The organism is Aliiglaciecola sp. 3_MG-2023 (assembly GCF_030548205.1).
Taxonomy (GTDB): Bacteria; Pseudomonadota; Gammaproteobacteria; order Enterobacterales; family Alteromonadaceae; genus Aliiglaciecola.
Map to the genome: position 1 here is coordinate 57,672 of NZ_JAUORV010000010.1, position 57,671 is coordinate 115,342.

The window sequence follows — 57,671 nt, forward strand, 5'->3', positions numbered from 1 at the left end:
TGGTGGACGGGATTGAATTCGCTATTCAACACTTGTTTGGAGAAAGTGGTTTTGGCGCTGGCTTCAACATGACCTTGGTTGACGGTGATGTGAATTACGACACTGAAAACTTCTCGGTACAGTCTCCGTTAAACGGACTCAGTGATTCTGCAAACGTACAAATTTTCTATGAAAAAGACGGTTTGTCAGCAAAACTCACTTATGCTTGGCGCGATTCGTACTTAATTGGCATAGGTCAAGACCAAGGCACTGCTGAAGCGCCTCCTCAATTTTTTAAAGAATATGAGCAGTATGATTTAAGCATTAACTACGATGTAAACGACAATCTCACGGTATTCTTTGAAGGGTTAAACCTAACCAATGAAACTGAAGAGGGTTACGGACGTTACGAAGAGCAATTCTTATTTGCCCGTCAATACGGTACACGTTATAACTTTGGCGCGCGCTATTCATTTTAAGCGCCAACCAGAACAAAAGCCGCTTTATTAGCGGCTTTTTGTTATTATTTTGTAAATTAAGTTCTAGAATATAAATCAATGGGAAAATGGCAGGAGGTAAGGTGTCAGATAATCCAATTCGTAATATTGTCATTGTAGGAGGTGGAACCGCTGGGTGGCTCACCGCTGGCGTCATTGCGGCTGAACACATGGCCCATTCGAAACACGGCATATCTGTTACCCTAATTGAATCTCCAGATGTGAAACCTATTGGCGTTGGCGAGGGTACATGGCCGACTATGCGTGGCACTTTGCGTAAAATGGGGGTCACCGAGACCGATTTTATTCGTTGTTGCGATGCAACCTTCAAGCAAGGCGCTAAATTTGCTAAATGGGTGACAGGGGCAAAAGACGATGCCTATTACCATCCCTTAGTTTTACCCCAAGGTTACGAGCAAATCAACTTAGCACCATTTTGGCAGCAACAAGCCGATCATATCCCCTTTGCCGATGCAGTCTCATTCCAAGGTCAAATATGTGAACGTGACTTAGCACCGAAACAAAACACCACGCCAGAATTCGCCCATGTAGCCAACTACGCATACCATTTAGATGCAGGTAAATTCGCCGCTTTCTTGCAACAACATTGTACTGAAAAGCTGGGCGTGAAACACATACTAGATACCGTTATTGCCATTAATAGCCATGATAGTGGCGATATATGCAGCCTTTCAACGAAACAACACGATGAAATAAATGGCGATTTATTCATCGACTGCAGTGGATTTCATGCATTATTAATTGGTAAACATTACCAAATTCCCTTTATCAACAAAAAACACATTTTATTTAACGATGCCGCCTTAGCGGTGCAGGTTCCCTATTCTGATCCCCAAAGCCCCATTGCCTCTCACACTATTTCTACCGGACAAAGTGCTGGCTGGATTTGGGATATAGGTTTACCTACACGGCGCGGCGTAGGCCATGTTTATTCCTCGGCCCATATTAGTGACGACCAAGCTGAAATGGAACTACGTCAATATATTCGCGATAGCATAGGCGATAAGGTGGACGACCTTAAGGTACGTAAAATTCCCATAGTGCCTGGACATCGAGAAACGTTTTGGCATAAAAACTGTGTAGCCGTTGGTTTATCTGCTGGATTCTTAGAGCCTCTAGAAGCCTCTGCATTGGTATTAGTAGAATTGTCGGCGGCCATGATCAGCGAACAGCTTCCGGCAACACGCAAAATCATGGATATAGTCGCAAAACGATTCAATGATAAATTCCGTTACCGCTGGGATAGAATCATCGATTTTCTCAAATTACACTATGTGCTAACCCAGCGCACGGATTCCGACTATTGGCTTGATAACTGCCAAACAGAGACGATTCCAGACGGCCTCACTGAGCTATTGGAGTTATGGCAACACCACTCTCCCTGGCACAGCGATTTCACTCAAACCGATGAAGTCTTTCCATCGGCGAGTTATCAATATGTGTTATATGGAATGGGCTTTAAAACCCAGCAGCCAAAGACCAGTAGACGCTCAAACAATCAAAATATAGCCTTGGAAAACTTCAGAAAAAACCAGCAAATGACCGAAAAGTTGCTCAGGGGATTACCCACTAACCGAGAGCTGATTAATAAAATTCAGCAGTTCGGGTTACAACGAATTTAAGGGTGATTTCATTGCTGAAAACTCAACAACTTTATACATTTATAATTAGCAACTTATTAGGAACTCCCCATGCCCAACCATCAATTACTGGATAACATTACTCACAAAGATTTACAGGTGATCACTGATTTCCTGCCCAATCTTGGGGATGATATAAGTTTTACCAATGTATTTGTATCTGAGTTTCGTGAAGCTCAGGGCTTGTATCCGTTATTTTTTCACAAACACACGGAAACTGGAAAGTTTGAAGCTATCGCACTGTTCGGCTTTGCGCCATTTGAAAATCTCTATTTAAATGACTCAGGCTGGCAAGGGAATTATATTCCGTTAACCATTCGCAGACGCCCTTTCCTTATTGGTTTTCAAAATGTTCAGGTTGATGGTGTTTTAACACAAGATCCAGTGGTGTTCGTAGACATGGACAGCCCACGAGTAAGTCAAACCACTGGCGAGAAAGTCTTTCTTGAACAAGGGGGCCAGAGTGATTACCTGCAGAATATCAACTCAATCTTGCAGACCATACACCAGGGGCATAGGCAAACTGACGAATTTATCGATACCATTCTTCAACACAATTTGGTTGAACAAGTCAGTATTAAAGTTCAGTTGAAAGACGGCTCAAATCATGAATTAAACAGCCTTTATACCGTCAATGAAGAAAAAGTAGCAGCATTGCACGGAGATGTTCTGCAAAGCTTGCATCAACAAGGATACTTACAGATGATGCATATGATGGAGGCATCCATGTCGAACTTGTCGCTGCTTATTGAAAAGAAAAATGCCACCCTATAAGCCTTTATGAATTTACCATTTACCTCAAACAACAACATAAAAGAAATACGTAACAGTACAGTCGCAGACTTAAACCAAGGGCAATTATCTAGTTCTCATCCCTGTGTTTTTAGAGGCTTAGTGTCTCATTGGCCAATTGTTCACGCTGCAGAACAGTCAACTAAGGTGGCGGTTGACTATTTACAGCAATGGGCTAATGATAACCCAGTACAAGCATTTGAGGCTTCTGCAGAAGTGGCAGGCCGTTTTTTCTATAATGATAACCTCCAAGGGTTTAACTTCCACCCCAAAACAACGACCTTTAATGGGGTGATGAAACAGTTAATTGAACTTAAGCATCACCAAAAGCCACCATCTGTTTACCTAGGTTCAACCTCAATTAACCACATTCTCCCTGGGTTTAGACAGCATAATGATTTAGAGGCTTTGCAGGACGCACCATTAGTGAGTATTTGGGCCGGTAACCGTTCCCGAATAGCTGCCCATTATGACATTCCAGACAACCTTGCATGTAATGTGGCAGGCAGGCGTAGATTCACCTTATTCCCTCCGGATCAACTTGCTAACCTTTACATAGGTCCGTTAGATTATACGCCCGCAGGACAATCAGCTAGTTTAGTGGATTTCCAGCAACCGGATTTCACTAAATTCCCGCAATTTGCTGAGGCAATTAAACACTGTTTCATTGTAGAACTTGAGCCTGGAGATGCTATTTTTATTCCTAGCATGTGGTGGCATCATGTTGAAGGACTTACAGATTTTAACGTTCTGGTGAATTATTGGTGGCGTCAAGTACCTGATTTTATGGGCACACCTCTGGATGCTCTCAATCACGCCATATTAGCCATCCGAGATTTACCTGAGTCTCAACGCAAAGTCTGGCAGGATGTGTTTCAACATTATGTTTTTGCCCCTGCAGACAACGCCCATATTCCAGCTTCTAAAAAAGGAATTTTAAATCCCTTAGATGAGCGTTTAGCACGACAGCTTCGCAGTCAGTTACTAAATAAACTAAACCGATAGGCCAAAGACGCAGCTAAACTTTACCTCTACGGGTTTCTAACTGGTCTCTAACTTCGCGGGCCGTCCCTTCAGTAATCGGGTAGATAACAATTAACCCTATTGCAATAAATGAACATATAATGGGGATACCCACATCAGCTAAGCGCATCAGGGTGATAGTGGACTCTGATTGTTCTCCACCAAGGGCGACGTCAAATCCAGTCCCATTAAGGATAAAGCCACCAGCAGCGAGCGCCACAGCCATGCCTAACTTAACGACCCACCAATAAATAGAACCAAACATGCCTTCCCGGCGCGCAAAGGTCTTTAATTCGTCAAAATCACATACATCAGCGATCATCGACCCCATCAGGGTAAATAACCCACCTAAACCAAAGGAAATAAATGGCACAGGGAGCAAAATTAACCAAGGATTTTCGGGGGAATAACAAAACCATTTTAATCCGTAACCCACAATGGATAACCCAATGGCGATAAAAAATGCATGGCGTTTACCATATAAAGTAGAAAGTTTTGCGGTGATAAATATGACACAAAAAGTTGAAAATGCAGAGAGGGTTCCTGCCCAGCCCGCATACTCTGAACCAAGGTCGGTATCCCCCGCAAAAACGTAATAAATAATCACGTAAAATTGGAAAGACGACACCATCATAAAGCCGTTAAACACCAAAAAAGTCGCGCCACATAATGATAAAAAAGGTTTATTTTTTAAAGCCTCAGCAAACCCTTGAAAGAAACCTTTTAAGCCTGGGCTAAGGGTTTCAGTGTCAGTTATCGCCGGTTTATCCAAAATCGCTAAATTTGGCTCTTTGAGAAATATCGCCGGTAAAATGCCCACAAAAATAGTGAAGGCACCAATGATGATAGCTAACCAGCCTGCACCTTGAATCATGTCATCGAAGAAGTTATCGTTTTGCATGAACCATAAAAACCAGGGTGCTAATAAGTAAGCCATTTGCCCCATGAAATTTTGCACCGCCATCAGGCGAGTTCGTTCATGGTAGTCTGGAGTTAATTCATAGCCTAGGGCAATGTAAGGCGTGGCAAATACGGTATAAGCCAAATAAAAAAACAATGAACCAATAAGAAAAAACCAAAAGTAGAACATTTCACTTTGTTCTCTTGGTAGTTGCCAAATCAAAGCATAAATAATTCCAGCAGCAATAGCCCCCCAAAAAATATAAGGTCGCCGACGTCCCCATTTGGTTTTTGTATTATCGCTGATATACCCCATAAGCGGGTCAGTTAGGGCATCCGTTAACCGCGGCAATGCGCTAATTAACCCAACCAAGGCAGGATTCATTGCCAATCCCAGGTTTAACACTATGACCATGCCGCCAATTGCCGCACCTAACAAGTTATTAACCAAAGCGCCTAAACCATAAATGAATTTCCGCGATAACGGAATTTTGTCGTGTTCAGCAGTGACCTGCGTCGGATTTTGCTCACAAGTTACGACATTACTCTTGGTCATTTATAGGATTCCGCTGTTTACCAGGTAAAAATAAGCGCTGTATTTAACGCGCAACATGAAACTAATTAACAACAAAGTTACATTTTATTGGCAAGCAGACAAACCAAAAACGATAAGTTGTGACATTACACACGGTAAAGCGGTCAGTAGGTAAATCATCTGGGGTTAAATCAGTGTAAATACGAAAATTTCTGTCTGCCCTATTTAACTCTTACCAAGTCCACTTTAGCTTGTTTAATTTGAATTGTGATATCTGGACGTTAAGGTTAATAGCGAAGGTTTAATGAATATTCCTCAAGGGATAATAGTATCTCAACTACGAATATTGCTTTACAGGATCACGCTAATTTATGTTTACCTCAGAACACGCTCACTCACTTAATTCCGTGCCACCTCGTTATTCAGACAGAATTAATCACCTGTTATCTAAAATGCATCTAGTCGAAAAGGTGGGTCAGCTTAGTCAGGTCATGGGCAATAATAGTGAGGAATTAGAACAGGATGTTAGGCAAGGTCTTGTTGGTTCAGTGATTAATGAGGTAGATGTAAACACACTGGCTAAACTGCAGCACATAGCCACACACCAAAGTCGATTAGGAATCCCGCTGTTGGTGGGGCGGGATGTTATCCACGGTTTCAAAACCATTTTTCCTATTCCCTTAGGTCAGGCAGCAAGTTGGGATCCTGAATTAGTTAAAAAAGCAGCAAAAATTGCCGGTAAAGAAGCGTCGTTTGTTGGAATAAATTGGACTTTTGCGCCTATGATCGACATTAGTCGTGATCCTCGCTGGGGACGTATTGCCGAAAGTTTTGGTGAAGATCCTGTGCTGTCTTCAATTATGGGGGTTGCAATGGTTGAAGGTTTTCAGGGCGACAACTTTCAAAACCCTAGTGGTATAGCAGCCTGCGCTAAACACTTTGTTGGCTATGGTGCGTCTGAAAGTGGCAGAGATTATTGCACCACGAATATCCCTGAAAACGAATTGCGTAATATTTATTTCCCCCCCTTTAAGGCGGCTGCTGATGCTGGGGTAGCAACCTTTATGTCATCTTTTAGTGATCTTGATGGTTTACCAGCCAGTGGCAACAAATGGCTAATGGATTCTATCCTTCGAAAAGAATGGAATTATCAGGGGTTTGTGGTGAGTGATTGGGAATCCATTGCTCAACTACAAATACATGGTCTTACCGAAAGCCCAGAACACTCAGCGTTGACTGCTTTCGATGCAGGTATTGATATGGAAATGGTTAGCACCACCTATCGGCAAAACCTTGCAACATTGCTTGAAAACAAGCAACTAAGTGAACATGAGATTGATCAAAGTGTATTGCGAATACTTCATTTAAAAGAAAAGTTAGGGTTATTCGATATTGATTACCCAATAGAAGATGGGCAATCGTCGGATGCTCGTAAACAGGCATTTTACGCCAATGAAGATCTAGACGTGGCTAAACAACTAGCGTTAAAAAGTTGTGTGTTACTGCAAAATAAAAACCGGACTCTCCCCCTCAATTCTGAAGCTTTAAACGCTATAGGATTAATCGGGCCATTGGCGGATGATGGCTATGAACAATTAGGTACATGGATCTTTGATGGTGAAGAAGAAGCGAGCATCCCCCTGAAACAGGCCCTTGAAAATGAATTAAGTAGATCAGTCACACTAAATTATGCCAAAGGGTTACAGAATACTCGAACCGACAACATCGATTTAGTAGATGACGCCATTAAGGTAGCTCAAAGCTCTGATGTGGTTATCTTATGTTTAGGCGAAGAGTCTTTTTTATCAGGGGAAGCGCACTGCCGTGCAGAGCTGGACTTACCCGGTAAACAGCATTGGTTAATCGAACAAATCGCAGCCACAGGCAAACCTATTGTGTTGGTCATTATGGCTGGCAGGCCACTCACTTTAGAACCTATTCTAAATATGGTCGATAGTGTACTCTATGCTTGGCACCCAGGTACTATGGGCGGACCCGCTATAGCTGATTTGATTTTAGGTGAATCATCTCCTTCAGGTAAATTGCCAGTCACCTTTCCGCGTAAAGTGGGACAAATTCCAATTTATTACAATCAAAAGCATACTGGTAAACCGGCAACAGAAGAACAATGTATCCATATGGATGACGTACCTGAGCGTTCCCCACAGACATCTTTGGGTATGGCTGCCACCCATTTAGATACCCACTTCTCTCCCCTTTATGAATTTGGATTCGGTTTATCCTACGGAGAATTTGAATACACCCATTTAGTTCTCGATAAACATAGCTACGCACCAGGTGAGTCCATCAACGTCAAAGTGACCATTAAAAATGTTGGACGTTACGACGCAGAGGAAGTTATACAGCTTTATATTCGCGACTTAGTAGGTAGTGTTACTCGCCCGGTAAAAGAATTAAAACAGTTCAAACGAGTTTTGATATGCGCAGGTAAAGAAGCGGTGATCTATTTTAAGTTAGAGCAATCTGAGCTGGCATTTTACAATCGTAATATGCAATTAGAGGTAGAAGCAGGGACCTTTCATGTATGGGTTTCAGGCAGTTCAAAATCGAACTTAACAACCGAATTCATCGTTACTAAACCCTAAATCACCCAGTAAATTTAGTCAGTCGCTAGTTCGCCGTTTAATGGGCGACAATTTGAGTTACAAAAAATATCGAGGAAATACCTCGATACTCAAAAAATGAAAAACAGCGCCAAATTTAGGTTGATGGGTAAATAAAACTATTGGGTATTGCTGGATAAACCAGCGACTGAATTAGATACATTTTCAGCTCCCAGCTTAATTTCTTGGATGGATATTTCAACTTCCTGCAGCAAGTCTGAACCTTTTTTAGCGGTATCGGACACCGAGGATATATGCTTAGTCACGTCATCCGTTAATTCTTGGTTAAGACGCACTACGTCACCAATTTCATTGGTGGAATTACTAGTCCGAGCGGCGAGTTGACGAACCTCATCGGCAACCACTGCGAACCCTCTGCCAGTATCACCCGCTCTTGCTGCTTCTATTGCAGCATTGAGGGCCAATAGGTTAGTTTGGTCTGCTATGGAACTGATAGTCGAAACAATAGTACCGATCAAGTTAGATTGTTTACCCAGATCTTCGATTAATGCAACAGATTCAACTACCAACTTCTCAATTGCACTAGCGTTTTGCACCGCATCTTTGAGTCTATCTGTGCCTTGTACTGCTATTGATGCGGTCTGCAACGCAGTGGAGTAAGCAACTTCAGCAGCTTCAGAAACGGCCATATTTTGCTTTACTCTATCTGAGATATCAGCAGCAAACTTAATGACTTTAATGACTTCCCCTGTTTCAGATTTAATGGGATTATAAGACGCTTCTAGCCAAACCTCTTTACCAGTAAGCGATTTTCTCACAAACATACCTGAGGTAAGTTTCCCGCTTTCTAACTCAGCCCAGAAGTTAGGATGCTCTTGATAGAACCTGTCTGAGCAAAATATTTTATGATGTTTCCCTCTGATCTCATCGAGGGTGCACCCCATGGTGTGCAAAAAATTCTCATTTGCATATAAAATGTCGCCTTGAGGCGAAAACTCAATGACAGCCATGGATAAACTTAAGGCTTTGCTAATGGCAAGTTGAGTTTGCAATGACACATACTTTTGGGTGACATCTGTCGCTATTTTAACTATTTTGGTAACTTTTCCGTTGTGCATAATTGGAAAATAGGTAGCATCTAACCAAAGTAATTCACCCCTTTTATTTAAACGCGCGAAAGTTCCTGAAAAACTCTCCCCTGATTGTAGCTTCTGCCAAAACTCGTAATACTCCCTTGAATTAACATACTCCGGGGCACAAAAAATACGATGATGTTGGCCGCTAATTTCCTGACTAGTAAATTGAACGACGGAGAGAAACAACGAGTTGGCGGTTAAAATAATACCTTCAGGGGTAAATTCGATGTAAGCGACATTGTTTTTAATTGAATCCACTAAAGAAATTTGCTCTTGTAGTGACTCTTCTAATTCTAGTACTTTTTGTTTTAAATTTCGGTTAAACATTACAACTTCTCTTTTTTTAACTATCAATATGACAGTCGACAGCCCGCTTTTAAAACGGAGTTAGCTGTATAGCCAGATTAAGTAAGAGTTTTGATTCTGTCCATCTATGAAATTCAATCACCTCGATAAATCATTACATTCTATATAAAAAGTAAGACTTATTAATACCACTATACAATTTGTGTTACTCAAATAAAGTTAACATAAAAACCACGTGAAAAAACGCTAAAAACACCAAAAAGAGCAAAATATGACGCCAACTTTCTACATTGGTAAGGAAAAGCGCCTTAGCCAGATAGAGAAAACAATTCCCAAGTCCCGTTGTCTTCCAGCACTTAATCTTCTTGGAAGCGATTTTTTACTTCTAACATCTGATCAAGGTTTTGTTGAAATAACTCCACAATTTTAGGGTCAAAGTGTTTGCCCTTCTGTTCTTGCAAAAACCCCATTGTTTTATCAATTGACCATGCCTCTTTATAAGGACGCTTACTGGTTAGGGCATCAAAAACATCTGCTAGGGCAACAATACGACCGTGAATAGGAATATCTTCCCCGGCTAACCCTTTAGGATAACCACTACCATCCCACTTTTCGTGATGAGTTAACGAAACAACTTTTGCCAAATCGATAAGCTCAGAGTCCGATTCCCCTAAAATTTCAGCACCAATTTCAGGGTGCTTTTTCATAATTTCGAACTCTTCGGGGGTCAATCGCGCAGGTTTAAGCATAATATTATCTGGAATTCCGATTTTTCCAATATCATGCATAGGGGCAGCGTGAAATAAATCATCAGCTGCGCACTCTGAAAAGCCATAAGCCAAAGCGAGCAATCTAGAGTAATGGCTCATACGCACCACGTGCATGCCAGTTTCGTTGTCTTTGTATTCTGAAGCTCGCCCGAGACGTTGAATAACCTGCAACCGGGTGCGACGCAGTTCGTCTGCGTCAACCAATGATAAATGAGTGGCAACGCGGGCCTTCACCACAGCAGGAGAGATGGGTTTTGAAATATAGTCAACTGCACCTACCTCAAATCCCTTGGCTTCATCTGTGGCATCGGCAAGAGCTGTGACAAAAATAACCGGTATTTGCTTGCTCAGCTTATTTGATTTTAGGGTGCTACATACTTCATAGCCAGTCATGCCAGGCATCATTACATCCAATAATATCAAGTCTGGTTTGATTTTTTGCACCAACTCTAGCGCTTCGACTCCACTTTTCGCAAAAGTAAGAGAATAATGCTCCCTGAGAACTTGGTTTAGCACTCTTAAATTGGTTGGTTCATCATCTACCACGAGTAGCTTTTGCCGTTTAATTGTTTTATTCATGGCCTATAGCCTTCCCTAACTGTCTCGCAATTCAGTTTGCAACTTCTCAATTAAACCCAGGGTTTTCTCAAACTCGAAATCGTTTAAGGCTTCGACTATTTCAATCATTTTTGAAAACAGTGGATGCTTGGTCTGTGTTGACAATTTATCTATCAATGATTCATCAAATTCATTTTTTCTAACATATTCGGCTAATTCATCTAATAGTAACAATACAGAATCATTACTTAATAATGGGTCTTCTGAAATTAAACTTTGGTTTAGTGATTGATTTCGCATACCTATAATTTTAGCGATCTTATGTAGCTCTTCTTTCAACAGCTGAATCATAGTTAACACACTTGTCGCAGGGTGTTGTTCAAGGTTTTTTTCTAATTCAGCCGCAATGCTAGCGAATCGAGCTAGGGATAAATTGCTGGCCACACCTTTTAATGCATGCACACTGTTTTCTAGTTCTGACCACTCTTCAATTTCAACAAAAAAAGTTAACTGTTCTAATTTAGCTTCACAGTCTCGAATAAATTCACCAACTTGTTTAAATAAAGTCGTTTTTGACCCCCACATATTAGTGCCGTTTTCTATGTCTATTGATAACAAATGCTCAACTTTTTCTGCCACGGACTTGTTCGCATCTTCAACTCGGTGCAATTTAAGCACTTTAGCAATTTCAAATGAGAGCAGGTCAATATCGACTGGCTTGTTGGCAAAGCCCTCCATTCCTGCTTCCAATGCCGATAAACGGTCTTTTTCCAACACGCTAGCGGTTAATGCAACGATGGGAATATGTGGCAGCTTTTCTGTTTGCTCTTGTTCTCTGCGTTTTTGCGCAGCACTGAGTCCATCCATAACGGGCATCTGAATATCCATTAACACCACATCTGGTTGATCATTGCGCATTCGAATGAGTGCCTGCTCGCCGTCTCGAGCAGCAAAGACAGTATGTTCTGCTCTGGTTAGAAGAATAGTCAACAAATCTATATTTTGTTGTAAATCATCCACCACTAAAATACGCAACTTGGGAAGTTTGGTTGGAGCGCGTTTTTCCGACTTTTGGCTGTTGCTCTCTACTTTTTTGAGAGGAAGAATAAAACAAAAAGTTGATCCTATATTAAGTTGGCTGGTTGCATAAATGCTGCCCCCCATTAACTCAACTAACTGTTTACTGATTGTAGTACCTAGGCCAGTGCCACCAAATCGGCGACTCATTGACTCATCCGCTTGCTCAAAGGCTTCAAAAACATTTTCCAGCTGGACATTAGACATCCCGATACCGGTATCTCTAATTTCAAATCGAACCATATCGTCGGCATGTTTAGACAACTTAATGGTTATATTTCCTTTTTCTGTGAACTTAACTGCGTTGCCCACGAGATTAGTTAAAATTTGTCGAATCCTATCCGGTACACCATGATAATTCCCTTTTATTTCATTGGCGATTTCAAGGTCGATTGACAGTCCTTTTCGCTGAGCTTGTAACCATAATGTGGATACAACAGCATCAATTTCTTCCACTATTGAGAAGTCACGATATTCTAGTTGAAATTTGCCTTTATCCAATTTGGCACTGTCCAAAATATCATTCAAGATATGCATCAAAGACTTAGCCGATTGATTGATAGTGCTGACATGTTTTTTCTGAGTGGATGACAATTCACTGTCAAGGAGGATGTCACTAAACCCAACTACGGCATTCATTGGTGTGCGAATTTCATGGCTCATATTGGCCAGAAAAGCCGCGCGTGCAGACGCGGCTTGCTCTGCCTTGTTTTTCGCCTGTAGTAACTCTTGTTCAATGGTTTTTCGCTCAGTGATATCCATAATAAAACCATCTAGATAACATTGACGGCCATCTTCGCTTTCAACTGCGCGGCCGTATCCAAGCATCCACTTAGTTTCGCCAAATCTATCAATAATACGGTAATCGATAGTGTATCCATCGGGATCATTGAAATCGGTCTGTATAACATGGTCTAAATCTTCAGGATGAATAAAGTCAGCAAATGCGACCTTATTATTAGGTGCAATAAAGTCTTGAGGAGGATGACCAACAATATTTTCCACTTCATCACTGATAAACAACATTGGCCAGCCTTCCCCGTTTATGCAGCGATAAGCAATACCAGGTAAGTTTCCTAACAATGAGCGAAAGCGCGCTTCGCTTTCACGTATCTCCGATTCCATTTGCAGTTGACTACGCAGATCCGTTATGAAGGCCACAAAAAGATGCTGCTTTTCCATTTCAACATGTCCAATGCGCAACCTTACAGGAATAGTTTGGCCTAGTTTAGTGAGCGCCTCAACATCTCTACTGGCACCGATAATTTTAGCTTCTTTGGTACGCAAATAATTGCTGATGTAGCTATCATGGGCATCATGGTGGGGGGCTGGAACGACTTTATTAACATTATTTCCAACCAAATCTTCAGCTGACCACCCTAGTAACTTTTCAACTGAGCGATTCACGCTAATAACCTTACCCCATTCATTAATGGTGATAATAGCGTCCAGCGCTGTATCCATTGTTGCCACTAGTCGCTTTTCATTCTCTAAGGAACGTGCTGAAATATCTTTATACTTGAAGACAAAATTGAGGGCGATGACGAGCCCTATAATGACGAATGTAACCACCGCAATCGCTAGGGCTAAAAACATCGAAACGTGCTCAGACTGTTGTGATAACTCCATCCCCTCAGGCAAAACGAAACGCGCTGCCGCCATTCCAGTATAGTGCATACCAGAAATAGCAATCCCCATGACCACACTTGCCATCCATATTTTAGCAATGCGACTAAATTTTATTAGGTTAAACTTATCTAAACCAAAGCGAACATAAAGGGCTAGTATGGCCAAAATAACGGCAACTAAGATGGAAAGCATAAACATGGATAGGTCATAACGTAACAGTGGAGCCATCTCCATGGATGCCATACCGATATAATGCATAGAGCCTATGCCTGCCCCGATCAAGACACCACCTAGAATTAGTTGATTGGCCGTTAAATTTTGTTTGATAAGAAGGTTTAGAGCGACCCACGAGGCGGCTATAGCGGGGATCAATGAAACCACTGTAAGGGTCATACCGAAATACACGTCAGTGCATAGGTCAAATGCTAGCATGCCAATAAAGTGCATTGACCAAATACCGCCTCCCAACGCAATACTACTCACCATCAAGGCTAGCTGTCGCCGTTTTTTAGATAAGGTTTTAGAGGCTTGGTGACTTACCTGGAACGCCATATAAGAGGCAAAGATGGCAATAGCGACCGAGAGTAAGACCAGCCCCAAATTGTATTCGCCAATGACCAACAAATTGTTTGGTACTTCTTCAAAAACAGTTTTTATTTTGTTCGTCATTCCAATAGACCCTTTGGTTTAAAGCATTTAGCCTTTGCTAGAAGGTTTACTTAATAAGCGTTTTTTTGCCTAACATGCATGAAATACAGCGTTCGAAAGTCCTTCACTTATCCGAGACTAGCGCTTTTGTATAGAGGGGTAAGGTGTATACATTCTAGTTTGTGTTTTCATCATTATATTGTTTAAGAAGACGATTTGAGGAAACGTACCCCCCCACCCTTGTCAGTTATTTGCTAAAAAAGGTAAATTACCCCCTCCAACATGTCAACTTTACCGCGTAAACGGTGTGTATCGGCGTGAATCATTAAAAGTTAACGGGAAATTTTAAACCCAGCACAAAAAGATGGGGTGGGACGCTAAAACTGTGACAAAGCTTAGCAAAATCACATGATTATTTTCGTTTTAGGGCCAGTAATATCAATTTTGAAGGGAGGAAGTGCAGCCTTAGCTTCTTGGTCCATTCTCGATTTTGATAAGCACACCGTCATGGAACTCCAGAATTTTGTGGAATTGACCTTTAGGTTGAACATATAAAAACCGCTCCACTTTTACTCCCCGGTGCTTTCTTTGTTGGGTAGTTAGGTCTTCTTTATAGGTAGGTTCGCCGCAGATTAAAATGACATCGATGCTAGTGTCACCGGTCTTAATTAATTTAGAACCGCAGCGTAAGGTATCGGCATAGACTGAATGGCTCAATATACTGATGGTTAATAACAACCCAAAGCCTATTGTATTGCGAAATTTAAGCATTTCTACTTCCCCATATATTGACATCATAAAATGCAACATCAGTCACTGTAGCAATTCACTGGGGAATAGCAACGCGAGCATAGGTATTTCACCTAAAATACGCGTTAAGTGTAAGCTTTGATTCGCTTAATCTCGTTATCTAATAGGCTATTCATTGCTTCCATAGTATTACTTGCCAACATAAAATAATTATCGCTATCAATATTTATTTCTTCTGGTGCTATAAGTTCTTTTTTAATGGTTTCGTTAAATAGTTTACAGGCGTTTCTTGCATCGATGATTAATCGTTTGCTCTCTTCATTAGAAAGGCCTGCCAGTAAACTAAAAGAAGTCATAGAATATTCTTGAATTTTTTGTTCTAAATATTTCAATTTATTCCTATCTTTATTATTTATCTCTCTCGATGTGGCTGCTGCCATACCAATTGAGCGTGCTTGCCCAATAAATTCCACGGCCATAGGTAACTCTTTCCAAATGCATTGCAGATCGAGTATCTCTCGAGGTAACTTATGTGTCTTTTTCCAATCATCTGCAGCTACTTCCATTAGCCTTAATAGGTTCTCTATTAAATTTGTATGTTGGGTGAAGCTATCTTTAGAGGTTAACTCAAAACACTTTTTTTCAAGCCTTGGCCAGTGATCAATAAAACTCAGCCAACGAGATTGTTTTCTGAACACTTCATCTTTGTTTAAACCTAAGATCCCAATATTGATTTTTTGGCGCAACTCAACAATTAATGGCTCAACACGAAGATTGCCATTTAAATAGCCTGCAGATAAGCCTCTGTGCCTTTGCAAATTACCAATTAAAACCTTTAATTGGCTAATAACATCGAGGGCACGAATTAACCTAATACGGTCAGTTAGTCTCGTATAAGCTCTCACGAAAACCAAAGAAAATATCAAAACGGTTAATATGATGGTAAATGTTTCTATCATGTATCTCCTAATTGAAGCGTAAGGTGGGTAGTCGCATTCAAACGTTACGTTGATCATTAGATTTTCTAATTGATTATGCAAAGCCAATAGCGCTAATCACAATGATAAGAATGACAAAACTTGTTTTAATGTTTGAAAAGCAAATATTGAGCCACTAAAGAAGATTAAGAGGGGAGGTGTGTATTAAAATGTTTCAAACACACTTTACACAATGATTTTTAGATCTATTGCCTAATTGTTGTCGATATTGGCTATATTAATCCTACTCTTTGTTGTGATAGACGTTACTTCTTGCACACTATTAATACATACGCCCCTTATCGGTGCGCCCACCTCATTTTTTACTCACTTTGATTATTCCAGCTCAACTATCTAACACAAGCCGAAAAAGCTTTAGACTATACATTTTTCGGTCATAATTAAGAAGAGAATACCTCAGTAAAAGTCGCCAAGACTAATTTATGACGCAGTAACTTTAACGTTCTTTCCACAACTAACATTAGTTAGTTTATCGTCGGATGAAGTTATGCCAACTTTGCCATTATTTTTTGCGTCAAGTATAGACTTTTCTAATTTCTCTTTTAAACCTAAGTGCCGTTTATTCACGTAGTGAAACAGGGGTAATTTATGAGAACGGCGAGGGAGAAATTGAAACGAATCTAACTTAGATGCACAAATTATTCGCTCGGCTTCAACGTCTGTAGCAAAAATCAGATCCACTAAACCAGTGTCTAATTTTTTCGCGATTGAATTCACATTCTTAATAAAATGGCATTTAATATTAGATTCAGCGCATAAATCAACTGCGCCGCGAAAACTAGACAGAACCCCGATAACAGACGAGTCATCAGCAACACAATCATTCTTAGCTAAACAGATATAACCAATCTGTAAGTGCCCAATTGCTTCGTCAATTTTAACTAATTGACTGAAATGATTGCCCACTACATTGAGTCGAAATGCCTCTGCATCTAATTCACCTTTATCGACCATATTTAAGCCACGCTTAGATGGATAAAATGTGAAAGACGGCGTTATACCAACAGCCTGATAAATATCTGTATAATATTGAATGAGATGTGTAGTATCTTTTTCATCTTTTAATACATCGACAATATTGACGGTGTAATTATCAGATCTCGCTGAAAATGCGATAAACAGAAGCATGAAAATCAATAGTAATTTCATAATCTACCAATTCATTTTAATTAATTTAAGTTTAGCAGAAATACACTTAATGTAATCACTATTTGCCAACCTCTCGATATACTCAATGTTTTAAGCTCATAACTTCAACTTGGTGTAATTTTTGCTTTTAGCCATTCCAAATAACTGTGCTGAATCATCATACTGAGTAACGATACTCAGTAGGTAATTAATGCTGATAACATTGTACTTTTGCCGCTAATAATTTTCTTGTTCAACCCCCTTGCTGCAACTGTCCTCTGCTTTGATTCTAACGACCCCCAATCAAATAGTGATTTAGTACTTTTCAGACGAGAGCACTCTTACAGGAATAAAAATGACAAAAATTATAACTATATTTACGCTAATATTCAGTGTTAGTAGCCTTGCTTCTTCACAGAGTGCGGATAAGTATGGACCTAAAGATTTCCCTAGTGAAGAAAAATGGACTGCCATTGTCGCGGCCTATTCGCCCGAAATTAAAGCCATCGACATGGCTTTCTCGCAAATCAATGATGCCCAAATTGAACAGACACTGACGATTAAAGGAGTGAAGTATCAATTAGGACATTTTAAAGGTGAGCCTATAGTGATCTTTACCACTGGGATCAGTGTGCCTAACGCGGCAATGACAATGCAGATGGCATTAGACTACTTTCCAATTGATAGAGTGGTAATGATGGGCATTGCCGGTGGTGTCAATCCAGACTTTCAACCAGGCGACATTGCGATTCCAGAGCGCTGGTATTTTCACGATGAATCTGTATACGCCAACCCTAAAGCGGGTAGTAAAAACGCTTATATACTTCCTGATTATTACGAGCAGGCGTTAGCCCATTATCAGAAGCGTCAGGAGAATGATCCAAACGCGCCAAAATACGAAAACTTTGGTTTTATCCACCCTGAAGAAATGTCCGTTATTAAACAAGGTTGGTCAGAGCCTCAACAAATGCCTTACTTCACCGTCACACCGGAACTGTTAGACTTGACCGAAAAAGCACTCGCTTCAATGGCAACAATTAAAATGCCTTCAGGACAACCCATTGACATAAAAATTGGCGGAAATGGTGTGACTGGCTCAGTGTTTTTAGATAATGCAGATTATCGCAATTGGCTTCAACGGGTTTACGATGCTCAGGTGGCTGAAATGGAGTCAGCTGCGGTTGGACAAGTATGTTTTGTCAATGAAGTTGATTGGATTGTGATCCGTTCAATCAGCGATTTAGCTGGCGGACAACAAGGTAAAAATGTTGAAAATGTATTTGATGCCATCGCCTCAGGAACCGGTGCTCAACTCTTAGTCGGGTTATTGGATCAAATCGTCAAGTTCCAAGCAAAGCAATGAAAAACCATAATATTTTCATCAACGAGTAGATTCTAATGACCTTCACTCGAAGGTCATTTTATTCCCCTTTTATAAGCAACTAACTAAATTCGACTTCACAACCTCTCAAGCTCTTGCTAGCCCCTTCTTGAGAATGGTTCTTATTAATATTTACATTCCAATTATTTTTATGTAGTATTTCTGCGGTCAATTTTAGCCTTTACTGAGTTATCGCAAAAAGCTGAAACAGGACAATATAACCCCGAAAGGTTTAGATAGCGTGAGTCATAAGTGTAAGAACATTAACGTAGCGGTAAATTAAAAGGTAAGAAATGGGGTTTTCATTGGGTACAGTTAGACAATGGCACTGGATAAGCGCCTCTGTTTGCATGGCAGGTATGTTACTTTTTGCGGTGACAGGAATTACCCTTAACCATGCTGCCGACATATCAGCCGAACCCATTTTTATCAGTGTTGAAGAACAATTACCCGCGCCTCTCTTACAAGAGTGGCTGAAAACAAATTCGGCCCCTAAAAACCTTTCCAGCCAAATAGTTGATTGGCTCAGTTCTGAGCATCAAATAGCCCTTCCCAGGAATTACAATAGTGAATGGGATGGCAGCGAGTTTTACCTCCCCTTAGCAAGACCAGGAGGAGACGCTTGGTTGGCTATCGATACAGAAACTGGAGACTTTATTTACGAGGATACAGATAGAGGTTGGCTAGCGTATTTCAATGATTTACATAAGGGGCGCGATAGCGGCACCGTATGGCGTTGGTTTATCGACATATTCGCCGGTGGTTGCATTATTTTCAGCGTCACAGGTTTAATTCTATTATGCCGCCAATCTTCCCATAGACAAGCGACAGCACCATTAGCGGCCTTAGGCGTGTTAATTCCGCTAGTGCTTATGCTGTTATTTATTCACTAAAAGAGTAACCATATGAATACACCCAAAGTTTTATTAATTTTCAGCACTATTTTTAGTGTTTTTTCAACTTGTGCAAATAGCGAAACCCTGACCCTTGATGTTCAGATCCCCCAACTAAAGGTAGCTGAATACCACAGCCCTTACGTCGCGGTTTGGTTGGAAAGTAAATCACGAAAATCTACCCAAATAGCCGTTTGGTATGACGTAAAAATGGCTGACAATGAAGGGCAGGAATGGCTAAAAGATATTCGTCAATGGTGGCGTCGAGGTGGACGCAGTTTAGATCTGCCTTATGACGGCATAACCTCTGCGACTAGAGGTCCAGGTAGTCATCAAATTACCATTGATTTAAATAGAGCTGAATTAAAAGAGCTCAAACCGGGTGATTACAAATTACGCATTGAAGCAGCGCGAGAAGTGGGCGGCAGAGAATTAATCGAAATACCGCTAACTTTGCCTTTAGACAAAACTGCTCTGCCTATTTCTAAAAATGGCACCTCAGAGCTAGGTAAAATTAGCTTGAGTTTACAAACCAACAATTAATTTTTTACTGGAGTAATCGATATGAACACCTCAAATTTATTAAAAGTTATCACTGCAGGCATTCTAACTGCTTCAGTCGCCATGCAAGCCCAAGCTCATAGAGCATGGATGCTACCGAGTTCGACAGTATTATCAGGTGATGCGCCATATGTCACCTTTGATGCTGCAATTTCAAATACCTTGTTTTATCCAGATCACGTAGCAATGAACCTTACTGGAGTAAAAGCCTATGGCCCTGAAGGTAACTCTGTAGAACTTTTGAATACCGCCAAAGGCAAATATCGCAGTACCTTTGATATTCAATTGAATGACGAGGGCACATACAAAATTGCCACCAGCGGAGGCGGTTTGCGCGCTAGGTGGGAGGATGAGAATGGCAAACGTAAAATGTGGCCAAGACGCGGACAAACCGCTCAAGACTCAGAATTTGACTCAGCGGTTCCCCAAAATGCGAAAAAACTCCGAGTCAGTCGTAGTTACCGTAGAGTTGAAACATTCGTCACCTTAGGCGCGCCGAGTGATAAAGTCTTTGCGCCAACGAATCAAGGCATCGAGATGATCCCTCAAACTCACCCTAATGATTTATATGCCGGTGAAACCGCCACTTTCACCCTGTTAATTGAGGGTGAGCCAGCCAAAGGAGCAACCATCGAAGTCATTCCTGACGGCATGCGCTATCGCAATCAGCAAAATGAAATTAAGCTAACTGCCAACGAAAAAGGTGAGTTTGAAATTACTTGGCCTGCAGCTGGACGATACTTTTTAGAAGCAGAGTATGAAGACAACAAGGTTGCTTTACCAGCGACTAAACGCACTGGCAGTTACGCTGCAACATTTGAAGTGTTACCTATGTAACATAAATAGGAAGATACTCTTTTGAATGAAACAGTGCGAATTAGTGTAGCTTGCGTTTTAACATTAGGGTGGTTAATTTGGTGTATTGGTTTGTACGTTCGACACAAGCGCGCGCAACCTAAAATCAATTTAGCAGCATCTACGTTAATTGCCTATGCCAGCCAAAGTGGCTCAGCCGCTGCACTAGCAGTTAAAAAAGCACAACAACTCGGCTCTCAAGAGGCAGTTAATTTACTGCCTCTTGACCGCGTTGACTCTCAAACTTTGTTAGCCACTAAACGAGCCCATTTCGTTGTGAGTACCTACGGAAATGGCGAACCACCAGATAATGGTCAGCGCTTTTACCATGACATTTTGTCCAAAAGTTCAGCTATTGATTTGTCACATTTGCATTACTCTGTAACGGCTCTAGGCGATAGCACTTATGAACACTTCTGTGCATTTGGCCACAATTTACATAGTGGTTTAGCCAATTTAGGCGCAAAATCCAAATCTGCCGTCATTGAACTTGATAGTCAAAACATGCAGAAAACGGAAACTGAGGAGTCCACATCTCACCTTTGCGACTGGCAATTAATCGACCGCCAATGTCTCAATCCTGGCAGTGATAATCCTCCTTTATATTTGCTCACTTTTGGTATGCAATCAGAACTACCTCGCTGGCAAGCAGGCGATGTGATTTCTATACAGCCATGTAATGATGAAAAACGTGTGGATGTTTGGTTACAAAAACATCAGTTGGACGGCAATATGATTGTCGATAAAGATGGCAACCAACAATCCCTAAAATACCATTTGGCTCGGTGTCAGCTACCTGAACATTTTGACCCACATAATAGCAACCCAGCGCGTTGGTTAAACTCAATCAAATCATTACCCTACCGAGAATATTCAGTCGCCTCGGCCCACCATGAAGGTGTTCTGAAGTTAATTGTAAGGTTACAGACTTGCACCAATGGTAAGCCCGGATTGGGTTCCGGTTGGCTTACTCAGTTCAGTAAAATTGGGGATATTACCCGTGGCATGATTCGCAGTAATATTCGTTGTCACATTGAAAATGCCGTGCGACCACTCATACTCATCGGTGCTGGCAGTGGAATTGCCGGTTTACGGGCCCAGTTGGCACAAAGAGCGGCTTACTCGAAAAGTGCGCCTGTATGGCTTGTTTATGGTGAACGTGATCCAAAACACGACACCATGCTCAATGATGAATTGGCCGCTTGGCAGCAAAGTGGCGTAATTTCAGAACTGCATTTTGCATACTCAAGAGACCCTCAAAAAAAGGCTTATGTGCAAGAAATTTTACATATGAAATCAGAAAAACTGAAAGCCATGGTGCACAAAGGCGCAGACATCTATGTTTGCGGAAATAAAGCCGGAATGGGTGATGGCGTACACCAAGTATTAACGGAATATTTAGGCCAAGAAAACATTTCAGCCTTATTAACAAATGGACGTTATCGAAGAGATTTATATTAAGATTAAGTCTACAGATAAAAGGTGAATGAAGGTAAAACTTAATTCCCTTCTAACTTCTTACTTCCGCTCACTTCCCTATCATTCACTCGGTTCCACTACTTCATTATTTTGTAGGTTTATTTACGATGTGCAAGAAGAGCATTGGCGGAATGTGAAGCGACATTTAAAAAACTAAGCTGATAATAAAATGCACTTTTCATCTGAAAAGTGCATTAAATAAATTCCTCAGCGTGATGATGAGATTAGTCAGCAAATTGCCTTATGATCGAACCTAAGGTTTCTTTCGCATCACCAAACACCATGCGGCAATTAGGTTTAAAGAATAGAGGATTATCTACTCCAGCAAAACCCGATGCCATGCCTCGTTTAAGTACAAAAACATTTTTCGCCAAATCTGCGTTAATAACTGGCATCCCATATATAGGACTGCCCTTCATTTCACGTGCTGCGGGGTTTACCACGTCGTTCGCGCCGATTACCATTGCCACATCAAAGTTTTCAATGCGTTTATTGATTTCATCCATTTCAAACAATTGCTCATAGGAAACATCGGCTTCTGCTAAAAGAACATTCATGTGTCCAGGCATTCTCCCTGCCACAGGGTGAATGGCATAAGCCACTTCTGCACCATTTTCTTCAAGCAACACTTGTAGTTCCTTCATCGCATGTTGCGCTTGCGCAACAGCCATACCGTAACCAGGTATCACCACGACTGATTGAGCCGCTTCTAACACGTAATAAGCATCATCAGCAGACAAAGGTTTTACTTCACCTTCAATTACCATATTGGATTCAACAACAGGCATAAACCCGCTAAATAACACATTCGACAATGAGCGGTTCATTGCTTTACACATTATACTGGTCAAAATAATGCCACTGGCCCCCACTAGTGAGCCTGCCACAATAAGAATGTTATTCTGTAAGGCAAAGCCTGCTGCACAAGCTGCCAGCCCTGAATAACTGTTTAGCAACGAAATAACCACTGGCATATCTGCTCCGCCAATGGGCAGAACCAGCATAATTCCAAACAGTAACGCTAATCCCATCAAGCTATACAGAACAATACTGAAACCAGGGGAAAATTCAGGTTGGGCAACAAATAAATAACCGCCAAATATAATAGTGGCAACCAATAGCAGGTTAAAAATCACCTGACCTTTGAAGGTAACCGCTCTACCGGTGATCCTTTCACTTAATTTTGCCCATGCAACCAAGCTGCCTGAAAATGTCACTGCGCCAATAAGTAGCGCCAGGAAGGTAACAAACATGATGAAAGCAGAAAATTGACTGTTTGATTCAACCGTTGACCAAGCCACAAATACACTGGCGAGGCCCCCCACTCCATTTAACAACGAAACGAGTTCGGGCATTGAGGTCATCGCGACTAATCTGGCCGCAAAAAAGCCAACAATACTGCCGGCAAGAATAGCAATGGCTATCCATTCAAAACTCACAATATTCTTATCGAACATTGTTACAACAATAGCTAAAAGCATCCCCACTGCAGACAATAAATTACCTTTTCTTGCTGAAGATGGGTGTCCTAGTAATTTTAGTCCAAAAATAAATAACGCGGCTGCCAGCACATAAGTCAGGTTAATCACCAATGCTGAAGTCGAAGTAGTTTCTATCATTTTTAAATCCTCTTAATCTTCAGTTTGGGTTATTTCTTTTTCTTAAACATGGCAAGCATGCGATCAGTAACCAAGTAACCGCCAACAACGTTAATGGTGGCAAGGAAAACCGCTACGGCGCCCAAAATTTCGGCATATTGACCTAGGCTGTCATCGCCAGCTAACGCAAGGGCTCCCACTAACGTAATACCTGAAATCGCATTAGCGCCAGACATTAAAGGGGTGTGTAGAGTAGCCGGTACTTTTTGAATTAGTTCAAAGCCAACAAAAATTGATAACAACAAAATAAATAATAAATATATGGCTTCCATTATGCTTTCTCCTGCTGACTATTGGTTTGCTCATAAAAGGACTGAATCATTTTATTTACCACCTGACCTTGATGGGTAATGATGCAACCAGACTGCACTTCATCCTCAATATCTAGTTCGAAACGATTGCTTTCTTTTGACCAAAACTCGCTGATTAAATTGTATAAGTTACTGGCATACATTTGAGTGGCATGTTTAGCCACTCCGTTAGCCCAGTTACCTGTTCCAACCAAGCTAACGCCGTGTTTAACGATAGTTTCTCCAGCGACTGAACCGGCCACGTTCCCACCCGTTTCCGCGGCCATATCAACTATAACGCTACCAGGTTTCATCATTGCAATAGTGGCATCATCGATAAGTTGCGGAGGTTTGCGTCCGAACAATTGCGCGGTAGTGATAACGATGTCTGAATCAGCAATACATTTAGCTTGTTCACGCTGTTGAATTTGCATTTGCTCCGGCGTTAACGCTTGGGCGTAACCTTGTCCGGTTTCACCTGTTTGGCCTAAGTCTATATCAAGAAATTTCGCACCTAAGGATTGAACTTGTTCAGCCACCACAGAACGAGTATCAAACGCCGTTACACTTGCCCCAAGACGTTTAGCGGTAGCGATTGCTTGTAGACCAGCAACACCGGCTCCGATGACAAAGACTTTAGCGGGTTTCAAAGTACCTGCCGGAGTCATCATCATTGGTAAGACAGAATCGAGAGTATTCACAGCTTGCATGATCATTACATAACCCGCCAAACTGGCCTGAGAACTCAACGCATCCATCTTCTGACAACGACTAATTCTGGGGATCATTTCCATACTGATGCTGGTAATTTGAGCTGCACACAATTGCTCAACAAAAGCATGCTCATTGAAAGGATCTAAGTAACTGACGATGAGGGTTTCAGGTTTTAGCAAACCTATCTCTTCAGCGGTCAATTTGTGTAAGCTCAATACAATATCGGCTTTTTTTAATAGATCGTCTCGGCTAGTGATAACGTTTGCACCGGCGGCTTGATAATCACCATCCTGAATGTTAATCGCCGCCCCTATACCAGACTGAATACACACATCAGCACCTAACAAGGTGTAAGCTTTCACATTAATAGGCATTAACGAACAACGCTTCTCTCCAGGCTTTGTCTCAGCTGGAAAAGCAATAACAGGCATATACCCTCTCCTAATTTTAATAATTTAATGTGGTTACTATGCCCGCATATGTTAGTAAACAGTTATTCATATTGTTTATATAGAATATCAAATTAATAATTTACAGGTGATAAATCAGTAAGATGAAACTTATATTAAATGGGACAAATGGCATCAAATTGCAGTGACAGCAAGGGCCATAGGGCCATAAAAGGGGAAAAAGGCAATATATTCAGCTGTATTCACACAGGAAAACCCTAAACAAATATCTCGTTTTTGGTTTTCTATATGAAACACAATTATGAATGGATTTAGATAGATTTTTGTTATGGTTGAACCACTTGGATACCAATATTATTACAACTAGCAGTGAAAGCCGCTATTTCTGCTTCAGGAAGAGAAATGTGAATACCGACCATTTCAGCATAATTACATTCATCAATAACACCTTGGTGTTGGCTGGCTAGATGCCGAATGAACTGCTCATGTTTGAAGTCGGCCCGAAGCGTTAATGGCACCAATCTTAATTGCTCTTTCACAGGTAAGATATCAATCACTTGTTGTGCGGAACTCGAATAGGCCCTAACTAGGCCTCCAGCCCCTAATTTAATACCACCAAAATAACGCGAAACAACCAACATAATGTCGCCAATATTTTTATGTTGAAGTACATTTAAAATTGGTTTTCCCGCGGTCCCGCTTGGCTCTCCATCATCCGACATTGCTGCACTAACAGGTGAATTAGGGTTTCCTAGCAAGTAGGCCCAGCAGTGATGTCTTGCGTCAGGATACTGCTGTTTTATAGATGCAAGCTCGGCCAAAGCCTGCTCTCGACTGCTGGAAAAACTAGCACAGGCGATAAACTTACTTTTTTTAACCTCATAGGTTATTGCAGTGGTTTTTGATGGAATAGGATAAGACATAAGCTGGATATTATACCCAACTATGCCAAAAGGTTTAATAAAGAATTGATTATTCTCAGAGTGGGTCGGTTAAATGGCCGAGGTAAAGCAGCCAAAATAAAAGTGAAAACTTTCAACATGGACCACAAACCCAAGGCGCTTATCGTGTATTTTTTAGGAAAAATCACTATTGCTCCCTTAAAAAACTGTATGTGGTCATTTTTAAATCAATAGCTAAAGCTAAGTAGCTGCGTGTAACACAACCGCACAAAAAGATAATAAGTAATTGTATAATATACAATTTAATTTATTTCAGGGAATTCTGCTTTGGCAGCCTCATAAAGCATAACAGCGTAGAAACAATACTTACTATATAAGCCCAAGGTCTTATCTACATTATATTGGTTTTTTCGTATGATCAGATAACTGAAAGCTTTCAGACTCAATTACAACAAAATCAAAAGAAGTGGCGAAGCTTGATACAAGTTAACTTACAAATGCGAGAAACAACATGTCTTATAAAAGTGAATATGAGCAGTCAATTAATCAGCCAGAAACATTCTGGAAGGAAAAAGCCGCGAAGTTACCTTGGTACAAAGAACCGCAAAACATTTTAAGCAAAGATATCAACGGCATTCATCGTTGGTTTGCTGACGGTTTGATGAACACCTGTTATATGGCAGTGGATTATCATGTTGAGCAAGGATTAGGCGAGCAGATAGCGATGATCTATGATTCCCCTGTGACGAACTCAAAAGCAAGCTACACCTACAATCAACTACAAGAAGAAGTCGCTCTTTTTGCAGGTGTGCTGGCTAATCAGGGAGTAAGCAAAGGCGATCGTGTGGTAATTTATATGCCAATGGTAGCTGAAGCGGTAATAGCAATGTTAGCTGTAGCCCGTTTGGGCGCTATTCATTCCGTTGTATTTGGCGGATTTGCGCCACACGAATTGGCCATGAGAATCGACGACGCAGAGCCCAAAGTGCTGGTAACGGCTTCATGTGGAATTGAAGTATCTAAAATAATCAAATATAAACCCTATGTGGACGAAGCAATTCGACAAGCCAAGCATAAAGTTGAGCACTGTATTGTTCTACAACGAGAACAATGCAGAGCTGAATTAATTCCGGGTCGCGACATAGATTGGCATACAGCCATTAAATCAGCTTCAGCAGCAGATTGTGTGCCAGTCAAAGGCACAGATCCCTTATATATTCTGTACACTTCTGGCACAACCGGCAAACCTAAAGGTGTAGTGAGAGATAATGGCGGCCACGCCGTTGCATTGCACTACTCAATGGAAGCCGTTTATAACATGCAACAGGGTGACGTGTTTTGGGCTGCCTCAGATGTTGGTTGGGTAGTAGGCCATTCGTATATCGTATACGGACCGCTTCTTAAAGGTTGTACGACCATAGTTTACGAAGGCAAACCTATTAAAACCCCAGATGCCAGTGCTTTTTGGCGAGTTGCTCAGGAATACAACGTAAAAACCTTATTTGCTGCACCAACGGCTTTTAGAGCAATACGTAAAGAAGATCCAGAGGCCAAATTATTAGCAGATTATCCTTTACAAAGTTTACAAACTATTTTTATGGCTGGAGAACGACTTGATCCCCCCACTTATCAATGGACCTGTGAAAAAACCGGAAAACCTGTCATCGACCATTGGTGGCAAACCGAAACAGGCTGGGCAATTTGCGCTAATTTGCTAGGCATAGAGGAAAAAACGCCCAAACCAGGATCGGCAACCTTAGCAGTACCAGGATTTGATGTACAGATTTTGGACGTAGAAGGAAACCAAATGCCAGCATCTAAGCAGGGGGCAATAGCGATTAAACTGCCTTTGCCACCGGGCTGCTTGCCCACAATTTGGGGAAATCAAGAGCGTTTCATTGCTGGTTACCTTAGCCAATATCCAGGGTATTACTGCTCAGGTGATGGTGGATACAAAGATGAAGATGACTATGTATTTATTATGGGAAGAACAGATGATGTGATCAATGTTGCAGGTCATCGTCTTTCTACCGGGGAGATGGAAGAGATCTTAGCGTCTCACCCTGCCGTAGCTGAGTGCAGTGTGATTGGCGTTCACGATAACTTGAAAGGTCAAGTTCCTATCGGAATGGTGCTGCTTAAAGACGGAATAGAGATAGATGAAAGGCAACTTCAAGCTGAATTGATAGCCAATGTAAGACACGAAATTGGTCCAATTGCATGTTTTAGCCGCGCGATTGTTGTGCAACGTTTACCTAAAACTCGATCAGGCAAAATATTGCGCAAACTATTACGACAAATATCAGCCGGTGAATCTTACGATATACCTTCCACCATTGACGATCCTGAAAGTGTCACTGAAATAGCTGACATCATGAATAAACAAGGCTTAATTAATATGGAAGAGGCGTCTTAACCTAGAAACCTAAAGCTTAACTGCGGTCGACGACATTCCCCTAAATGGTTCATCACCGCAGTTTTCATTAATTTTTTGGTGTAATTCCCAACGCACCCTTGCTCACTTTTAGTGAGCTTTTTTATGGGCGAGAAAACATCAGCTAAACATCCATTACCTTACTAGTTGAACGGCTTCCGTCACTGAAACAACATCCCAAAACGGAATAATCAATAGTGGGTAATATCAGTGAAGACTCGGGGTAAACTTTTTGAAAATATCAAATTGATCAGCTGGAACCGGCTTTTGAAAAAAGTAACCTTGTCCATATTGGCAGTTTAAATGTTTTAAGAATTGATAACATTGAAAGGTTTCTATGCCTTCAGCAATGATTTCCATATTCAATTCGTGACCCATAGCGATTATGGTCGATGCAATGGTATTGTTCGCCGGCATAAAACTCTTATCAATTTTTAAAACATCAAAGGGTAAATTTTGCAGATAACTCAGACATGAGTACCCTGTACCAAAGTCATCTAGCAGTAATTTTGCACCTAACTCTGATAATTCATGTAGCGTCTGCACACTGACTTTATCTTCGGTAATCGCACTATTTTCAGTAATCTCTATATGCACACTCTGAGCAGAAAGTGCATGCTTAGTTAAGGCATCCGATAAGCGTTTAGTAAAGTGTTTATCTTTCAGTTGGTAAGTAGATACGTTAATCGCCATTGCGTGTTCAGTTGCCCCCGCATCACGCCAAATTTTGCATTGCTTGCATGCCTGCTCTATTACCCAACCTCCAATATCAATGATTAGCCCAGCGTTTTCAGCAATAGGAATAAATTCATCTGGCCCAATAACCTCATTTTCTGAATTAGTCCATCGCAATAGTGCTTCACTACCTATAGTGCGATTATCTGGTAAATGCACTATCGGCTGATAAACAAGGCTAAGTTCGTCATTTTTAATTGCCTGATGAAGTTGAGCCGCCAAAGTAAGCCTGCGATTAAGTTTGCTGCCAGACTGCATATCATAAGATTGAAATTGATTTTTCCCTGCATTTTTGGCTTGATACATAGCGGCATCAGCATGCTTTAACAGGGAGTTGCAATCAACACCATTTTGAGGATAACAGGCAATACCGATACTGCCCGTGACAAAAGACTGCATATTTTCTAATTCGATTGGTATCCTAACGGCTTCAATAATCCGATGGGCTATATTGTCTATTGTTTCAATGGATTCAAAACAATCAGTCACGGCAACAAATTCGTCACCGCCAAAACGCAGCACTGAATCACACTCTCTAACGGTCTGAGCTATTCGCTTAGCCATCTCAATTAACAACTTGTCCCCCACTGAATGGCCGAGGGTATCATTGATATCTTTAAACTGATCTAAATCGATAAACATCACTGCAAATTGCGCATTTTGTCGCTCTGCTTTTGCAATGGCCGCATCAACGGTATGACTCAATAGATTTCTATTGGGCAAACCCGTTAAGGAATCTTTGTAAGCTAACTGTTTGATGCGCTCTTCACTTTTAGCAAGCGCCTTGATTGCTTCTGCCCTTCTATTGAGAATAGCAGTCACTGCCGTACCTATTTTATGGGTAAAAATCAGCACTAAAATAGAGGTAAATAATATGATTAAAATAGTTAAATGGGTGACGAATTCTACGGTTTTTTGAACCGGTGCTTCAAATAAGATGGAGTTTTGACTAAATCGAGTCAGAGACAGAATTAATTCATTTTGCAAATATTGTGCGCTAATTTCCCCATTTTCATATTGTGATATTTTTGACAAGGTATCATTCGCGATAGCTAAATCAGTTTCACACAAGGTAATTATTGCCTCAGTATTGATAACACGCATAAAAAATCGTTCGAACAAACCGATCATATTTAAGCAGGCTTGAGGTTGTTCACGAATTTTCATAATAACGTTGCGCACGTCGTTAATAAAATAGAGGTTTTGCTCAGATACAGTCCTTTTGGGAGTAGAAACTAACCCATTTAATTCCAAGGTATGTTTAAAGTGGCGAATATTTAATTGATGGAAATGGCTACTTTTATCGACCTTAAAGAAACTCCAAATCATGACAACTGAAAATAAAAAGATGATCGCAGTGAGAAAGCTTAATGCCTTTTTGACCTTACTATCTTCAATAATCATTATTTAATGTGCTCTTAGAGCTACTTCCACGAGACGACCATTGGCGATGTCAAATGAAGGTCGCTTGCCTTTTTATGAAATCAATTAATATTAAATTTATGTATAGCACAATTCGGCGGTTAGTGAAGTTAATACCGATTATAATATCAACAACTTGGATGTGTTTTTGCGGTATGAATCGCTTTCTAGAAAGCGATTCTTACCGCAAAAAGTGAACTCGCTTTATTCTAATCTGAATTTACTAGCGATAAGCATTCCAATAGCACGTTGCATTTCAGTGTGCATCCGCTGTGCATCTTCTCCAACAACGGAGTTACAAGACATCATTTTTGCACAAGTTTGGCCAGAAATACGGCTTCCAGTTCCTACTTTAGGAGCTTGTGTATGGCGCAATATTTCTAATTGATCAATAAAGAAATGCTGTAAATCTTGCGGGGTCACGACAATACGTTCAATACTATCATCGCTGCCCGGAGGCATGGGAAGGTTTAATTCAGTAAGTCTTTCTCTAGCCGCTTCAACTTTGTATGCCGCCTTGTTGTAATAAGCAATGGATTTGTCTTGTTGCTCTGCTCCAAAAAATTGACTGTCATACATCTGGCCCAACAAATAACTCGCTTTATGCAGGTTATTTTCTGACGCTAAAGTTAACCATTCCTTTGCTTCATCATAGTCCTTCTCTACTATTTCCCCTTCAATATAAACAACACCAAGAACATAAGCAGCCTCATATACTTTGTTTTTAGCGGCCTTTTTGAGGTAACTGATCCCCCTACTTGGATCATCATCTGTCGCTTGTGATATATACATTAACCCGGCTTTATATTGGGCAGTTGCCTGATTCCACTTGGCCGCCTTTTTGTACATCCTAAGGGCCCTAGAAGTACTTTTTTCGGTGCCGTACCCGGTAATATAAAAATTGCCCAATGCTTCCATCGCACTGGGATGGCCTTTTTTAGAATATTTTTTGAATTCCTTAAAGGTTTTAACACAATGCTCTTCACTGCACTCTTTGAAATCAAAGGCCAATGAAACAGGTGCAAATACGATGACACTTACAACTAATACAATCTTTTTGAGCTGACTAAACATAGTTAACACTCTCCATGTTATTTAATAATGACTAATTCATACACAAACTATTTAACTCGACAGTACAACTGGTTATCGACATTACAATACCTTACTTATAGTAGTTGTACTTAAGTTTTTAATACTATGGACTGTTATAAAATAGTTGTCATCTGTTAATTTATTATACATAGTCAATCAGGGGGTTTCTGCCCAGACTATTGCTGAAGATATTTCACTACATTAAAAATAGACCGATCTTCAGTATCTCGTTTGATGTCAAAACCTAGACTTTCGCAAAAACCCAACATACCGGTATTCTCAGCTAAAACCATGCCTTCCATACGTTCCAATCCTTTTTGTTTGGCACTTTCTATTAGTGCCTTCATCAAACGCACGGCAATGCCTTTACGATGCCAATCGTCGGCCACCACTACCGCAAATTCGCAACTTACTTTATCAATATTGGTAATATATCGAGCAACGCCTATTTCCCGTTCCATCTTGCCACTGCTCACTACAGCCAGTAGCGCCATCTCAAGATCGTAATCGATTTGAGTAAATCTAACTAACATGCTTTGTGGCAATTCTTTAATGCTTTGCATAAAACGGAAATACTTAGCTGTAGGCGATAATGAGCTCACAAATTGACGTTCTAGATTAGCATCCTCAGGTCTAATGGGCCGAATTTCTAATTCCACGCCAGAACTGAGCATTTCTGTTGTCGCCAATTCCATAGGGTAGGGATGAATTGCCATATGATCATAACGCCCAGTTTGCGAGTGCTCAGCAATCAAAATTTTAGCATCTAAAGCAATAGCGTCATATTCATCTACCACCAGTGGATTAATTTGCAGTTCTTTAATCCAAGGAAGCTCACAAGCCATTTCAGATAGACGCAATAGAACATGCTCAATGGCCCCCATATTACATTGAGGAAGTTGTCTAAATGAGCCTAGCATTTTGGCAATACGGGTATTGTTCATCAACTCACGGGCGAGGGTTTTATTAAGTGGTGGGATAGCAACTTCGCGATCACCCATAATTTCTGATGCGATGCCCCCCGCTGCAAACGTAATAATCGGGCCAAAAACGGTGTCATTGGATATACCAACCAACACCTCTCTGCTGCGTTTTTTAATGTACATAGCTTCTACAGTAACGCCATCTATTTCTGCTTCGGGGAAGTACTCGGACACCGAATCAATAATATCCTGATAAGCATTTTTAACCGCTTCCACATTTGAAATACCTAATCTCACCCCCCCAACGTCAGATTTATGTGAAATGGTTTTACTGTAAACTTTCATCACTACAGGAAAACCGATGGATTTGGCAAGCATGATCGCTTCATCTAAATTGTGTGCCAAACTAGCCCGTGTTGTAGAAATATGGTACGAATCAAGGATTGCCATTGACTCTAAATCTGTCAAAACTGAGCGCCCTTCGTTTAACGCCCCCTCAATGATTGATTTAGCATCTTCCGTATTTACTTTTTCCTCTTCTTGCAATGGCTCTGGGGCTTGCAACAATAGCCGTTGGTTTCGCGTAAAGTTACGTAAATATGAAAACGCCTCAATTGCCGCTTCCGGAGTATTAAATGTAGGTACTTGATTGTCTTCAAGAAATGTTCTTGCCTCCTGCAGCATTTCCCCGCCCATAAAACAGCAAATAATGACTTTTGAAGAAGCTTTAGAGGCGCTTACAATTTCCTTGGCGACTTGCAAAGGTTCAGTCATAGACTGGGGAGATAAAAGGACAACAATACCGTGCATATTTTTATCTTTTAGACAAATGGACAAAGTTTGTTGATACCGTTCTGGAGGAGCGTCTCCAATAATATCGATGGGGTTATCTTTCGACCAATTGGCCGGGAGCAATTCATTTAATTGAGTTTGCGTATCGTCACTTAACGAAATTAAATTCAAATTTAGATCCGTAGCGCGGTCCGCGGCAATGGCTCCTGGTCCACCGCCATTGGTGATAATCGCGAGATTCTCACCGGCAAGGCGCTTGTTGGTTGACAATACAGTCGCCCCCACAAACAGATCAAACACCCGATAGCCTCTTACAGCACCTGCCTGACGTAATACGGCATTAAATACGTCATCTTCCCCCGAGGTAACACCAGTGTGCATTTGCGCTGCCATGGTACCTTTGTTGTGGCGGCCAACTTTTAGGACCAATACCGGCTTCACCCGAGACGCACGTTTCAACTCGCTTATAAACGAGCGGGCATGATTGATACCCTCAATATACAAAAGAATACTTTTGGTTTGTGAATCGTAAGTTAGGTAATCGAGTAATTCACCAAATTGTACGTCTGCAGCACAGCCAATAGACACAACTGCAGAGAAACCTAATTTACGAGACTTAGCCCAGTCCAGAATAGACGTACACAAAGCACCTGATTGAGATACGACGGCTAAACTTCCCTTATGGATGTCGCCACTATGGAACGTTGCATTAAGACACGTTATTGGACGAGCCACACCTAAACAATTAGGACCGATAAGACGAATTTTATGTTTTTTAGCAGTATGTTGCACTGCTTGTTCAAGTTTTTTGCCTTCTTCATTAGCTTCCCCAAACCCCGCCGACAAAATAATCACTGCTTTTACACCGTGTTTTCCACAGGCGTCTATAATGTCATCGGTCACTGACGCTGGTGCTGCAACAATAGCCAGCTCTATGGGCTGATGGATCTCTGATATGCTCTTAAAACAACGTTGCCCTAACACTTCTGCATGCCGAGGATTAATGAAATAAATTGGCCCTTTAAAGGTACCCGAGGTTAAATTTAGTGATACCGTCTTTCCGATCGTTGATTCACGCTCGCTGGCACCGAACAAAGCAATCGAACTTGGGGAAAAAAACGAATGTAAATAATGTTTCATTTAAAATCTCTTAAATGTTGACGCGATTGTTTTGTTACTATTATCCCATACAACTAATAGGGTTATTTTATGTCTTCAACGGCTTTTATTACACATCCTAAATGTTTACTCCATGAAATGGGAGATGAACACCCTGAAAGTGCTGCTCGCTTGCATGCCATTCAAGACGGTTTAATCCAATTTGGATTAGCAGACTTCATACTGAATATCCCTTCTCAAAAAGTGTCTAAGGATCTGTTAAAAGAAACTCACACACCAAACCATGTTGAACTGATTGAACAATTTTCACCGGTAAAAGGCCAGTACTTTCCCATAGATGATGATACTAAAATGAATCATGCATCTTTTGAGGCTGCTTTATTCTCTGCTGGTGCAGGTATAGTTGCTATTGACGGTTTATTCAACCATCAATTTAAAAATGCGTTTTGTGCTGTTCGGCCTCCAGGCCATCATGCTGAAAAAAAACAAGCTATGGGATTCTGCTTTTTTAACAATATTGCAGTCGCTGCTACCTATGCTAAACAACAATATAATCTTACACGTATTGCCATTCTAGACTTTGATGTACATCACGGAAATGGCACTGAAGATATTTTGAAAGATGATCCCAAAATACTATTTTTATCTTCCTATCAATATCCTTTTTACCCGTTCACTATACCTGAAAAGGCCGCCGAAAATTGCCTGCATTACCCGTTACCAGCAGGTACAGACTCCACGGCATTTCGTCAATGTTATACTGAACGAGTACTACCCGAATTGAAAAAGTTTAAACCCGAATTAATTCTGATCTCCGCTGGTTTTGACGGTCACCATAGTGATCCCATGGCAGATTGGGACTTATTAGATTCTGATTATAGTTGGTTAACTCAGCAACTTGTGGATATTGCCGAGAGCTGTTGCGACGGCAAAATAGTCTCATTCTTGGAGGGAGGCTATAGCTTACCGGCACTAAGAACGGGAGCAATAGCACATATTAAAGCTTTGATGAAAATATAGACAATAGACAACTTGATGGATTAATTGGGTAACCACAAAAACGTGACTTTGTAGCTACCCTGAATACGTATGAAACCGGGTAATTAATCTTGTAAGGTTTTTATCAGGGTTTCAACTTCTTCGAATGTAGGCGGATTGCAACCTATCTTTTCAACATTTAAACCCGCAGCGACCGCACCAAACCTCAAACCATCCTTCAACGTACTTTCTTCAGCAGATGGAGAAAGCGCATTATTTTTTAATAATCTAGCAAGCATGGCAGAGAAAAAAGTATCTCCAGCTCCTACCGTGTCACCAAACACCGCAGGTTTATGAACAGCTTGAAATAAATTGTGTTTGTCAGTGATTAAATGAGAACCACCTTCACCCAAAGTTAACACTACCATGCCATTTTCCATTCTATCTAACATAGATTTGGCATGAAATTCAGGTTTACCATAAAGGCCTTTGAGTTCAAGATCTTCATCACTCACTTTGACGATATCGGCAAACTCGACGAACCGCCATATTGAGGCAACATATTGGTGATGATTAACTTCAACCCCTTTACGCACATTCACATCAATACTGATTTTCACACCGCGAGATTTAAGGGTGGTAATAACAGGGATCAGCACTTCCAACATTTCGGGCACTATGGCAAGGGAACCGGTATGAAAAAGCTCTAGATCCTCTGGCAACATTGACAATAATTTTTCCGAGGTGATATCCAGATCTGCTACGCACTTTCGATATAAACGATAGCTAGGCTTGCCGTCTTCGGCTTTGTAAACCAATGCCAATGACGTATTCTTTTCTGAACGGTTATTGTCAGGAATTTGAATTCCTTCGCTTGTCACTGAACTAAGGATTTTTTCACCCAAATAATCCGTGGAAATAGGTGATAAATAAGAGCAGTTAATGTCTTGCTTCACGAAGCTTCGGGCGACATTGAACGGTGAGCCGCCAATGAAGGGTTGATAACTACCATCTTGCTGCTGAATCATGTCAAACAACGCTTCACCAAATACAGCCACTTTAGGATTAGCCATAATCACTCCAAATTTCTAAAAATGAGCCAAGTCGACTAAAACTAGACGACCTTTGGCAATAGTACAAATAATAACTCGAATACCTTAAGACACGGCTAACGTAGCGTTGTCCACAATGCATTGCATGTGCTTTTTGATATTTGCGTCTGAATAAATCTGTTTAGTCTGTTTTCTATAAATATCTAAGAAATCTTGATTTTTGTTTAAATCACCAAAAATTGAAGTGAGTTGCAGAAATGCGTCAGGATTTAGTGAATATTTAGCAGCAGCGATGTGCAAATCTTGCGACATCACATCTATGATTGTGATCTCTTTATTATGACGGTTAGTTTGCTTATCACTGTAGTAACACCATGCAGCTAACACTAATGTAGCACACTCAATATTACCTTTATTTTGCAGATTGTCATTAATCGTGGGGATCAAAAAGGTAGCGAGTTTAGAAGCGCTTTCTGAACAAATGCGGGTTAAATGATCTTTGATATTCGGATTAGCAAAACGCTGAAGTAGAGTTTGCTTATAATCATCTAAATCAATGCCATCAACCGGAGGCAAAATTGGCGTGACTTCAGTATCCATAAATAATTGCAAGAACTGACTAAAAGTCGGATCCTTTACGCTTTCGTCTATGGTTTCAAAGCCATGAATGGAACCCAAAATCCCCAATACCGAATGGCCCGCATTTAGTAATCTTATTTTCATGTTTTCGTAGGGTGTGACATCCGGCACAAATTGCGCACCTACCTTTTGCCACTGCGGTCTGCCGACGCTAAATTTATCCTCAATGATCCATTGATGAAAAGGTTCGCAAGTAACAGGCCATTCATCTTGCAAGCTCAACTCTGAGCTTAAATAGTCAATATCTGCTGATGTAGTGACAGGTGTAATACGGTCAACCATTGCATTTGGGAACGGGACTTCCTGTTCAATCCATTTTGCCAGCTCTAGATCAACTTTTTGGCTATAGGCCAACAGCATTTTGCGGGCAACATCACCATTGTGTTGAATATTGTCACAAGATTGCACAGTAAAAGGCGCTAATCCCCTCTCCATACGAAGCTTGAGTGCCGCGGTTAAAAACCCAAATACTAATCGAGGCGTGTGCGGATTAGCGAGATCATGGATGACATCTGGATTATCAAAGTCAAATTCATTTGTCGCAGGGTTAAAGTTATATCCCCCTTCAGTAATCGTCAGTGAAACAATCTTAGTACTGGCATCTGCCATTTTTTGAATAACCGCATTTGGCTCATCACACCCTAACAAGAAATCGGTCATGCAACCTATAACTTGGTTTTCAATGGTCCCATTAGGATGTTTGACAATTAACGTATAAAGATAATCTTGCTGTTCGAGAATCGATTTCATTTTACGATCGGCATCTCTTAATCCGACCCCGCAAATCCCCCAATTTAGATCACCTGTTTGATTCATATATTCGTCAGTATAATAGGCTTCGTGGGAGCGGTGAAAGCCGCCCACACCCACATGTACGATGCCTGCTTGAACGTTTTTGCGATCATAATTGGGCACCGAAATAGTACTTGGCAATTGATGAAGGTTTTGTTCATTAAGACGAAGTTTGGATTGAGTATTCATTAACCTTCCCCTATTGCGCTTGCGCAGCTAATTGTTTTTTACGCTGCATATTCCAATATGCAGTGATGAAATAAATGATGGTGCAAATAAACCCTACAGTTTGGAATAAATCTCGATTAGCTTCATAAGCAGGTATTCCTGAGCTGAAAAACATGGTGTTTATTGCAAACAAAGTAGTGATTAGCAAACTGCCAATAGACACAAACTGAAGCACTTTAGAGAATAAGCTAGTATCAATATGCACTTCCGGCTCAAGGTCAGCTTGTTGAGTTTGATACTCTTCTACGCGTTGCTCAAAGGCTTCCATTTTCTGTTGCTCATGAGGATACTCTTCAGACGCGCCATGATATTTTGCCAGCACGATATAGCACAAGGTAGTGAAGAACCAAGTGGGGATGAATAAATAATAGAACGACAGAATATCAAGGGCATTTAAACCAAACCCAAAAGTTAAACCAAGTCCCCAGGACGCCACTGCAGGTACACTGTGAGTAAGGCTTCTGAACGTCACCCAATAACGCGTAAAGCCAATACGTGGAAAGATAAAATGTTCAGCAAACACAATCGCCCCAACTGGCACGACTAATAAACCAGCATAGGTCAATAGCGGCAGCATTTTGTTAAACACAAATGGGAAACAAGCGATAATCACTGCCACAATTCCAACAATTAATGTGGTTTTATTTCTTGATTGATTTTTGAAGATAGCTTGAGCAGCTAAGCCTGAGCGATAGAGGTTTGCATTCGCTGTTGTCCATCCAGCCACAATAACGATAACAAGGCCAGATAAGCCCAGAGCTTGAAACGCCACGTCACCTGGATCTAATTCAATAATTGATTTTTTAACAATTACCGCAGTACCTGCTCCCATAATACCAGCAGAGATCCAAGCAATATAATGGCCAAACAACATACCTGCGGAAGTACATAAACCATAAGCGCGCTTTTTCGCATAACGCAATAGTGCCATATCAATTAGGCCTACATGGGTTATGGTATTAGCCGCCCATGAGAACCCAATAACTTCAAGTAAACCAATTCCGGGTTCGCCATTTGCATTTAAACCTGTCCATACCGACAAACTGCCAATTTCCATAAAATCGGCCCAGCCGCTTAAACTTGTATCACCCAACACGTGTTGAGACAGGGCAGGTAGCAGAACTAAAGGACCACACACAAACATAACAAACAACCAAGGTGCGCAAATTCGTGAGAAATTTGAGACTGCTGTAAAGCCGTACATGGCAACTAGAACCACAATTGTTCCTACCGCCAAGACAACACAGACAAACCACAAATTAGTGGGGTACCAATCTAGTTGCGCAGGAATATTCAAAGCAAATCGCACCGCAGTGGCAGAAACAGTAATCATAGCCGCGGAGATAACCGTAAAAATAACCACATTGACCCAGTTATAGAGGGTAGTCATTGAATTACCGGCTATTTTTTGCAAGTAGGTGTATAAGCTCAAACGCGTTTCAATGGCAATGGGAGTGGTTATTAAGGTCCAACTTAACACGGCAAGAATGTTACCTATTAATAAACCAAGTAGAATATCTGACATGGTAGCGCCGAGGGCAACAAAGGTAGCCCCAATAACAAATTCCGTTGCTGCAACATGCTCACCTGCATATAAACCTAAAAAATGCGTCCATCCCTTTAACTTATGTTTAGGAATAGGTAATTGTTCTTCATCAACAGTATCTAAACTAATTTCATATTTATCAGGTGTCATAATTATTACCTGTTATTAAGTTGTAATTGTGGGCGAGTTGGGCCCTAAAAAATTCATCAATCAATATAATAATTAAAATACCGCATTGTTATTTTGATTCGATTCGACTTAGTTATCATTTCGCGTTCTCAATTGAAAACACCAAATATGCGCATATGCTCACTATGTGGGCATATTCCCACAAACTATCTACAAAGGTCAATATATTGTTAATTAAATAAGCTAAAAAAGTGGAGTGTTTATTATTTTGTTAAAGTTAAAAATCCACCCGACAGGTTTAAAACACACCAAAAACTTAAAATATAGTCGATAATATTCAATAGGTTAAACATTTTAAAAATAGAATAAACCTGTATACCAACTGCTCTTAACTAACCGCTTAAATGTTAATTAACTTTGATGAATTGAATGTTAAAAATTTAATTCGTAACAAAAATATAGAAAGTTGTATATGCCATCTGGCTACGAAATATTGCGTTTCATAACTTTTAATCCACGTTTTTAGTAACTTCCACATTCATTTCGCGATTTGTGCACCGTTTCTGCACATTGGTTTTTTATACTCAGGGAACAAGATTTATGGCGATTCATGATTACCCACAATCGTAAACTTTTAGGAATCTGACTGATGGTAAAGCTAAAATGGTTAAAAACTTGTTCGGTAAATTTACTGATCGTAGCAGCACTAGCATGCTGGTTATCGGCATGCAATGGCGAGAGCAGCGACACAACTGAGCAAAATTCAGAGGAAACGTCTTCCGACCAAGATACTGCGGGTAATGACAACGGAACGGCATATTCAAGCGACTCAACCGATGGTGTGCTCTGTACTTATTTTTATAATGAATACAACGACTCAGAATCAGTCTCCGCCACCAGTTATGCTGACTGGAGTTGCGATGGCACAAATAGAAGCCTAACCGCCAATGGTATTCCCGACCACGTTGTAGGTACTTTCCCGAACCCTGACAATCCCAATACGATTTCCGAACAATCAGTGTCTGTGAGCTACACGTTAGCACCTACAGAGACCACCCAAGCGACGCAACTTGGTGGCTCCAGAGGAGCGGTTGGATATGTACTCAATGGAATCAAAATTGATGCAGGAACTGGCGGAAGTTGTGACGATTCTGGAGAATCATGCAGCCTAGGTGACAACAGTGGCAATTGGAATATAGAAGCATTGAGCCAAACTGTGTTTGATTTTGGTACCGATGACAATAACGCGCATGTGCAACCTGATGGTGCATACCACTATCACGGAATGCCTGAAGGTTTTATTGATCTTCAAAACGGAAATAGCAATTCAATGACCCTAATTGGTTGGGCGGCAGATGGCTTCCCAATTTATGCTCGCTATGGCTTTAGTGATGCTACTGACGCCGAATCAGAACTGGCAATTATGACAGGAAGCTACCAATTGGTGGATTCTGTCAGTGACAGTCGCCCCTCTACTGACACCTATCCTCTTGGTACTTTCTTACAAGATTGGGAATATGTTGAAGGTTCAGGTGACTTAGATGAATGTAATGGTCGTATTGGTGTTACCCCGGAATTTCCGGAAGGTATTTATCACTATTTCGCCACTGATACCTATCCGTTTTTTCAACGCTGTATAAAAGGAGCTCTATAACATGTTAGATATGGAAGCCATTACAACTGAAAGCAATAGCAAATCACCCGCAGTCTTATTTTTAGGCTTTATGTTACTTTGCTTCTGTATATTACAACCAGTGCATGCCCACTTAATGGTTGCTCAACACGGTACTTTAAATATTATAGACGACGAAATTTATATGGTGCTATCACTGCCCATTTCTGGTTTTGAACGTATCGACAACGACGAAGATGGTAAAGTAACAATGATTGAATTTAATCGTCAACGAGAAGCTATTACACGACAAATCAATCAGGGAGTGATGCTATCTGATAGCCAACAAAGTTTTAGTTTAGAGTCACTTCTACTTTCACCAGTAGCTGATCATCATGATAAAACCCAATCGTTGACGCAACTGATCATCATGGGAAAGTACACAATTAAAAACGCCACTGACAAGTTAATTTTTCATGTTGATATATATGGCAAAGACAGCGGTGAAAAAAACATAGAAGTAACCGCAAAGCGTGATGCAAAACGTCAAAAACATACGTTTGAATTAACGCCAAAAGCTTCTTCTGCAATTTTGTTTAACTCGTTTTAGATTGCGGTCTTTATTCCCTTATAGTTTAGTATCAATGATCAGCAGGGAGTCTCACTCCCCGCACACAATTAGACTGTACTATTAAGCTAATTTTTTACAAAGCGCTTGAGTAACACCGGCAACAACGTTGAGTCGGTTAACAACGCCATTAACATTGCTAGCCCAGTCAGCAGACCAAACAATATACTCGGCACAAAATCAGAAAAACTCAGCAATGCAAAACCCAAGGTAATGATAGTTGTGGTAAACAACAATGCATAACCAACGCTATTGAAGGTAGCTATGATGGCGTGCTCTGATGCTGTGTTTTCTTTAGCTTCACGGTTTTTGCCCGCTTCAAGATAACGATGAATAAAGTGAATAGTATCATCCACCGCAATCCCCATCGCTATGGCCGATATGGTTATAGTCATTAAATCCAATGGGATACCGAGTAGTCCCATGACACCTAAAATACTCAGGGTCGTTAATATGTTAGGAATAACAGCGATTAAGGCAATTTTTATGGAGCGAAATATTGCCAAAAGCACTAAGAACAAGGCAATAAACACGAATCCTAAGGTCAGTATTTGCGACTTGAACAAGCGCTGCAATATATCTTGGTAAAGAACAAAAAGGTTGGTAACTAAGTAGTCTTGTTCATCAATACCAATTGTTTGCATATCGGCTTTGAGATCCTGCAAAAACTCAGCTCGGTTAAACTCTTTTGTGCTGTCTTTTATTCGTGTACTGATTCTTAATTGGTTTGTTTCCGGATCAAAATAAGCACCTAACAATTTATCTTTAAGGGATTCATCCAGCAAAGTATAGATTGCCGTTAATTCGTATTCGGTAAGGGGTTTGTTATCATTTATTGCCATCGCTAATTCAGTGAAATTAAATACCGAGGTTACATTTCCCATGGCATCAAAACTGGTTAACACTGCTTGTATTTTTTGTAGGCTTTGAATTGATTCAGCCGTTAAAGCTAACTGTTGATCCTGCTGTTCAGGTGGAATGGTATAAACCACATCCATTGGTGTAGAGCCGCCAAACTCTTGATCAATAAAGGTCAACTCCTGACGAACTTGCGTTGATTCTTTAAAATAGTTTAAAAAACTGTTTTCCACATCCAATCGCGTGATGCCAACCACAGATATAGCCACCAGCAGTAAACTGAATAACGCAATGGGTTTCGCATAATTCAGACTTAGGCCGGTGAAGCCCTTAATGATAAATTGAGTAACTCTATTTTCACCGCTTTCATCTTTATGGGATAACACAGACAGAAATGCAGGAAAGAGTAACAAGCTAACTAAAATTGAAATACCCATGGCCACTATCATCATCCAACCAAAGCTCACCACCGGTTGAATCCCGCTAAACAGTAAAGAGCCGAAGCCAACAGAAGTAGTGAGTCCAGCATAAAGACAAGGCTTAAACTTGTTTTTTAGGGTTTTTTCGAGTAACTGAGATTGGCTGTCTTGATTATACTTTTGAGCTAGCTGTCGATATTCAACAATTAAATGAATCATCACTGCTAGAGTGAGAATAAGCTGCAAAGCAATAAAATTAGAGGATATCACCGTGGTTCGCAGATCCAATAAACCAAAAATGCCCACCGTCATTAACACGCTTAAGCCACAGGAAATCACCGGTAATACCACCCAGCGGATCCGACGAAATAAAACAAATAACATCACCACAATGGCGATACCAATGGCACTGCCAAACAACAGGAGATCACGTTGAATAATATCAATCATCTGCTGACCCAAGACATAGGCTCCGCCTAAATAGAAATTGGCATCTTGCTGATAATCATGAGTCATCTCATAAATCTTGTCTATTTCTTGTTTACGCTGAACTTTCAGTTCTTGCTCAATAGGATCAGCCTGGGCTTTAAGCTCATATACATCTTCCTGCTCTTTTTCGGTTAACTCCCTTTCCAGCGCTTTTTTTTGGATATTAATAATCTGATTCTGAATCTCAACTAATTGCGGATTCTTTTCGAATACAATTTGAATTGCTGTCGCTGTTTGCTCTTTATTTACCAACAAGTCAGTGAATAAAGGATGGTCTTTAAAGACCTGCTGCATTTGCTGGGGTGAATATTTCACAGATTGCCAACTGTATTGATTTGGATCCAAATCGGCATTCAACGAACTCGCATTGCTGAGCAGCGGAACATTGAGAATATTCGTCACAGATTTGACTCTAGGCAGGTTTGTGAAAGCTTCACTGAGTTGCTCAATTTGCTGAAAGGTTTTAGCTGAAAACAGGTCATGATTTTTTGGTTTGTAAGCCACCAAGATAAATTCATCAGGTGAAAATTGTTGGCTCATGATCTGTGACTGAATATAAAGCTGGTTATCTTTGACCAATAAAGTCTCTGCAGAAGCATCAATGCGGAAGCGTTGGGCAAAATAAGCAGACACTACTCCTAATATAATAAAGGTGAGCAAAATCCATTTACTTTGGCGGATCAACAGTTGTGCTAAGTTACTTTTCACTGCTATTCGTCTCCTGCTGATGATCTACGTTTTTGCCTTGATGACGATTTTTTTCACTGTTTGCCGGCGATGGAGAAAGTTGTTGAACCGCACCATCAAATTGCGCGTCCCTTTCTACACTTTGCAGGTACATGTTTCTAAAAAATGTGTAGGGATCATCGGATTCCAAGCGCAACTCTTCATAGGATGGCGCAGTAGGAACAAAGTCATTGAATCCATCGAGTCCTTGTAAATAGGTAGATTCTGGCGAGTCAGAAATAATATGAACAGGGCTAAGGAGGCTTTCACCTATGGTAGAAAAAGCATTTCTGAAATCCGACTGTCCAAGTATTGGTAACACGAGGTAGTTGCCATAACCAACATCATAGGAAGCTAAAGTATCACCAATGGTGGCAGTTTCGTCAGGCATATCAAACCAAGCATCTGCGGGGTCAAATAAACCCAACAGCCCCACCGTCGAGTTAATCAAGAACCGTCCCAGATTAGTACCTGATTTTTTCCCTTCGCCTTGGGCTAAATTGTTTAATAAATTAAGTGGCTCTCGTAAATTACTGAAAAAATTACCGATACCAGTTTGCACAGGATCTGGCACTACCGCATCGTAGCCTTTACTGACAGGAATGAGGAAATATCGATACACGACATCATTAAAAGCAAATATAGGCCGATTGATGGACTCTAAAGGATCCTCAAAAGTTACAGGATCATAGGTCACCACGGTAGGCGTCAATACCTGCTCGCCTTGGGAAGTGTTAATAACAACTTCTTGGTTATTGGACGGTGTCGTAGCAACTTGTTCAGCGTTGTTGGAACTACATCCACTGACAATCAGGAAACTGATCAAACAGCAGTGTTTAATAAATGTGTCTAATGGATTTAGCTTATTTGAATCCAACATAATGTGCTCTCATATAAATAGAAGGTATGTAAATCAGTTATGCGTCAGTCAATTTTAGCGAAGCAAACTATCTTGCAAGAGCAATTTACCTGCCAAACAATGTGATACCTCAGGTTTGCTAACGAAAACTTGCTGTTTAATGATGTACGCTGGTAGTACAACTAGAGGATCATATGGCAGCTAACGGCCTAGATCAGGTGTTTGGACTGTATTGAAGAGATGATTCATGGATAACCTGAAAATCAATAAATCGTCGCTGTCTTGGTCGATTAGGAAAAGTAAGGAATAAAAATAGCGAGTAATCACCAAAATACAATGTGTAAAACTTACCCAAGATTAGAAATTACTACAGATTCTTTTTTACTATTTAATTATTTTCAAAGGGTTATTATTCATTTAAATAACAGTATTTTTCATTTTAGTGATAGCAGACTCAATAACTTGTTAGCATAAAATTCTTCACTAAGTATTGCATTTATCGCTAGTCCCTTTAATCTAGCTGCAACGCTTCCCACAACAAGCATTATCATTGTTGATTAATTTATTTAATAAACATTTAAGTGTAAGAATACGATATATACTGGCTCTTTTGCTGGTGGGCGCTACCGTGTCAACTTCCGCGTTGATGCTCCGGTATATATTTAAAACACAAATGAATGATGCCTATGTGGTCAATATTGCGGGTCAACAGCGCATGCTATCCCAACGTATCGCGCTTTTTGTCACTCGCCTATCTACCTGCCCAACCAATCAGACAGAATTAAATAAGACGCTGCAATCCACCATTGAAAAATTCGAGCGCAATCAAACATATTTAACTCAACTGCCAAAGCTTCCTTCTAAAATACGGGCAATATATTTTGGAGAAACAGGGTTAAATGCAAAGACCCAAAAATATGTAACAGCAGCACGGCAATTTAATAATCAAAATGAGAGCTGCGGATTGGTTCCTGCAGACTTTAATGCAAATCAAACAGACGAGCTGCTTTTTTACTTAGACAAAGTCGTACAAGAGTTTGAATTAGATGCCAGAGAACGAGTCGAGCGAGTTGAGAACATAGAATTAGGATTGTGGTTATTTACGCTCATACTACTAGTGCTTGAAGCGCTGCTAATTTTCCACCCCATGGAAACAAAAATAAAAACCTCCATGGCCTCTCTTCGTGAAGCCTTGCGTCAATCTGAAAAATCAGAACAGCAAGCAAACGAGGCGAACAAAGCAAAATCTGAATTCCTTGCCAGCATGAGCCATGAACTGCGCACCCCGATGAATGGGCTGTTTGGCATGATAGAGCTGGCGATAGATAACCCGAACAAAAGCAACGATTATCTAAAAAAAGCCAAAAGTGCCGGAAAACAATTATTAGTACTGATTAATGATGTACTCGACCTGTCTAAAATTGAAGCGGGCAAGTTGCGTATTGAGAGAACGTCTTTCGATTTAATCCAACTATTCGATGATGTATCTTCTGTGCAATCGGCAAACTGTCGAATAAAAAACTTAACGTTCGATTTTCGAAAGACCACAAGTCTGCCTACTCGCATCATAAGTGACCCCACTCGCCTGTCACAAATCATGCACAACCTATTAAATAATGCCATCAAGTTTACTGAAGCCGGAACAGTCACACTCACTGCTGGGGTGAAAATTGAAAACAAAAAATACTGGTTGTCGATTAACGTCAAGGACACCGGAATTGGCATTGAACAGCAAAAACTAGCGTCTATTTTTAATAAGTTTGAGCAAGCAGAACAATCAACAACAAGACTATTTGGTGGTTCTGGGCTGGGCTTAGCTATAAGCAAACAATTGACTGATTTAATGAAAGGTAAACTTCAGGTAAGTAGTGAAATAGACAAAGGTAGTTGCTTTACATTATCCATCCCCATTGAAATAGATCATGAAAAAATTGAAAACATCGATCCGGAAGTTCATTTAAAATGTGCGGTAGTGGATGACTTAATCACCAGTCGAGAATATATTCAACATATTGCTGAGCAACAAGGCTTGGTGACATCGTCTTTCGATTCAGCTAGGGAATTTTTAAAGGTCGACGATACTGAATTCGATGTTTTAATCGTCGATTTATCTATGCCAGATTTGACGGGTGTAGATTTAATTGAAGAACTCGTTAACCGAAACACAGACAAACTGCCCTATATTATTTTAGTATCGGCGATGATTGAACACCTAGAATGTTCTGATGATGTGAGAAGAGTAATATGGCGTACCCATGGGAAACCTATCCTCAGACAAGAACTCGAAGTTGATTTGCGACAATTACAAAAAATTCATTTGCGCCAAGGTTCAAATATCGTACAACCTCAAAACAAGTTTAAAATCTTAGTCGCAGAAGACAATGAAATAAATGCAGAGGTAGTGAAAACGATGCTAGAAACCGCAGGCTACGATGTTTCGATAGTCGGCGACGGTGAAAAAGCCATTAACGCATGCATTTTTGAAGAATTTGACCTGATATTGATGGACTTGCAAATGCCCGTAATGGATGGCTTAACCGCAACGGGCAAGTTAAAAGCGGAGTTAAACTTTACTAAACCCATTATAGCTCTCACCGCTAACGCTTACGTAGAGGACAGAGAAAAGTGTAAAAATGCGGGGATGACTGACTTTCTCTCTAAACCCATTGATAAAGTGTCACTAATTACCATGATCCAAAAGTACTTAAAAGATTGAGGGAATTCACGTTAAGTATTGCTGGGTTATTTTTCGTAACGTTGGTTGAGTTACATCTAATAGTCTGGCTTTTAGTTGCTGAGTTATTTGTTGCCGCACCACATTTGAATGCAATATAGACTCTAATCTAGGCCATATTGTAGAGGCTGTATCCCGTTCAAGAAAACGCTCAAGCAAGGCCGTGCAATCAGCCGTTAAATTTTCTAACTGGGGATGATCTATATTGATGTTTTTCAATTTTGATGAGCGTCTTCTCAAGGTTGATTCTGACTGCTCAACTTTAAGCGCCACTTGATAAAGGGTGCCCCACTTTTGTAAACACAACTCAATCCATTGCTTTTCTAACCATAGACTAACGGCAAACGGCACAGACTGCTGAATAACCACAGTAACGGCTTTATCAAATAAGTTCGACATAGCCTGCAATAATTCTTCATCATTGGGTTGAACTGTTTCGTTAGATTGAGCAGGATGCTCAGAAGATGAGCCTATTGACGGGGCTAGATAGGTAGACTGATCTTGTATATTCAAATGCTCAGGTTCTAAAGAACCACCAGGACAGGTTATCGCTGCGCGCATAATACAGTTTCTGAGTTCTCTGATATTACCAGGCCAATTGTAGCCTCGTATTTTATCCACGGCCGCCAATGAGATATCGCTAATTTGCTTGTTGTATTGTTGACTAAATTTTTTCAAGAAATGCCGAGCTAAAAGCAAAGCATCATCTCCACGCTGGTTCAATGGCGGTAAATTTAACGTAAAAACATTGATTCGATAATATAGGTCTGCCCGGAAGCGGCCTGCTTCCACTTCATCCGACAAATTGCGATTGGTTGCTAATACCAACCTTACATCAACCTTTCGAACCCTTTGATCGCCTACGGCCACAAAGGTTTTTTCCTGGACGAAACGTAATAGCTTTGATTGTATGTCGAGGGGCAACTCACCGACTTCGTCTAGAAATAAAGTACCGCCATCGGCTTGGGCAATTTTGCCAGGTTGATCACTGGTCGCGCCTGTAAACGCACCTTTTCTATGACCAAAGAGTTCACTTTCAATCAGATGGCTAACAATTGTACTGCAATCTACCGTAATAAAGGGTTTGTCGGGTTGCATACTGTGAGTATGAACTTGCTTGGCAACCACTTCTTTACCTGTTCCCGAGTCACCAATCAACAAAACCGAAGCATCGGTTGGCGCAACTAGTTGAACTTGCTGCATCAACGTTCGCATCGCCGCCGATTCAAATAGAAACGCGTGCTCGCTTGTTTCTCCCACCGCTTGATGTTCTATTGGTTTTTGTGTTTGCTCCAACAATAAAATTCGCTCTATTGCTGCACCAAGATTCGCAGATACCTGTTGCAGCAACTCGGTGTATTTTTCCGCGACAGCTTGCTGTTGCAAAGGCCATCGCAATACCACTGCTCCCTGACAATTTCCCCGCGTAACAAGAGGAACGACACTTTGAGCTTGGGTGGTATTCAGTTTATGTAACTTTTTATAGGAAGCTGTTTCTGCAGAATCAACTAAACGCTCAATGGAAATATTAGACGTTACCCATTGATGGACTTCATTGACATCGCCGGTCATTTCACTAGCCTTACAAGACAAGTTGAGCAATGCCCCACCTTTATTTACATAGAGTCCAGCAAAAACAGTCAGCATCCCGGCACTTAGCAGATGACACACCTGATCTGAAAAGCTTTGCAAGTCATGGGTGTTGCCGACAATACGAATAACATCCCACTGTAAAGTCATGAGCTTAAAGTCTTCGTCTGAGGCATCTGAAAATTTACCACTCATGCGGTCCATATTCGCCAGTATGTTGGCATCGAATTTTGGCTGCCAGCAAACCAAGGTTCCGCCGCCAATACTCCTTGCTGCTTGCAGCGCCGCGTTGGCTCGACGAAAAAGTTCAAGTGGCGACTGTTCATTGAGTTGCTCTTCTGACTCAATGGTGGCTAACCCAAAACTAAAATCCAAATTCACCTTTTTATCTGAAAAGCGTTTTTGCCTGAGCATTTCACGCATCCGCGATGCTAAAACTTGCCCTTGCTGTTCATTTGTATCAGGCAAATGTGCAGCGAAAACGGCCCCACTAAATCGACTAGCAAAATCGGCTGTTCGTAATAAACCAGACATACATTGAATAATTTCAGCTAAGGCTTGATCCCCCATTTCGCGACCGTACTGCTGATTAAACGCAGCGAAATCGTCGGGGTTTATAAGTAAAAGGGTAACAGGTGCATTTTTTGCTACACTTTGTTCTAACCATTCCTGAGTCTGCCAACTGGCGACTTGACGAAAAATCAATAAGGTTTCATCGTGGTGTAACGGGCCGACAAAACCGTCTAGCATCACTACCGCATTTTTCAATTTTACCGGAAAAGGCGGTAATCTAGTCATCGAATGGGTACGACTCATATCGGTTAAAATCTGTAACATTCTGCGTTTAGCAATAGACGAAGGTATATTCAAACAAGAAAACAGCTCTTGACCCATTGCTATTGGTCCAGAATCAGCCATCTCCTCTAAAAGAGGGGCATTGATTTCCACTATACGACCATCAGAATTTAAGGTCATCGACATTTCACCAAGACACTCAGTTAACATCGATAGTTTGCGCTCACTACGCGCTAAACCTTTGTCTGCTAGAGACTGTTGTTGCAATAGCGACAACACGGGCAGCACAGTTTGTGGTTGTTCCCTATCTAAATACCATTGGCCTTTAACCAACGGTTCTGTGGGAAATTGAATAGGTTGTTGAAATAACCAAAAGACGCGTTGGCTATGCAAATTGCAACGCTCTGTCAGAGACTCTGCGTGGGCGTGATCCTGACAAAGTATTAACATCGAAGGGTATAAATTATCTCTGTGCAAACTGGAAACAACGAGATCATAATGAGAAGCAAAAGTCTGCTGAATCGAGGCTATGCTATGCTGGTACTCTGTGTCTTGAGCCAAATCACCATCTACAAAAAGTGTGATGATGTTGTTATTTTGTTGAACATTCGCATGATGACGAGAGAGTTTCATTATTTTTATTCTTATTGATGCATCAGGTGACTAAAATTCTGAGTTAGCAATGGCGCGATATATTCTGCAGCCAAAGGTCTTGAGAATAAATAGCCTTGTAACAGTAAATGTTGACTATTTTTCAATATTTCAATTTGTCCCGCATCTTCGATTCCCTCAGCGATCACCCCCAAATTTAGGCTCTCAGCAAGGGCTAAAATGGCTTCCACTATTGCCACATCATCAGGTGCTGAGTCCAAATCGCACATAAAGGAGCGGTCAATTTTTAATATATCGATAGGGAATTTTTTCAAATAACTCAAGGACGAATAGCCAGTACCAAAATCATCAACCGCTAGCGTTACACCCAGGGTTTTTAATTCAATTAGCCTAGCGATATTCTCTTCTGCATCACTCATTATCACCGATTCAGTCAATTCCAGTTCCAATAGTGAAGCTGGCAGGCCACTCTTACGAAGCGCTTGGGCGACAATTTCCGTGAAATTATGCTGTTTAAACTGATGTCCTGAAACATTCACCGCAACTCGAACCGGTGTATCTTGTGTTAACCACGCTTTAGCTTGTAAACAGCTTTGTTCAAGAACAAGTTGCCCCAACACATTAATCAAGCCGGTTTCTTCGGCAATTGCGATAAATTCATCGGGTGGAATCATTCCACCTTGCGCGGGTAACCAACGTACTAACGCTTCAACTCCAATTATCTGTCCAGTTTGCGCACAGACTTGGGGCTGATAAAAAGGAACAATCTCATTGTTATCGAGGGCTTGACGTAAATCTTGCTCTAACTGCAAGCGAGCAGCGGCTTTGGCATTCATTGAGTCGCGATAAAACTTATAGCAACAACGACCCGCCTGTTTCGCCGAATACATTGCCGTGTCTGCGTTTTTAAGCAAGGTTTCAGCATCTTCCCCATCATTAGGAAACATGGAGATACCAATACTAGGAGTTATAACGACTTCAAATTGCTCAAGTTGGAAAGGTTTACTGAAACTACGAATCACCCTTTCAGCCACTAAAGTCGCTTCATTGGCACTATTTAACTGGTTTAAAAATATTGTAAACTCATCACCGCCAAAGCTGGAAAGCTGTGTTTGATTTGCAGAAACATCCTCTCCTACTCGCACAAACACATCACTGTCTCGTAAGTTAGTTTGTAATCGATGGGCCACTTTACGCAACAATTTGTCACCATTACTGTGCCCCATGGTATCGTTAATACGTTTAAACCTATCAAGATCGATAAACAACATTGCAGCTTGATGTTGTTTTCGCCGAGCTAATGCAAGATATCGCTGCAAATCTTGCATTAAGTATTGGCGATTAGGTAATCCAGTCAGAGAATCATAAAACGCAAGTTGGTGAAGCTCTTTTTGCTGTACGACTAAATCTGCAAAAGCTTGACTCGCTCTTAGGATATATTTAACGCGCTCTCCTAATATGGGCCACTTTATGGGTTTAGCAATGAAGTCTGTCGCTCCTACGGCGTAAGAACGATGAATAGATTCAAGGTCGTCAGATCCGGTAACCATAATAATAGGAACATGTTCACCGTTTTCCAGACTCCGAATTTTTTCGCACACTTCAAAGCCATTCATTTCGGGCATGGAAACATCTAATAAAACCAGTGAAGGTGAATGGGTTTGAAATTGCTCCAAAGCCCGTCTTCCATTTTCCGCTTCCAACACTTCAATAGAGTCACTTGTTAGTGTTTCTTTCATTAAAATTCTCGCGGTGAGATCATCGTCACTGACCAGAACCTTAATTTTCGATTCAACTAACATTTCTAAAGGTCTCCAACTTCTCGCAACTTAGTTTAAAAGTTGCTTGTATATTTTCAGCTAAAGTCTCGACTCCTTCCGATTCCTGTTGCTTTGATTTGCTTTCTAACTCACGACATATTTCATACAAAGCCTTAGCACCGGAGTTTCCAGACATTGATTTTAACGCGTGTGCAATTTCTTCGATTTGATGCAAATTCATTTGCGGACTGTTCACTTGCTCGAACAGCTGTGCAATTAACTTCTCAGCTTCTTGGATAAACGCATCCAAAACTCTAATAAACACTGGATTGCCCGTATCTTGACTGATTTTTAACAAGGTATCTACAGTTGCTGTATCAATTAGCTCTGTTTCTGGATCCTCTTCAGTACTGTCCCTAAGTTCTACTTGAGCACGACTATCTTGTGTTTCCAGCCCTTGGCTAGCAAACTCCTCACTGCTGTTCTGCTGAGGTTCAGTGGCTAGAGGTTGTGAGGTTCCCCCTAAAAAGCGAGTCAATGTCTGTTCCAGTTCCCGTAATGAGAAAGGCTTAGTCATCACGTCATTCATACCCACACCCAAACACTGTTGACGCAGATCATCGCCCATGCCTGCTGTGAGTGCGACTATGGGAATATCTGGCCAATTTTTCCTGATCTCGGTGGTGGCCTGATATCCGTCCATAATTGGCATTTGGCAATCCATTAAGACTAAATCAGGCTGACTTAAATTGATTTGCTCAACCGCTTCAGCACCATTATCGGCTAACCATGCTTCACAACCCAGCATGGCTAACATGCTTTTCGCGACTTCCTGATTGGTTAAGCTATCTTCTGCCACCAGAATATTAGCGTTAAATTTTTGGTGATTAGGGTATTCGCTATTACCTTGTTGTCGCTCGATGGTTTTAACACCGAGGGCTTTATGCAAGCTATCCTGTAAATCCTTTAAGTGAATGGGTAATGGTAATATATTGCGATTATCGTTTTCCTGCCATTGTGAAGAGGGCAATAAGCAAATCCATTTCTGCAATGGAATTTGCGCGTTCAGTATGTCAGTTTCATACTCACTTAGACTGATCCATAAACCATTTTTAGCGGATGCCAGTTGGCTGTTAACCCGTTGCACATGTACTGCTTTGGCCCCTAATTTGGCCAACATATTCGTTAAAGCAAGGCCTAAACCTCCTCTAAGATTAACCAAGTGTACCGTTGGAAAAGAAGATTCAACTAGCTCTGAAGTTATCGTATTTTGAGAAATTGGCAAGTCCACTTCCAGCGTAAACGCACTGCCTTCCCCTAAAGTAGACTGCACATCAATGTTGCCCCCCATCAATGTAGTAAGTTGACGGCAAATCGCTAAACCTAAACCCGTCCCTCCGTATTTTCTGGTAGTTGAGGCATCAGCCTGAGTAAACATTTCAAACACTTTTTGCTGTCTATCGGGTGCCATACCGATACCAGTATCCTGAATCTTTATCTCAAAACCACTCATCTCGCTTGCTTGCTCTGTTGATGGATTATGAGGGTGATAACAAGGCACTCGTCTAATGCTTACATTGACTTCTCCATGCTCGGTAAACTTAATTGCATTACTGGTTAGATTAGCAATGATTTGGCGCAATCTTGCAGGATCAGCATAAACCTCAGGAAGCGGTTCTGGAGACAAAATAGCGTTAACGAAGAGACCTTTGTTATATGCCGATTCACTAAATAAATCACACACTTCCTCGACTAAAGCCTCAAGATTAACCGGTACTGATTCTAAGGTCGCTTTACCCGCTTCCAGTTTTGAAAAGTCTAAAATATTATTCAGCAAATCCAGTAGCAATCGCCCAGAACGATAAACGAGTTGCGCAAAATGTTGTTGTTTTGGTTTTAACTCAGAGCTTAACAACACTTCCGTCATACCCAGTACACCATTCATTGGAGTACGAATTTCATGACTCATAATGGCTAAGAAATCACTTTTTTCTTTGCTAGCCTGTTCCGCTAATTCCCGTGCTTTTTCGGTTTCTTGCATACTGGTTTCAAGTTGCGCATTAGCATGTCGTAGTTCTTTGGTGCGCTCTTCAACTTTTTCTTCCAGATCTATAAGTTGTTGAATTTCAGCCAAACGCTTACTTCGGTATCGCCAAATTGTATTCAGCACAATCAGCAACACAATTAAGAAATAAATACTGTAAGCCCAAACTGTCTTCCAAGGTGGAGGAAGCACATTGATTGGCAGTACAATCCCTTCTTTATTCCACAAACCTTGGTTGTTACTTGCCTGTACTCGTAATGTGTAATTGCCCGCCGGTAAGTTGGTAAAAGTCGCTAAACGACGGTTTTCGAGTTCAATCCAGTCTGAATCAAAGCCTTCCAATTTATATCGATATTCGTTAAGTCCGGGTGCATTAAAATCCAGAGAGGCAAACTCGAAGGAAATAAAATAATCTTTGTAATCTAATTCAAGTTCCTGCAATTGCTGATACGGCACATCAAACCATACTTGTTCATTCAGCTTTTTAATCCTCACTACCACCACAGGGGGAACGATTTCGCTATCTTTAATATTCTCAGGATGAAAACGAATTGCGCCTGTGGGGCCCCCAAAATACATATAGCCTTGGCTATCCTTAAAACTGGCCCCCCAATTTACTTCGCTTTCTTTAAACCCTTGAGAGCGGTCAAAGTGTCTTATCTTTCCTGTCTCTGCATTTAACCGAGTTAGCCCAGCAGGGCTCCCAAGCCACAGATTTTGTTTGTCATCCTCTAAAATAGCGTAGACATGACTGCTGGGAAGACCGCTAAAATTGTCGTACTGAGTGAAACGATTGTTGAATGCCTGCATATCTTCAGGCGACCATTTATTTAAACCGCCACCTTGGGTACCAACCCATAATTGCCCTTTACTATCTTGATAAAATGCCCAAGCCATAGACGCAGATAAGCTATCGATGGAATCTGGGTCTTGTTCAATACGTTGAAACTTTTCACCTGACGGGTCAAGCAAATTGAAACCAGATACTGTCCCCACCACAATAGTACCGTCTAAAAGTTGATATACCGCTAAAACGCGATCGCTGTTTAGGCTGGTGGGATCATTTTCATCGTATCGATAGTGTACAAATTGGTCACTGCCTGCGGGCAAGTAATTCAAACCACCACCAAAGGTTCCTACCCATAAATTGCCAGCTCTATCAGAAAAAACACTGGTCACACCGTTAAAGCTCAAGCTAGTAGGGTTTTCAGGATCGTGGGAAAAGAATTCAATTTGATTATTGTCGACGTTAAGCCGACCTAATCCAGCACGGCGGGTACCAAACCACAACAGATTATTTTCCCCTAGAACAGCCGTCACTCTGGCGTCGCGCAACGAGGTTTGCGTTTCCTTGTTAATGATCTGTTTCACTTCCCTATTGCTATCCAATTGCGTCAGACCGCTATAGCTTGCTATCCAAATAGTTGGTTCCCCATTGCTGGAAAAAGTCTCTGCAAAGCCTAAAACAGCGTTGTTGCTTAAACCCTTATCAATATGTTCAAACGGCACCTCAAGACTTTTGGTAATACCATTTAAGGTACCCAGCCAAATTAATCCGGTAGAGTCTTGCTGGATTGATAGAGTGTTGTTATCACTTAACCCATCCGCTGTAGAGAAAGTATGAAAACTATTGACACCGTCCCAAAGGGCGACGCCAGCATCGGTACCAATCCAAATTCGTTGTTGGCGATCTTGATAAATTGTTTGCGCTAGATTTGAAGGTAGACTATCTGTCTGCTCTAAGTCATGTTGCCAATTGGTAAAATTGAGTTTCTGCGGATCAGCTACGCTAACCCCTGCATCCGCACTGGCTACCCACAAACGTTGCTGTTTATCAACAAACAGATGTTTCAAAGAATCGCTAAAAAATGGTGTTGTAGATCCCGAGTAGAGTCGCTCCATAGCACGGCTTTGTTTATTAAATTTAAACAAACCATTCTCGCTAGATGCCAGCCAAAGGAATTTTTCATCTTCAACGATAGACACAATACCCGCATCTTTTTTTAGTTCAGGTACTAGCTCGCGCATATTAAAATGTTCAAAGGTTTGGTCATCGGGATTAAACCGGCTGAAATTGCCGTTACGATAACCAATCCAAATATAATTTTGTGAGTCTAAGAACAAACTGAGAATTCGATTCGATGAAGGCGCATTGGCAGAGTGACTACCAGCCTCTTTCCATGGGGTAAATGTTTGTTTAGCCGCATTAAATAAGTTTAGTCCACCGCCATCAGTGGCTATCCACAAACGCTTTTTATGATCTTCTAGTACCGCGAATACGTTGCTACTACTAAGGGAGTTATCGTTGCGAGGCTCATGGACGAAATGCAACATTTGATAACCATCGTATCGATTAATGCCTTCTTGAGTCACTATCCACAAATAGCCAGTACTATCATGGTATATCTGACGCACGGTTTTTTGGGTTAATTGAGTGGTTAAATCTGCAGAAGAAAAATAGAAATTAGGAGAGTCGTCAGCAGTAGCGCTACTGCTTATTAACAGGAAAAATAAATAATAAAATAGTCTTTTGCTGACCATACTTC

The 57,671-nt window shown here is 41.0% G+C and carries 37 protein-coding genes (1 of these 37 only partly in view); 15 read left to right on the forward strand and 22 right to left on the reverse strand.

Annotated elements, in window-relative coordinates:
• From Q4574_RS12675 to Q4574_RS12690, 4 genes are all read left to right on the forward strand, one after another.
• On the forward strand, positions 1-458 hold the final stretch of the coding sequence (locus Q4574_RS12675; protein ID WP_303474506.1) for a TonB-dependent receptor. It extends 2,509 nt beyond the left edge of the window; only the last 458 of its 2,967 coding nucleotides appear in the window; its start codon lies beyond the left edge, outside the window; its stop codon occupies positions 456-458.
• Between the two features lie 86 nt (positions 459-544).
• The gene (locus Q4574_RS12680) at positions 545-2,119 is read left to right on the forward strand and encodes a tryptophan halogenase family protein (protein ID WP_303474507.1); all 1,575 of its coding nucleotides are present in this window, start codon (positions 545-547) and stop codon (positions 2,117-2,119) included.
• A gap of 69 nt (positions 2,120-2,188) precedes the next feature.
• A complete protein-coding gene (locus tag Q4574_RS12685; RefSeq protein WP_303474508.1) occupies positions 2,189-2,911 on the forward strand; it encodes a SapC family protein in 723 nt (240 codons plus the stop codon).
• Positions 2,912-2,917: 6 nt separating this feature from the next.
• Entirely contained in the window at positions 2,918-3,934 is a 1,017-nt protein-coding gene (locus Q4574_RS12690; RefSeq protein WP_303474509.1) for a cupin-like domain-containing protein, read from the forward strand.
• Positions 3,935-3,947: 13 nt separating this feature from the next.
• Here the strand turns inward: Q4574_RS12690 and Q4574_RS12695 are convergent, their stop codons facing one another.
• The gene (locus Q4574_RS12695; RefSeq protein ID WP_303474510.1) at positions 3,948-5,408 is read right to left on the reverse strand and encodes an MFS transporter; all 1,461 of its coding nucleotides are present in this window, start codon (positions 5,406-5,408) and stop codon (positions 3,948-3,950) included.
• Positions 5,409-5,758: 350 nt separating this feature from the next.
• Between Q4574_RS12695 and Q4574_RS12700 the strand changes: the two genes are divergently transcribed.
• Entirely contained in the window at positions 5,759-7,993 is a 2,235-nt protein-coding gene (locus Q4574_RS12700; protein WP_303474511.1) for a glycoside hydrolase family 3 N-terminal domain-containing protein, read from the forward strand.
• Positions 7,994-8,130: 137 nt separating this feature from the next.
• On the opposite strand, the gene Q4574_RS12705 is transcribed toward Q4574_RS12700, so the two are convergent.
• From Q4574_RS12705 to Q4574_RS12730, 6 genes are all read right to left on the reverse strand, one after another.
• On the reverse strand, positions 8,131-9,435 hold the full coding sequence (locus tag Q4574_RS12705; RefSeq protein WP_303474512.1) for a PAS domain-containing methyl-accepting chemotaxis protein: 1,305 nt from the start codon (positions 9,433-9,435) through the stop codon (positions 8,131-8,133).
• Between the two features lie 335 nt (positions 9,436-9,770).
• Positions 9,771-10,763, reverse strand: coding sequence for a two-component system response regulator (locus Q4574_RS12710; protein WP_303474513.1), 993 nt, complete (start codon positions 10,761-10,763; stop codon positions 9,771-9,773).
• Between the two features lie 15 nt (positions 10,764-10,778).
• The gene (locus Q4574_RS12715) at positions 10,779-14,117 is read right to left on the reverse strand and encodes an MHYT domain-containing protein (RefSeq protein ID WP_303474514.1); all 3,339 of its coding nucleotides are present in this window, start codon (positions 14,115-14,117) and stop codon (positions 10,779-10,781) included.
• 444 nt (positions 14,118-14,561) lie between these two features.
• Positions 14,562-14,867 carry a DUF2845 domain-containing protein gene (locus Q4574_RS12720; RefSeq protein ID WP_303474515.1) on the reverse strand — a complete coding sequence of 102 codons (306 nt, stop codon included), beginning with the start codon at positions 14,865-14,867 and terminating at the stop codon, positions 14,562-14,564.
• Positions 14,868-14,971: 104 nt separating this feature from the next.
• Entirely contained in the window at positions 14,972-15,805 is an 834-nt protein-coding gene (locus Q4574_RS12725; RefSeq protein ID WP_303474516.1) for a nitrate- and nitrite sensing domain-containing protein, read from the reverse strand.
• Positions 15,806-16,264: 459 nt separating this feature from the next.
• Entirely contained in the window at positions 16,265-16,993 is a 729-nt protein-coding gene (locus tag Q4574_RS12730; protein WP_303474517.1) for a hypothetical protein, read from the reverse strand.
• A gap of 334 nt (positions 16,994-17,327) precedes the next feature.
• On the opposite strand from Q4574_RS12730, the gene Q4574_RS12735 reads away from it, so the two are divergent.
• The 5 genes from Q4574_RS12735 to Q4574_RS12755 all read left to right on the forward strand — a co-directional run bounded on the left by Q4574_RS12735 (position 17,328) and on the right by Q4574_RS12755 (position 22,123).
• Positions 17,328-18,335: a 5'-methylthioadenosine/S-adenosylhomocysteine nucleosidase gene (locus Q4574_RS12735; protein WP_303474518.1), complete on the forward strand. Its 1,008-nt coding sequence runs from the start codon at positions 17,328-17,330 to the stop codon at positions 18,333-18,335.
• 311 nt (positions 18,336-18,646) lie between these two features.
• Positions 18,647-19,246 (forward strand): PepSY-associated TM helix domain-containing protein, encoded by a 600-nt coding sequence (locus Q4574_RS12740; RefSeq protein ID WP_303474519.1) that lies wholly within the window; start codon positions 18,647-18,649, stop codon positions 19,244-19,246.
• Positions 19,247-19,258: 12 nt separating this feature from the next.
• Positions 19,259-19,789 (forward strand): DUF2271 domain-containing protein, encoded by a 531-nt coding sequence (locus tag Q4574_RS12745; protein WP_303474520.1) that lies wholly within the window; start codon positions 19,259-19,261, stop codon positions 19,787-19,789.
• Between the two features lie 21 nt (positions 19,790-19,810).
• The gene (locus Q4574_RS12750) at positions 19,811-20,644 is read left to right on the forward strand and encodes a DUF4198 domain-containing protein (RefSeq protein WP_303474521.1); all 834 of its coding nucleotides are present in this window, start codon (positions 19,811-19,813) and stop codon (positions 20,642-20,644) included.
• A 21-nt stretch (positions 20,645-20,665) separates the two neighbouring features.
• Positions 20,666-22,123, forward strand: coding sequence for an NADPH cytochrome P450 oxidoreductase family protein (locus tag Q4574_RS12755; RefSeq protein ID WP_303474522.1), 1,458 nt, complete (start codon positions 20,666-20,668; stop codon positions 22,121-22,123).
• A 242-nt stretch (positions 22,124-22,365) separates the two neighbouring features.
• On the opposite strand, the gene Q4574_RS12760 is transcribed toward Q4574_RS12755, so the two are convergent.
• The 4 genes from Q4574_RS12760 to Q4574_RS12775 form a co-directional block, all read right to left on the reverse strand.
• Positions 22,366-23,760, reverse strand: a complete 1,395-nt coding sequence (locus Q4574_RS12760; RefSeq protein ID WP_303474523.1) for an NAD(P)(+) transhydrogenase (Re/Si-specific) subunit beta — start codon at positions 23,758-23,760, stop codon at positions 22,366-22,368.
• 29 nt (positions 23,761-23,789) lie between these two features.
• Entirely contained in the window at positions 23,790-24,071 is a 282-nt protein-coding gene (locus tag Q4574_RS12765) for an NAD(P) transhydrogenase subunit alpha (protein ID WP_303474524.1), read from the reverse strand.
• A complete protein-coding gene (locus Q4574_RS12770) occupies positions 24,071-25,234 on the reverse strand; it encodes an NAD(P) transhydrogenase subunit alpha (protein WP_303474525.1) in 1,164 nt (387 codons plus the stop codon). The genes Q4574_RS12765 and Q4574_RS12770 overlap by 1 nt, the downstream gene beginning before the upstream one ends.
• A gap of 305 nt (positions 25,235-25,539) precedes the next feature.
• The gene (locus Q4574_RS12775) at positions 25,540-26,136 is read right to left on the reverse strand and encodes a YigZ family protein (protein WP_303474526.1); all 597 of its coding nucleotides are present in this window, start codon (positions 26,134-26,136) and stop codon (positions 25,540-25,542) included.
• Positions 26,137-26,626: 490 nt separating this feature from the next.
• Between Q4574_RS12775 and Q4574_RS12780 the strand changes: the two genes are divergently transcribed.
• On the forward strand, positions 26,627-28,531 hold the full coding sequence (locus tag Q4574_RS12780) for a propionyl-CoA synthetase (protein ID WP_303474527.1): 1,905 nt from the start codon (positions 26,627-26,629) through the stop codon (positions 28,529-28,531).
• A 225-nt stretch (positions 28,532-28,756) separates the two neighbouring features.
• Here the strand turns inward: Q4574_RS12780 and Q4574_RS12785 are convergent, their stop codons facing one another.
• The 3 genes from Q4574_RS12785 to Q4574_RS12795 form a co-directional block, all read right to left on the reverse strand.
• A complete protein-coding gene (locus Q4574_RS12785) occupies positions 28,757-30,688 on the reverse strand; it encodes a bifunctional diguanylate cyclase/phosphodiesterase (RefSeq protein ID WP_303474528.1) in 1,932 nt (643 codons plus the stop codon).
• A 222-nt stretch (positions 30,689-30,910) separates the two neighbouring features.
• Positions 30,911-31,780: a tetratricopeptide repeat protein gene (locus Q4574_RS12790; RefSeq protein WP_303474529.1), complete on the reverse strand. Its 870-nt coding sequence runs from the start codon at positions 31,778-31,780 to the stop codon at positions 30,911-30,913.
• 197 nt (positions 31,781-31,977) lie between these two features.
• A complete protein-coding gene (locus Q4574_RS12795) occupies positions 31,978-34,656 on the reverse strand; it encodes a bifunctional acetate--CoA ligase family protein/GNAT family N-acetyltransferase (protein ID WP_303474530.1) in 2,679 nt (892 codons plus the stop codon).
• Between the two features lie 69 nt (positions 34,657-34,725).
• On the opposite strand from Q4574_RS12795, the gene Q4574_RS12800 reads away from it, so the two are divergent.
• Positions 34,726-35,655, forward strand: coding sequence for a histone deacetylase family protein (locus tag Q4574_RS12800; RefSeq protein WP_303474531.1), 930 nt, complete (start codon positions 34,726-34,728; stop codon positions 35,653-35,655).
• Positions 35,656-35,738: 83 nt separating this feature from the next.
• Here Q4574_RS12800 and Q4574_RS12805 read toward each other — a convergent pair whose 3' ends face one another.
• The 3 genes from Q4574_RS12805 to Q4574_RS12815 form a co-directional block, all read right to left on the reverse strand.
• Positions 35,739-36,686: a carbohydrate kinase gene (locus Q4574_RS12805; protein ID WP_303474532.1), complete on the reverse strand. Its 948-nt coding sequence runs from the start codon at positions 36,684-36,686 to the stop codon at positions 35,739-35,741.
• An 84-nt stretch (positions 36,687-36,770) separates the two neighbouring features.
• Entirely contained in the window at positions 36,771-38,285 is a 1,515-nt protein-coding gene (locus tag Q4574_RS12810) for a mannitol dehydrogenase family protein (protein WP_303474533.1), read from the reverse strand.
• Positions 38,286-38,295: 10 nt separating this feature from the next.
• Positions 38,296-40,020, reverse strand: a complete 1,725-nt coding sequence (locus Q4574_RS12815) for a cytosine permease (RefSeq protein ID WP_303474534.1) — start codon at positions 40,018-40,020, stop codon at positions 38,296-38,298.
• A gap of 628 nt (positions 40,021-40,648) precedes the next feature.
• On the opposite strand from Q4574_RS12815, the gene Q4574_RS12820 reads away from it, so the two are divergent.
• Positions 40,649-41,653 (forward strand): YHYH protein, encoded by a 1,005-nt coding sequence (locus tag Q4574_RS12820; protein ID WP_303474535.1) that lies wholly within the window; start codon positions 40,649-40,651, stop codon positions 41,651-41,653.
• A 1-nt stretch (position 41,654) separates the two neighbouring features.
• Entirely contained in the window at positions 41,655-42,221 is a 567-nt protein-coding gene (locus tag Q4574_RS12825) for a hypothetical protein (RefSeq protein ID WP_303474536.1), read from the forward strand.
• A gap of 86 nt (positions 42,222-42,307) precedes the next feature.
• Here Q4574_RS12825 and Q4574_RS12830 read toward each other — a convergent pair whose 3' ends face one another.
• The gene (locus Q4574_RS12830) at positions 42,308-44,713 is read right to left on the reverse strand and encodes an RND family transporter (protein WP_303474537.1); all 2,406 of its coding nucleotides are present in this window, start codon (positions 44,711-44,713) and stop codon (positions 42,308-42,310) included.
• Positions 44,703-45,611 (reverse strand): VacJ family lipoprotein, encoded by a 909-nt coding sequence (locus Q4574_RS12835; protein WP_303474538.1) that lies wholly within the window; start codon positions 45,609-45,611, stop codon positions 44,703-44,705. The genes Q4574_RS12830 and Q4574_RS12835 overlap by 11 nt, the downstream gene beginning before the upstream one ends.
• A 625-nt stretch (positions 45,612-46,236) precedes the next feature.
• On the opposite strand from Q4574_RS12835, the gene Q4574_RS12840 reads away from it, so the two are divergent.
• Positions 46,237-48,306, forward strand: coding sequence for a response regulator (locus tag Q4574_RS12840; RefSeq protein WP_303474595.1), 2,070 nt, complete (start codon positions 46,237-46,239; stop codon positions 48,304-48,306).
• A gap of 6 nt (positions 48,307-48,312) precedes the next feature.
• Here Q4574_RS12840 and Q4574_RS12845 read toward each other — a convergent pair whose 3' ends face one another.
• From Q4574_RS12845 to Q4574_RS12855, 3 genes are read right to left on the reverse strand one after another with little or no spacing between them, the layout of a single operon-like run.
• A complete protein-coding gene (locus tag Q4574_RS12845; RefSeq protein WP_303474539.1) occupies positions 48,313-51,342 on the reverse strand; it encodes a sigma 54-interacting transcriptional regulator in 3,030 nt (1,009 codons plus the stop codon).
• Between the two features lie 11 nt (positions 51,343-51,353).
• Complete coding sequence (locus Q4574_RS12850; protein ID WP_303474540.1) at positions 51,354-53,123, reverse strand: EAL domain-containing protein; 1,770 nt, start codon at positions 53,121-53,123, stop codon at positions 51,354-51,356.
• A complete protein-coding gene (locus tag Q4574_RS12855; protein ID WP_303474541.1) occupies positions 53,113-57,666 on the reverse strand; it encodes a hybrid sensor histidine kinase/response regulator in 4,554 nt (1,517 codons plus the stop codon). The genes Q4574_RS12850 and Q4574_RS12855 overlap by 11 nt, the downstream gene beginning before the upstream one ends.
• Positions 57,667-57,671 lie beyond the last annotated feature (5 nt).

Bases quoted from the DNA above. Each gene is read 5' to 3' on its own strand.
- Q4574_RS12680 (WP_303474507.1), top strand. From the start codon at position 545: ATGGCAGGAGGTAAGGTGTCAGATAATCCAATTCGTAATATTGTCATT.
- Q4574_RS12685 (WP_303474508.1), top strand. From the start codon at position 2,189: ATGCCCAACCATCAATTACTGGATAACATTACTCACAAAGATTTACAG.
- Q4574_RS12690 (WP_303474509.1), top strand. From the start codon at position 2,918: ATGAATTTACCATTTACCTCAAACAACAACATAAAAGAAATACGTAAC.
- Q4574_RS12695 (WP_303474510.1), bottom strand. From the start codon at position 5,408: ATGACCAAGAGTAATGTCGTAACTTGTGAGCAAAATCCGACGCAGGTC.
- Q4574_RS12700 (WP_303474511.1), top strand. From the start codon at position 5,759: ATGTTTACCTCAGAACACGCTCACTCACTTAATTCCGTGCCACCTCGT.
- Q4574_RS12705 (WP_303474512.1), bottom strand. From the start codon at position 9,435: ATGTTTAACCGAAATTTAAAACAAAAAGTACTAGAATTAGAAGAGTCA.
- Q4574_RS12710 (WP_303474513.1), bottom strand. From the start codon at position 10,763: ATGAATAAAACAATTAAACGGCAAAAGCTACTCGTGGTAGATGATGAA.
- Q4574_RS12715 (WP_303474514.1), bottom strand. From the start codon at position 14,117: ATGACGAACAAAATAAAAACTGTTTTTGAAGAAGTACCAAACAATTTG.
- Q4574_RS12720 (WP_303474515.1), bottom strand. From the start codon at position 14,867: ATGCTTAAATTTCGCAATACAATAGGCTTTGGGTTGTTATTAACCATC.
- Q4574_RS12725 (WP_303474516.1), bottom strand. From the start codon at position 15,805: ATGATAGAAACATTTACCATCATATTAACCGTTTTGATATTTTCTTTG.
- Q4574_RS12730 (WP_303474517.1), bottom strand. From the start codon at position 16,993: ATGAAATTACTATTGATTTTCATGCTTCTGTTTATCGCATTTTCAGCG.
- Q4574_RS12735 (WP_303474518.1), top strand. From the start codon at position 17,328: ATGACAAAAATTATAACTATATTTACGCTAATATTCAGTGTTAGTAGC.
- Q4574_RS12740 (WP_303474519.1), top strand. From the start codon at position 18,647: ATGGGGTTTTCATTGGGTACAGTTAGACAATGGCACTGGATAAGCGCC.
- Q4574_RS12745 (WP_303474520.1), top strand. From the start codon at position 19,259: ATGAATACACCCAAAGTTTTATTAATTTTCAGCACTATTTTTAGTGTT.
- Q4574_RS12750 (WP_303474521.1), top strand. From the start codon at position 19,811: ATGAACACCTCAAATTTATTAAAAGTTATCACTGCAGGCATTCTAACT.
- Q4574_RS12760 (WP_303474523.1), bottom strand. From the start codon at position 23,760: ATGATAGAAACTACTTCGACTTCAGCATTGGTGATTAACCTGACTTAT.
- Q4574_RS12765 (WP_303474524.1), bottom strand. From the start codon at position 24,071: ATGGAAGCCATATATTTATTATTTATTTTGTTGTTATCAATTTTTGTT.
- Q4574_RS12770 (WP_303474525.1), bottom strand. From the start codon at position 25,234: ATGCCTGTTATTGCTTTTCCAGCTGAGACAAAGCCTGGAGAGAAGCGT.
- Q4574_RS12775 (WP_303474526.1), bottom strand. From the start codon at position 26,136: ATGTCTTATCCTATTCCATCAAAAACCACTGCAATAACCTATGAGGTT.
- Q4574_RS12780 (WP_303474527.1), top strand. From the start codon at position 26,627: ATGTCTTATAAAAGTGAATATGAGCAGTCAATTAATCAGCCAGAAACA.
- Q4574_RS12785 (WP_303474528.1), bottom strand. From the start codon at position 30,688: ATGATTATTGAAGATAGTAAGGTCAAAAAGGCATTAAGCTTTCTCACT.
- Q4574_RS12790 (WP_303474529.1), bottom strand. From the start codon at position 31,780: ATGTTTAGTCAGCTCAAAAAGATTGTATTAGTTGTAAGTGTCATCGTA.
- Q4574_RS12795 (WP_303474530.1), bottom strand. From the start codon at position 34,656: ATGAAACATTATTTACATTCGTTTTTTTCCCCAAGTTCGATTGCTTTG.
- Q4574_RS12800 (WP_303474531.1), top strand. From the start codon at position 34,726: ATGTCTTCAACGGCTTTTATTACACATCCTAAATGTTTACTCCATGAA.
- Q4574_RS12805 (WP_303474532.1), bottom strand. From the start codon at position 36,686: ATGGCTAATCCTAAAGTGGCTGTATTTGGTGAAGCGTTGTTTGACATG.
- Q4574_RS12810 (WP_303474533.1), bottom strand. From the start codon at position 38,285: ATGAATACTCAATCCAAACTTCGTCTTAATGAACAAAACCTTCATCAA.
- Q4574_RS12815 (WP_303474534.1), bottom strand. From the start codon at position 40,020: ATGACACCTGATAAATATGAAATTAGTTTAGATACTGTTGATGAAGAA.
- Q4574_RS12820 (WP_303474535.1), top strand. From the start codon at position 40,649: ATGGTAAAGCTAAAATGGTTAAAAACTTGTTCGGTAAATTTACTGATC.
- Q4574_RS12825 (WP_303474536.1), top strand. From the start codon at position 41,655: ATGTTAGATATGGAAGCCATTACAACTGAAAGCAATAGCAAATCACCC.
- Q4574_RS12835 (WP_303474538.1), bottom strand. From the start codon at position 45,611: ATGTTGGATTCAAATAAGCTAAATCCATTAGACACATTTATTAAACAC.
- Q4574_RS12840 (WP_303474595.1), top strand. From the start codon at position 46,237: ATGCTCCGGTATATATTTAAAACACAAATGAATGATGCCTATGTGGTC.
- Q4574_RS12845 (WP_303474539.1), bottom strand. From the start codon at position 51,342: ATGAAACTCTCTCGTCATCATGCGAATGTTCAACAAAATAACAACATC.
- Q4574_RS12850 (WP_303474540.1), bottom strand. From the start codon at position 53,123: ATGTTAGTTGAATCGAAAATTAAGGTTCTGGTCAGTGACGATGATCTC.
- Q4574_RS12855 (WP_303474541.1), bottom strand. From the start codon at position 57,666: ATGGTCAGCAAAAGACTATTTTATTATTTATTTTTCCTGTTAATAAGC.